At 32.4% G+C, this 57,671-nt stretch carries 49 protein-coding genes and 1 pseudogene (2 of these 50 cut by a window edge); 36 read left to right on the forward strand and 14 right to left on the reverse strand.

Going from position 1 to position 57,671, the window contains the following annotated elements; translation table 11 throughout:
* The 7 genes from tsaD to ACFQ0S_RS08985 form a co-directional block, all read left to right on the forward strand.
* Nucleotides 1–206 carry the final stretch of a tRNA (adenosine(37)-N6)-threonylcarbamoyltransferase complex transferase subunit TsaD gene (gene tsaD / locus ACFQ0S_RS08955; protein ID WP_379755954.1) on the forward strand. It extends 817 nt beyond the left edge of the window, so only the last 206 of its 1,023 coding nucleotides appear in the window; the start codon falls outside the window, past its left edge; its stop codon occupies nucleotides 204–206.
* Between the two features lie 2 nt (nucleotides 207–208).
* The gene (locus ACFQ0S_RS08960; RefSeq protein WP_379755951.1) at nucleotides 209–916 is read left to right on the forward strand and encodes a 16S rRNA (uracil(1498)-N(3))-methyltransferase; all 708 of its coding nucleotides are present in this window, start codon (nucleotides 209–211) and stop codon (nucleotides 914–916) included.
* 3 nt (nucleotides 917–919) lie between these two features.
* On the forward strand, nucleotides 920–1,561 hold the full coding sequence (locus ACFQ0S_RS08965; RefSeq protein ID WP_379755948.1) for a DUF4159 domain-containing protein: 642 nt from the start codon (nucleotides 920–922) through the stop codon (nucleotides 1,559–1,561).
* A gap of 10 nt (nucleotides 1,562–1,571) precedes the next feature.
* Nucleotides 1,572–2,663 (forward strand): AI-2E family transporter, encoded by a 1,092-nt coding sequence (locus tag ACFQ0S_RS08970; protein WP_379756306.1) that lies wholly within the window; start codon nucleotides 1,572–1,574, stop codon nucleotides 2,661–2,663.
* Between the two features lie 392 nt (nucleotides 2,664–3,055).
* Nucleotides 3,056–7,273: a T9SS type B sorting domain-containing protein gene (locus ACFQ0S_RS08975; RefSeq protein WP_379755945.1), complete on the forward strand. Its 4,218-nt coding sequence runs from the start codon at nucleotides 3,056–3,058 to the stop codon at nucleotides 7,271–7,273.
* A 23-nt stretch (nucleotides 7,274–7,296) separates the two neighbouring features.
* Nucleotides 7,297–8,484: a THUMP-like domain-containing protein gene (locus tag ACFQ0S_RS08980; protein WP_379755942.1), complete on the forward strand. Its 1,188-nt coding sequence runs from the start codon at nucleotides 7,297–7,299 to the stop codon at nucleotides 8,482–8,484.
* A complete protein-coding gene (locus tag ACFQ0S_RS08985; protein WP_379755939.1) occupies nucleotides 8,481–9,047 on the forward strand; it encodes a hypothetical protein in 567 nt (188 codons plus the stop codon). The genes ACFQ0S_RS08980 and ACFQ0S_RS08985 overlap by 4 nt, the downstream gene beginning before the upstream one ends.
* Before the next feature lie 3 nt (nucleotides 9,048–9,050).
* Here ACFQ0S_RS08985 and ACFQ0S_RS08990 read toward each other — a convergent pair whose 3' ends face one another.
* Complete coding sequence (locus ACFQ0S_RS08990) at nucleotides 9,051–9,794, reverse strand: M15 family metallopeptidase (protein WP_379756303.1); 744 nt, start codon at nucleotides 9,792–9,794, stop codon at nucleotides 9,051–9,053.
* Between the two features lie 163 nt (nucleotides 9,795–9,957).
* Between ACFQ0S_RS08990 and ACFQ0S_RS08995 the strand changes: the two genes are divergently transcribed.
* From ACFQ0S_RS08995 to ACFQ0S_RS09045, 11 genes are all read left to right on the forward strand, one after another.
* Complete coding sequence (locus ACFQ0S_RS08995) at nucleotides 9,958–13,056, forward strand: DUF4397 domain-containing protein (RefSeq protein WP_379755936.1); 3,099 nt, start codon at nucleotides 9,958–9,960, stop codon at nucleotides 13,054–13,056.
* 242 nt (nucleotides 13,057–13,298) lie between these two features.
* Nucleotides 13,299–14,165 carry a DUF808 domain-containing protein gene (locus ACFQ0S_RS09000; protein WP_379755933.1) on the forward strand — a complete coding sequence of 289 codons (867 nt, stop codon included), beginning with the start codon at nucleotides 13,299–13,301 and terminating at the stop codon, nucleotides 14,163–14,165.
* Nucleotides 14,166–14,271: 106 nt separating this feature from the next.
* Nucleotides 14,272–14,790: a DinB family protein gene (locus ACFQ0S_RS09005; RefSeq protein WP_379755930.1), complete on the forward strand. Its 519-nt coding sequence runs from the start codon at nucleotides 14,272–14,274 to the stop codon at nucleotides 14,788–14,790.
* 758 nt (nucleotides 14,791–15,548) lie between these two features.
* Nucleotides 15,549–15,929 carry a hypothetical protein gene (locus tag ACFQ0S_RS09010; RefSeq protein WP_379755927.1) on the forward strand — a complete coding sequence of 127 codons (381 nt, stop codon included), beginning with the start codon at nucleotides 15,549–15,551 and terminating at the stop codon, nucleotides 15,927–15,929.
* Between the two features lie 100 nt (nucleotides 15,930–16,029).
* The gene (locus tag ACFQ0S_RS09015; RefSeq protein WP_379755924.1) at nucleotides 16,030–17,142 is read left to right on the forward strand and encodes an efflux RND transporter periplasmic adaptor subunit; all 1,113 of its coding nucleotides are present in this window, start codon (nucleotides 16,030–16,032) and stop codon (nucleotides 17,140–17,142) included.
* Between the two features lie 28 nt (nucleotides 17,143–17,170).
* On the forward strand, nucleotides 17,171–20,284 hold the full coding sequence (locus tag ACFQ0S_RS09020; RefSeq protein WP_379755921.1) for an efflux RND transporter permease subunit: 3,114 nt from the start codon (nucleotides 17,171–17,173) through the stop codon (nucleotides 20,282–20,284).
* 105 nt (nucleotides 20,285–20,389) lie between these two features.
* A complete protein-coding gene (locus ACFQ0S_RS09025) occupies nucleotides 20,390–21,751 on the forward strand; it encodes a TolC family protein (RefSeq protein WP_379755918.1) in 1,362 nt (453 codons plus the stop codon).
* Nucleotides 21,752–21,902: 151 nt separating this feature from the next.
* Complete coding sequence (locus tag ACFQ0S_RS09030; RefSeq protein ID WP_379755914.1) at nucleotides 21,903–22,568, forward strand: hypothetical protein; 666 nt, start codon at nucleotides 21,903–21,905, stop codon at nucleotides 22,566–22,568.
* A 595-nt stretch (nucleotides 22,569–23,163) separates the two neighbouring features.
* Complete coding sequence (locus tag ACFQ0S_RS09035) at nucleotides 23,164–24,819, forward strand: sensor histidine kinase (protein ID WP_379755911.1); 1,656 nt, start codon at nucleotides 23,164–23,166, stop codon at nucleotides 24,817–24,819.
* Nucleotides 24,816–25,448, forward strand: coding sequence for a response regulator (locus tag ACFQ0S_RS09040; protein ID WP_379755908.1), 633 nt, complete (start codon nucleotides 24,816–24,818; stop codon nucleotides 25,446–25,448). Before ACFQ0S_RS09035 ends, ACFQ0S_RS09040 begins: the two co-directional genes overlap by 4 nt.
* 122 nt (nucleotides 25,449–25,570) lie before the next feature.
* On the forward strand, nucleotides 25,571–25,894 hold the full coding sequence (locus tag ACFQ0S_RS09045; RefSeq protein ID WP_379755905.1) for a hypothetical protein: 324 nt from the start codon (nucleotides 25,571–25,573) through the stop codon (nucleotides 25,892–25,894).
* Nucleotides 25,895–26,389: 495 nt separating this feature from the next.
* Here ACFQ0S_RS09045 and ACFQ0S_RS09050 read toward each other — a convergent pair.
* Nucleotides 26,390–26,688: pseudogene (locus ACFQ0S_RS09050) on the reverse strand (IS982 family transposase); the annotation flags it as partial.
* 235 nt (nucleotides 26,689–26,923) lie between these two features.
* The gene (locus ACFQ0S_RS09055) at nucleotides 26,924–29,557 is read right to left on the reverse strand and encodes a valine--tRNA ligase (protein WP_379755902.1); all 2,634 of its coding nucleotides are present in this window, start codon (nucleotides 29,555–29,557) and stop codon (nucleotides 26,924–26,926) included.
* Between the two features lie 204 nt (nucleotides 29,558–29,761).
* Here ACFQ0S_RS09055 and ACFQ0S_RS09060 point away from each other — a divergent pair, with 204 nt between their 5' ends.
* Nucleotides 29,762–30,199, forward strand: coding sequence for a DUF1573 domain-containing protein (locus ACFQ0S_RS09060; protein WP_379755899.1), 438 nt, complete (start codon nucleotides 29,762–29,764; stop codon nucleotides 30,197–30,199).
* 115 nt (nucleotides 30,200–30,314) lie between these two features.
* On the opposite strand, the gene ACFQ0S_RS09065 is transcribed toward ACFQ0S_RS09060, so the two are convergent.
* Together ACFQ0S_RS09065 and ACFQ0S_RS09070 are read right to left on the reverse strand one after the other, a co-directional pair.
* Nucleotides 30,315–31,061, reverse strand: a complete 747-nt coding sequence (locus ACFQ0S_RS09065; protein ID WP_379755896.1) for a PDZ domain-containing protein — start codon at nucleotides 31,059–31,061, stop codon at nucleotides 30,315–30,317.
* Entirely contained in the window at nucleotides 31,058–31,642 is a 585-nt protein-coding gene (locus ACFQ0S_RS09070; RefSeq protein ID WP_379755893.1) for a retropepsin-like aspartic protease, read from the reverse strand. The genes ACFQ0S_RS09065 and ACFQ0S_RS09070 overlap by 4 nt, the downstream gene beginning before the upstream one ends.
* Nucleotides 31,643–31,764: 122 nt before the next feature.
* Between ACFQ0S_RS09070 and ACFQ0S_RS09075 the strand changes: the two genes are divergently transcribed.
* The 5 genes from ACFQ0S_RS09075 (at nucleotide 31,765) to lgt (ending at nucleotide 36,609) form a co-directional block, all read left to right on the forward strand.
* On the forward strand, nucleotides 31,765–32,961 hold the full coding sequence (locus ACFQ0S_RS09075; RefSeq protein WP_379755890.1) for a pyridoxal phosphate-dependent aminotransferase: 1,197 nt from the start codon (nucleotides 31,765–31,767) through the stop codon (nucleotides 32,959–32,961).
* Nucleotides 32,962–33,138: 177 nt separating this feature from the next.
* Entirely contained in the window at nucleotides 33,139–33,810 is a 672-nt protein-coding gene (gene folE / locus ACFQ0S_RS09080; RefSeq protein ID WP_379755887.1) for a GTP cyclohydrolase I FolE, read from the forward strand.
* A 51-nt stretch (nucleotides 33,811–33,861) separates the two neighbouring features.
* Nucleotides 33,862–35,340 carry a cysteine--tRNA ligase gene (cysS, locus tag ACFQ0S_RS09085; RefSeq protein ID WP_379755884.1) on the forward strand — a complete coding sequence of 493 codons (1,479 nt, stop codon included), beginning with the start codon at nucleotides 33,862–33,864 and terminating at the stop codon, nucleotides 35,338–35,340.
* A complete protein-coding gene (yidD, locus tag ACFQ0S_RS09090; protein ID WP_379755881.1) occupies nucleotides 35,309–35,617 on the forward strand; it encodes a membrane protein insertion efficiency factor YidD in 309 nt (102 codons plus the stop codon). Before cysS ends, yidD begins: the two co-directional genes overlap by 32 nt.
* A gap of 65 nt (nucleotides 35,618–35,682) precedes the next feature.
* Nucleotides 35,683–36,609 (forward strand): prolipoprotein diacylglyceryl transferase, encoded by a 927-nt coding sequence (lgt, locus tag ACFQ0S_RS09095; protein ID WP_379755878.1) that lies wholly within the window; start codon nucleotides 35,683–35,685, stop codon nucleotides 36,607–36,609.
* 27 nt (nucleotides 36,610–36,636) lie between these two features.
* Here lgt and ACFQ0S_RS09100 read toward each other — a convergent pair whose 3' ends face one another.
* Nucleotides 36,637–36,804 (reverse strand): hypothetical protein, encoded by a 168-nt coding sequence (locus ACFQ0S_RS09100; protein WP_379755875.1) that lies wholly within the window; start codon nucleotides 36,802–36,804, stop codon nucleotides 36,637–36,639.
* Between the two features lie 325 nt (nucleotides 36,805–37,129).
* Here ACFQ0S_RS09100 and ACFQ0S_RS09105 point away from each other — a divergent pair, with 325 nt between their 5' ends.
* The 3 genes from ACFQ0S_RS09105 (at nucleotide 37,130) to ACFQ0S_RS09115 (ending at nucleotide 45,060) form a co-directional block, all read left to right on the forward strand.
* Nucleotides 37,130–43,264 (forward strand): PKD domain-containing protein, encoded by a 6,135-nt coding sequence (locus ACFQ0S_RS09105; protein WP_379755872.1) that lies wholly within the window; start codon nucleotides 37,130–37,132, stop codon nucleotides 43,262–43,264.
* Between the two features lie 12 nt (nucleotides 43,265–43,276).
* Nucleotides 43,277–44,302: a PorP/SprF family type IX secretion system membrane protein gene (locus ACFQ0S_RS09110; RefSeq protein ID WP_379755869.1), complete on the forward strand. Its 1,026-nt coding sequence runs from the start codon at nucleotides 43,277–43,279 to the stop codon at nucleotides 44,300–44,302.
* A 218-nt stretch (nucleotides 44,303–44,520) separates the two neighbouring features.
* A complete protein-coding gene (locus ACFQ0S_RS09115) occupies nucleotides 44,521–45,060 on the forward strand; it encodes a hypothetical protein (protein ID WP_379819084.1) in 540 nt (179 codons plus the stop codon).
* A 290-nt stretch (nucleotides 45,061–45,350) separates the two neighbouring features.
* Here ACFQ0S_RS09115 and ACFQ0S_RS09120 read toward each other — a convergent pair whose 3' ends face one another.
* From ACFQ0S_RS09120 to ACFQ0S_RS09155, 8 genes are all read right to left on the reverse strand, one after another.
* Nucleotides 45,351–46,013 carry a DUF1826 domain-containing protein gene (locus ACFQ0S_RS09120; protein ID WP_379755863.1) on the reverse strand — a complete coding sequence of 221 codons (663 nt, stop codon included), beginning with the start codon at nucleotides 46,011–46,013 and terminating at the stop codon, nucleotides 45,351–45,353.
* Nucleotides 46,014–46,170: 157 nt separating this feature from the next.
* Nucleotides 46,171–47,001, reverse strand: coding sequence for a sugar phosphate isomerase/epimerase family protein (locus tag ACFQ0S_RS09125; protein WP_379755860.1), 831 nt, complete (start codon nucleotides 46,999–47,001; stop codon nucleotides 46,171–46,173).
* 7 nt (nucleotides 47,002–47,008) lie between these two features.
* The gene (locus tag ACFQ0S_RS09130) at nucleotides 47,009–47,836 is read right to left on the reverse strand and encodes a phytanoyl-CoA dioxygenase family protein (protein WP_379755857.1); all 828 of its coding nucleotides are present in this window, start codon (nucleotides 47,834–47,836) and stop codon (nucleotides 47,009–47,011) included.
* A gap of 355 nt (nucleotides 47,837–48,191) precedes the next feature.
* A complete protein-coding gene (locus ACFQ0S_RS09135) occupies nucleotides 48,192–48,425 on the reverse strand; it encodes a four-helix bundle copper-binding protein (RefSeq protein ID WP_379755854.1) in 234 nt (77 codons plus the stop codon).
* Between the two features lie 125 nt (nucleotides 48,426–48,550).
* On the reverse strand, nucleotides 48,551–49,894 hold the full coding sequence (locus tag ACFQ0S_RS09140) for an erythromycin esterase family protein (RefSeq protein WP_379755851.1): 1,344 nt from the start codon (nucleotides 49,892–49,894) through the stop codon (nucleotides 48,551–48,553).
* Nucleotides 49,891–50,538, reverse strand: a complete 648-nt coding sequence (locus ACFQ0S_RS09145; protein ID WP_379755848.1) for a phosphoribosyltransferase — start codon at nucleotides 50,536–50,538, stop codon at nucleotides 49,891–49,893. The genes ACFQ0S_RS09140 and ACFQ0S_RS09145 overlap by 4 nt, the downstream gene beginning before the upstream one ends.
* Entirely contained in the window at nucleotides 50,522–51,187 is a 666-nt protein-coding gene (locus ACFQ0S_RS09150; protein ID WP_379755845.1) for a dienelactone hydrolase family protein, read from the reverse strand. Before ACFQ0S_RS09150 ends, ACFQ0S_RS09145 begins: the two co-directional genes overlap by 17 nt.
* 51 nt (nucleotides 51,188–51,238) lie before the next feature.
* Nucleotides 51,239–51,382 (reverse strand): dodecin domain-containing protein, encoded by a 144-nt coding sequence (locus ACFQ0S_RS09155; RefSeq protein WP_379755842.1) that lies wholly within the window; start codon nucleotides 51,380–51,382, stop codon nucleotides 51,239–51,241.
* Between the two features lie 283 nt (nucleotides 51,383–51,665).
* Between ACFQ0S_RS09155 and ACFQ0S_RS09160 the strand changes: the two genes are divergently transcribed.
* From ACFQ0S_RS09160 to ppsA, 9 genes are all read left to right on the forward strand, one after another.
* On the forward strand, nucleotides 51,666–51,920 hold the full coding sequence (locus ACFQ0S_RS09160; RefSeq protein ID WP_379755839.1) for a hypothetical protein: 255 nt from the start codon (nucleotides 51,666–51,668) through the stop codon (nucleotides 51,918–51,920).
* Between the two features lie 52 nt (nucleotides 51,921–51,972).
* Nucleotides 51,973–52,164: a hypothetical protein gene (locus ACFQ0S_RS09165; protein ID WP_379755836.1), complete on the forward strand. Its 192-nt coding sequence runs from the start codon at nucleotides 51,973–51,975 to the stop codon at nucleotides 52,162–52,164.
* A gap of 444 nt (nucleotides 52,165–52,608) precedes the next feature.
* Nucleotides 52,609–53,046 (forward strand): Hsp20/alpha crystallin family protein, encoded by a 438-nt coding sequence (locus tag ACFQ0S_RS09170; protein ID WP_379755834.1) that lies wholly within the window; start codon nucleotides 52,609–52,611, stop codon nucleotides 53,044–53,046.
* Nucleotides 53,047–53,779: 733 nt separating this feature from the next.
* A complete protein-coding gene (locus ACFQ0S_RS09175; RefSeq protein WP_379755831.1) occupies nucleotides 53,780–53,986 on the forward strand; it encodes a YgaP family membrane protein in 207 nt (68 codons plus the stop codon).
* Nucleotides 53,987–54,030: 44 nt separating this feature from the next.
* Complete coding sequence (locus ACFQ0S_RS09180; RefSeq protein ID WP_379755828.1) at nucleotides 54,031–54,306, forward strand: heavy-metal-associated domain-containing protein; 276 nt, start codon at nucleotides 54,031–54,033, stop codon at nucleotides 54,304–54,306.
* A gap of 92 nt (nucleotides 54,307–54,398) precedes the next feature.
* Nucleotides 54,399–55,238, forward strand: a complete 840-nt coding sequence (locus ACFQ0S_RS09185; protein WP_379755825.1) for a universal stress protein — start codon at nucleotides 54,399–54,401, stop codon at nucleotides 55,236–55,238.
* An 18-nt stretch (nucleotides 55,239–55,256) separates the two neighbouring features.
* On the forward strand, nucleotides 55,257–55,697 hold the full coding sequence (locus ACFQ0S_RS09190) for a hypothetical protein (RefSeq protein ID WP_379755822.1): 441 nt from the start codon (nucleotides 55,257–55,259) through the stop codon (nucleotides 55,695–55,697).
* Nucleotides 55,698–55,707: 10 nt separating this feature from the next.
* Nucleotides 55,708–56,535 carry an NAD(P)H-hydrate dehydratase gene (locus tag ACFQ0S_RS09195; protein WP_379755819.1) on the forward strand — a complete coding sequence of 276 codons (828 nt, stop codon included), beginning with the start codon at nucleotides 55,708–55,710 and terminating at the stop codon, nucleotides 56,533–56,535.
* A gap of 37 nt (nucleotides 56,536–56,572) precedes the next feature.
* Nucleotides 56,573–57,671 carry the 5' portion of a phosphoenolpyruvate synthase gene (gene ppsA / locus ACFQ0S_RS09200; RefSeq protein ID WP_379755816.1) on the forward strand. The gene runs 1,361 nt beyond the window's last position, so 1,099 of the gene's 2,460 nt are visible here — the first part of the coding sequence; it begins with the start codon at nucleotides 56,573–56,575; its stop codon lies beyond the right edge, outside the window.

Genomic DNA, 57,671 nt, shown 5'->3' on the forward strand with positions numbered 1-57,671 from the left:
CAATTGGAGGTGGTGTTTCGGCTAATTCGGGAATTAGGAAAACATTGAAAGAAGCTGAACAAAAATTCGGATGGAAGACCTATATTCCAAAATTTGAATACACAACAGATAATGCTGCAATGATTGGAATTGTAGGTTATCAAAAGTTTTTATTAGGAAAATTTGAAACTTCTGATGTAGTTTCGAAAGCAAGAATACTATTTTAAATATGCAATTATTTTATAATCCAGCCATTAAAGAGACCTCTGAATTATTTTCTTTTGACCGAGAAGAAAGTAAACACATTATTAAAGTATTACGTAAAAAAGACACAGATATATTATTTGTAACTAATGGATTAGGTTATTTATTTAAAACTGAAATTACTTTAGCATCTGACACAAAATGTACCGTAAAAATTGTTTCTGTTGAAAAGGCTCCAACTCCAAAATATCATTTGCATTTAGCAGTAGCTCCAACAAAAATGAACGATCGATACGAATGGTTTTTAGAAAAAGCAACTGAAATAGGAATTACTGAAATTACTCCTATTATCTGCGACCATTCTGAAAGAAAAATAATAAAAACTGATCGTTTTGATAAAATTATTCAATCTGCAATGAAGCAATCGAATCAATTGTATTTACCAAAATTGAATGAGCCAATTTTGTTTAAAGACTTTATAAAAATTAAAAATAAAGACCAATTATATATTGCACATTGCGAAGAAACCAACAAAAAATTACTAAAAGAAGTTTTGAAGCCAAATGAAAACGCAACTGTTTTAATAGGTCCTGAAGGCGATTTTTCTGAAAAAGAAATACAATTGGCTTTAGAACACAATTTTATTGCTGTATCTTTAGGAAACACTAGATTACGAACTGAAACCGCCGCTATTGTTGCATGTCACAGTGTTGCCTTTGTTAATGAATCATAAAAAATGAAAAAAGTTTATTATTTATTACTACTCTCAATTACAACTATTACATTTTCACAAGAAATTGCTTTGCTAAAATATAATGGTGGTGGCGACTGGTATGCAAATCCAACTTCGTTACCGAACTTAATTAAATTCTGCAATCAGAATATCAATACTAAAATTAAATTAAAACCAGGATTAGTAGAGCCTAGCAGTCCAGACTTATTCTCCTATCCTTTTATACACATGACAGGACACGGAAACGTTGTTTTTAGCGATTCAGATATTATAAATTTAAGAAATTATATGACCTCGGGTGGTTTTTTACATATTGATGATAATTACGGAATGGATGAATTCATAAGGAAAGAAATAAAAAAAATATTCCCTAACCTTTCGCTTATGGAAATCCCTTCAAATCATCCTGTTTTTCAAAAACCGTATTCTTTTTCTTCAGGAATTCCAAAAATTCATGAGCATGAAGGTAAGCGTCCTCAAGCTTTTGGAATTTTTATAGAGAGTCGATTGGTGTTGCTATATACTTTTGAGACTGATTTAGGAGATGGATGGGAAGATGCCGAAGTTCATAATGACCCCGCAGATGTTAGGCTAAAAGCATTAAAAATGGGTGCAAATATTTTAAATTATATATTTAATAACTAATAAACAATTAATTATGAACTCAAAAATTATTGCAAGTGGTATTTTAAGAGCTTTGATTGTAGTTGTTGCAACTATTTTAGTTTTGTTTTTATTCTATAAAATTCAGTCCGTAATTATTTATCTCATTGTTTCTTTGATATTGACATTAATTGGAAATCCTATTTTAGATTTTTTTAAGCGAAGATTAAAATTCAAACACATTTTTGCTACTATAACTACTTTACTGTTTTTTATATTAATTATTACGGGAATAATTATGCTTTTTATTCCACTAATTATTGACCAAGGTGAAAATCTAGCGCTTTTAAATATTACCGAAATAGAAAAAAATAGTCTTCAATTACTACACCAAATTAGTGTTTTTCTTGAAAGTCATAACATTGATGCTACAAAAATCATAAAAGAGGGAAATGTGATTTCTAAATTTAACTTAGAATTTATTCCAAATTTTTTAAATTCATTGATTGGTATTCTGAGTAGTTTTGGGATGGGAATAGCATCTGTTCTATTCATTACTTTCTTTTTTCTTAAAGACAAGCAATTAATAGTTGACGGATTGAAACAGTTAATTCCTGATAATCACGAAAGTCAAATTCTAAATTCGTTTGAAAAAATAAACCATTTATTATCTCGATACTTTATTGGTCTTTTACTGCAACTATTTATTGTTTTTATTCTCTATGCTATCGTATTATTGTTTTTTGGAATTGAAAATGCAATTGTTATAGCTTTTTTATGTGCTATTTTAAACATCATACCCTATATTGGTCCTTTAATTGCATCTGTTTTAGCTGCAATTTTAACAATGATGAGCAGCCTTGGAAGCGATTTTCAGACACAAGTTTTACCATTAACAATTTATATACTGATAGGATTTTGGGTTGTTCAAATTATTGATAATAATGTTTCACAACCTTTAATCTTTTCAAAAAGTGTAAGTTCTCATCCTTTAGAAATATTTCTGGTGATTTTAATTACAGGTTTTTTATTCGGAATAGTTGGAATGATAATAGCTGTTCCTACATTTACTATTCTTAAAGTAATTGCTAAAGAGTTTTTTCCTGAAAATAAAATAGTGCGATTATTTACTAAGAATATTTAATCAATAATTTAGTATTTTTAAATTATTTTTAGTTTCCTGTCTTCATTTAATTTGTTTAAATTTTCTTTAAAAAAGACCTCTATATACACCTGCTTTTATAAAAAATTTCACATTATGCCTAAAAAAAAAAGACTATTTTTGCATCATAATTAATACAAATTCCTTATTGATTGTAGAAAACGATTAATATTGAGAGCTGTTTTTTTGTTGTATAACTTATTAATTATGTTTTTATTATACTATAGTAACAAAATCACTGTTATTAGTGATTGCGATTGTTGTTTATAAATTCTATTTTTGCACAATAATAAAGAATTGAAACATTTATTTTTTTTAATAAGCAATACAATATTCTTGAAAGCTACACTTTTTAGTTACACAAACTGATTTTAATGATAAATAGAATACTATATACTATATCTTTTTTATTTACTTTCAATTGCTTTTCGCAAGCAATAGTTGTAGATGAGACAACCTATACAGTACCTGAATTAGTTTCTAAAGTATTAGTAAACTCGAAATGTGTTCAAGCTTCAAATATAACTTGGAGTACGGGTACAAATTATGGATCTGTAAATGGAATAGGGTATTTTGAAACTACAAATCCAAATTTTCCAATAAAAAAAGGAGTTATATTAAGTACTGGAAGTGTGAAAAATGCACCAGGACCTAATACTACTTTACAAAGTGACGGGAATGATTCTTGGTTAGGTGATACTGATTTAGATAACACCATGACAGCTGCCGGAATTCCAACAGTATCCTCAAATGCTACTATTTTAGAGTTTGATTTTATACCCATTTCTTCAAAATTTAGTTTTGATTTCTTGTTTGCTTCTGAGGAATACGGAAATTTTCAGTGTAATTTCGGTGATGCTTTTGCTTATTTATTAACCAATACCGTTACCAATGTAACAACTAATTTAGCTGTTGTGCCTGCAACATCTGACCCAATTTCAGTAGTTACTATCAGAGATAATGCTTACCTAGGCACTTGTCCATCAGTAAATGAAACTTTCTTTGACAATTATTATGGTGGAGCATTAGCAGCAGGAGCGGCGACAAATTTTGAAGGAAGCACCGTAAAAATGACTGCATCTGCAGTATTGGTGCCTAACGTAAAATATCGTATTAAGTTAGTAATTGCTGATAGAAATAATTTTGAAAATGACTCTGCTATATTCCTTTCTTCACAAACGTTTAACTTGAGTGAAAATGTATTAGGTCCAGATTATACAATAGCTAACAACAAAGCAGTTTGTGTTGGCGATATTGCCGAAGATATAACGACAGGATTAGACCCCATGTTTAATTCTTTTGTTTGGAGAAAAAATGGAATCGTAATACCTGGTCAAACAGGTCCAAATTTAACCGGAGTTATGGGAGGAAACTATTGTGTTACCTTCACCAATTTTATAAATATTTGTGAACCCATAACAGACTGTATTTTTGTTGAGAACTATCCTTCTGTTAATGCTTCGAACCCATTAGATATTTATAAATGTAATACTGGAGTAGCTACAACTTACAGTTATGATTTCTCTAGAAATACTGCTAGAATGTTGGTAGGCTCAGGAAGTCCTTCGGTACCTATTCAAATTTCATATCATATATCGTTAGCAGATGCGAATAGTGGATCTAGTCCATTAACTAGTCCTTATGATAGTCCAGACAATGTGACGGTTTATGCTAGAATATTAAATCAAACTACTGGCTGTCATATTGTTAAATCATTTAAATTATTAACATCATTAAGTCCAACGGCTACTAAACCAAATGACTTAACTGAATGCTCCCTAACAGGAATTGCTAATTTTAATCTAGCTTCAAACCAATCAATGATTTTAAATGGACAAAATCCTTTACTAAATATTGTTAGTTTTCATAGTAGCCAAAGCGATGCTGATAATGACTTAACACCATTACCATTAAACTACGCCTCTAGCGGAGGTACAGTATATGTAAGAGTGGAAAATAGAGACGATCCCATATGTTATTCTACTACAAGTTTTGAATTATTTGTATTGTTAGTTCAGCCATTAGATGTATTGCCGCCAGTTTTTGTATGCAGCTCCTATACTTTACCTAAATTAGTAAATGGTTTTTATTATGAAAAAACACAAGGAATTGGAAAAGAATATTTTGAGGGAGATATAATTACCAAAGACCCGACAAAACCAGAAGAAAATGTTGTTACTATTTTCATTTTTGACCCTTTATCACCGTGCATACCCCTAAAAGAGAATACCCTTATTATTACATTTGTTGATATCCCTTTAATAACCCCAAAAAACCAAAAGGTCTGTGACAATGTAGGCTTTCCTCTCCCAGGTTTAGCTTACGGAGATTACTATTCTTTACCCAACGGACAAGGAGATAAAATTACAGGAATTATTAAAACACCACAAACCATTTACACCTACTTTCAATCTCTTGATGATCCAACTTGTATTACAGAAAGTTCATTCGAGGTAGATATCCTTATTTCTCCTATTCTACCTGAATTTAGCGATACTTATGACTGTCTTTCTTTTTCTTTACCGCCCTTGAGTATTGGTAAATATTTAGATTCATCAGGAAATCCAATTTCGGCAGGAACACCAATAACTTCAACTCAAACCATTACAGTTGAAGCTAGTTCGAACACCATTCCTATTTGTAAAGACACGAAATCTTTTACTGTATTTATTGGAACTTTTCCTCAACCTGAAAGCAAGTCTTATTGTGTTAGTTTTACATTACCCGCTTTACCTATTGGTAAATATTACACTGCTCCAAACGGATCTCAAGGAGTAGGAACAGAAATACCTTTTGGCACCATAATTAATGTAACCACGCCAGTGTGGATTTATGTTCCTGCAGATGCCAACTCAAATTGTCCGTCCTACGATAAAAAAATAATCATAACAATTGAATTACCCCCATTGTCTAACCCTAATGATGCTTCTAAAGGCTATTGCGAAACATACACGCTATTACCATTAGCAAACGGAAATTATTTTACTGGTAGTAATGGTTTAGGAAGACCTTTAATGGCAGGCGATGATATTAAAAAAACTACACCTATTTTTATTTATATTACCGATGGAAATAGTTGTAAAAATGAAATTCCTTTTACAATTACTATTAACTCTAACGCAAAAGTGGACAACAGAGCTAGTCTAGATTTTTGTGGGGGTATAAATTATCCTTTAACCCCTATGTCATTAGGATCTGTAGGAAATTATTATAATGGTCCTTTAGGAACAGGAGGTCTACTTCCAGCTGGAACTGTTATTACCAAAACCAAAACAATATACATTTACGGCACTACAACTACGATACCTCCTTGTCCTGTAGAAAACTACTTTACACTCTCCTTTACACCTAGAGTAGATGTCTCTGCTGATATTAAAGTTTGTGAAAATTATGTGTTACCCGCACTTACTGAGGGCGAATATTATACACGTCGAGGCGGTCAAGGATTAAAGCTTAATGCGGGAGACATTATTGATACTGATCAAACTATTTATATTTATAATGAGTATCCTAACAGAAAAGAAATTTGTACCGATGAAAGCAGTTTTACTGTAACCATTACCAGACCTGTTGTAAATAATACTATCCCATCAAATAAGATATATTGCGATGAAGATGGGGTTAACGATGGATCCATTTTAATTGAATCAACCACATTAAAAGAAGATATTCTTGTAGGACAGCCTGGACCTAATGCAAATTATGACATAAAATATTATAATTCATTAGCTGACGCTACAATAGATAAAAATCCAATTACAACAGTAAAGACGCAAGATGTTTATTATAAAATAAACAATGTGCTAACACCCGATTGCTTCAGTATAATTAATAAAATAGGCATAACAATTAACAAAATTCCTCTACCAGACCCAAATGAGGGTTTAATTTGTGTCAATTTAAGTAATACTGTTGTTATTAATAGTGGATTGCCAATAGCTCCAGAAAATGTTTTTGAGTGGTACAATAACGATGCTAACGACTTAATGTCTTCTGAAACTAGTAACGAAATTACAGTTTCAGTACCTGACATCTATGCTGTAAAAGTAACCAATACACTTACAACATGTTCCTCTCATAAAATAGCTGTAACAGTGGTTCGTTCTAGTCCACCTCTAAATATCGACTTTACTACATCATCGCCCTTTAATGAAAACCAAGTCGTTACAGTCCTTAATCCAGGAGGAGAAGGTGATTATGAATACCAATTGGATTTTGGTCCTTTTCAAAGCAGTCCAATTTTTGAAGGGGTAAAACCTGGCGATCATAAAATAACGATAAGAGATAAAAACGGTTGTGGTTATTTAGAAAAGCCATTTACTGTAATTAATTATTTAAAATATTTCACGCCAAACGCTGACGGTTATAACGACACTTGGAATATTATTGGATTAAAAGACCCTGAAGCTTCAATTAGTATTTTTGATCGTCATGGTAAATTAATAAAGCAAATTAGCCCAATTGGGACTGGTTGGGATGGGAATTATAATAACAAACCGTTGCCATCTAGTGATTATTGGTTTAAAGTTACCTATTTTGATGATTTAAGGAATAAAAAAGAATTTAAAGCTCATTTTTCTCTAAAAAGATAATTATTCTAGAAATCAAAAAGCTTTTGAATCTTTCACTTCTACATATTGAAATACAAGAATTTATAGCTGTAAATCTTGAAAAAAGCATTGCTACATTAGCCTTGCAAAAGAATCCATTTCCAGAAGTAAATTGGATCGTACTATTAGATCAAATTATTGCCAAAAAGAAAGCTAAAGAGAAACTACCAACTTGGTTTGAAACAAAATTTATTTTATATCCAAGTAAAATAGCCATTGAACAAACTTCTTCAGAGAAAACGGCTCTCTATAAATCATCATTAGTTTCTGGTGAAAGTCTTATAGATTTAACAGGTGGCTTTGGTATAGATGATTATTATTTTTCTAAAAAAATACAATCTGTAATTCATTGTGAAATCAATACCGAATTGTCTGAAATTGTTGCTCATAATTACGAAAAATTACAGATAAATAATATTTTATGCTATCAAGGTAATAGTCAAGCTATATTACTCAAGCTAAACAAAAAATTCGATTGGATTTATATCGATCCTTCTAGACGAAATGAGGAAAAAGGCAAAGTATTTATGCTAAAAGATTGCTTGCCAAATGTTCCAGATTTATTAGGTTTTTATTTTAAATATTCAAATAATGTATTAATAAAAACGGCTCCAATTTTAGATATTTCTGCTGGATTATCAGAATTAAAAAATGTAAAAGCTATTCATATCATTGCAGTTGATAATGAGGTAAAAGAACTGCTTTGGGAATTGAGTAAAGATTACCAAGGTGAAATTTTAATTCAGACAGCAAATATTGAAAAATCGAGAATTTCAAAATTTGATTTTTATTTAAACGTAAATAAAAAACTACCGACTTTTAGTTTACCAAAAAAATATCTTTTTGAACCCAATAGTGCTATTATGAAATCAGGCGGATTTGATGAAGTAAGTTCAAAATATAAAATTAATAAGTTACATCAACATTCCCATCTTTATACTTCAGAAAAACTAATTGATTTTCCAGGTAGAATTTTTGAAATTGAAAATACATTTCCGTATTCAAAAGTAACTATGAAAAAGGTATTTGAAAATCAGAAAGCGAATATAACAACTAGAAATTTTCCGGAAAGCGTAGAAAATATTCGAAAAAAATGGAAAATTAAAGATGGAGGAAATCGGTATTGTTTTTTTACAACTGATATGAATAATGATAAAATAGTTTTAATTTGCACTAAAATAAAAGCACTATGAAACATATTGTATTTTCAATTATTATCTTAATAAATTTAAATATTTTTGGTCAAAAGCCTTGCGAAATAAATACTGATGTTACAGATTCTATAGGGAAATATAAATCGACAAAGGAGCATCTTGTTTATGAAAAAATTTTCAACGAAAAATCAAGATTTATTTTTGCTTCATTCGTTTTAACCGATGGAGTTCCAATACTAAATTTACAGTTCATAGAAAAAAGTAAAGAATTTATTAAAGCAAAATGTTTTGATAGTAATTCAAAATTATATTTACAATTAATGAACGGTAAAATAATTACACTATTTCATACGAGTCAGGAAAGCTGCGGCACATTATTAAGAGACACTAAAGAACTCGATAACAGAATATTAACGGGTTATTTTTTAATTAAAAAAGAAAATTTTGAAGACCTGAAGAATTCTCCTGTTTCCTTTATTCGAATAAAATACAGCACAGAAAATGAAGAATACATTTTTAAGAAAGAATTAAAATCAGAACTAAACGGTATTGTATCAGAACCTGAGAGTTTTTTTATAAACTACTTGCACTGCATCGAATAAATATTAATCGCATTCCCATTTAAAATTCGATAAATTATCTTTTTTTGCATTTTTTAAATTATAATGCCACCATTCACTATCAAAAATTCTAAAACCAAAACGAATCATCCCGTTTCGTAATAATTTTCTGTTATTTTTTACTTCTTCTGAAAGATTTTCAAATTCATGGCTAGATTCTATTCCAAAAAAATCAAAAGGCGTTCCCATATCCAATTCTTTTCCATTATTGTCAACTAAAGTAAGATCAACTGCTCCCCCTCTATTGTGTATGGAACCTTTTTTAGGATTGGCAACATAATTAGGATTTGAAACTATACTCCACATTTTTGTCTGAACATCTAAAGGGCGATAACAATCAAAAAGCTTAATACGATAGCCTTTAGACATAAAACGTTCATTTGCTTTTAGTAAAGCATTGACCGTTTTTAATCTTAAATAACATTCAGCACATTCATATACTTGAATTTTTAAAAAATTATCATCAGTTGCATATTTCATATCATATACAAAATCCGAACTGTAGTCTTTTATATTTACAAAAGAAGTATCTGCAATGATCTCTGATTGTGTAAAGGGTAACTCTTGACTTTTAACAATTTCTATATTTGGTTCAACAACTTCCTTTTTTGTTATAGGAGAAATAATCGTATCGGTGATTCCGGTTTTTCTATTCTTTTTTGTGTGTATAGAACAAGAAAGAAACACAAAAATGAAAAAAAAAGAAAGAGGGCAATATAATTTATTCATCATAAATAGGATTAAATATACAAATTAAATAAAAATTGGGAATAAAAAAACTATTAATTGAATTTAGAAATCATATTTTTTAATTTAACTTAATTATTAACTATTCTGAAATAAATATAAAACTTTAAACTAAATTTGTATATAGATTTTATAACAACTAAACATGAAAAAATTTACTTCTATATCAAATATTTGTATAGCATTATTATTATTTACAAATTTAGTGTTATCTCAAACGGCTCCGGTACAAATAATTCATAATTCCGGAGATTTATCAATAAATACTATTGATATTTATCTTGACGGAACAATTCTTATTGAAGATTTAGCTTTTCGAACTGCAACCCCTTTTCTTGATTTACCTGCTGGAAATTTAATTAGCATTGATATAGCACCTGGAAATAGTACTTCTAGCAGTGAAACTTTTTATAATATAACAACTACATTAGATGTCAATGACACTTACATTATGGTAGGAAATGGAATAGTAAGTGCATCTGGTTATACTCCTAACGAGCCTTTTGCTATATCTATTTTTCCACATGGCAGAAAAATAGCAACAAATTCAGAAAATACCGATGTGCTTTTTTGCCATGGGGGAACTGACACTGGCTCTGTAGATGTTGTAAATACTACTGTTCTACCTATAAGTAAGTATATCAATAATCTTTCATATACTAGTTTCAACACCAATTATTTAGAACTACCCACATCAAACTATACTATTGACATAACTGATGTTTCTGGAAACAGAGTCATTCGATCATATGATTTTATTTTAAAAAGATTAAATTTAGCTGGAAAAGCAATTACAGTTGTTACTAGCGGATTCTTAAAGCAATCTCAAAATAGTAATGGTCCCTCTTTTGGATTGTGGTATGCAATGAAGAATGGCGGAAAATTAATTCAATTTGACCAATCAGAATATGCAAGAGTCCAAATCATTCACAACTCTCCCGATTTAAGTGTTGCTAATGTTGATTTGTATGTTGATAATAAACTAGTAAAAAAAGACTTTAATTTTAGAACTTCTACACCTTATTTGGATTTGAAAGCATTGGAACCAGTAAGAATAGATATAACCCCTGCTAACAGCACTTCTAGTGCTGAAAGTATATATAATTTTACCACTACTTTTAATATAGGTGACACCTATATTCTTGTTGCCAATGGTATATTAAGCGCTGTTGGGTATTCCCCAAACATTCCTTTTAATTTTTCCGTTTTTAATAAAGGTCGTGAAACTGCATTCGATAGTAAAAACACAGATGTTTTATTCTTTAATGGTTCTACAGACATCAAAACTATTGACATTACAGAAACAGATGTTCCACTTGGTACTCTTGCAGATGATCTATCATATGGTACTTTTGCAGAAGATTATTTAGAATTACCAACTTCAGATTATGTTTTTGATGTAAAATCTGCAAACGGGATTACTGTTTTAAAATCTTATTCAGGAAATTTACAAACTTTGGGATTAAATGTGGCGGCTTTAACTGTTTTAACAAGTGGTTTTTCAGATCCTTCCGAAAATAGTAATGGTCCAGAATTTGGAGTCTTTATAGCAAACGTATTTGGTGGCAATATGATACCATTACAATTGCATGTACCTATACCAAAAGCACGTATACAAATCATTCATAATTCTGCTGATGCAGCTAATAATTTGGTTGATATTTATCTAAATGGAAACATTTTATTAAATAATTTCAAATTTAGAACCGCATCTAAATTTATAAATGTTCCTGCCGATACTCCAATAATAATATCAGTTGCACCTTCAACAAGCACATCCGAATCAGAAAGTTTCTATACTTTTACTGAAACATTAACAAATGCTAAAAAATATGTAATTGTTGCAAACGGAATTCGAAGTTCAACAGGCTATAGTCCTAATCAACCCTTTGGTTTTTCAATTTTTGATCAAGGCAAAGAAATTGCAACAAATGATACTAATACTGATATAATTGTGAATCATGGAGCTACAGATGCGCCCATTATTGACATTCTAGAAACTACTATTCCTGAAGGAAAAATAGTAGACGACATATCTTACAACTCCTTTAACTCAAATTATATAGAACTACCAACGGCAGACTTTACTCTTAACATTACTGATGCTAACGGAACAACTGTTCTTAAAACTTATTTAGCACCTTTACACTCTTTTAATTTTAAGGGTAAATCATTAACTATAGTTGCAAGTGGATTTTTAAATCCTTCGCAAAATAGCAATGGTCCTGAATTTGGTTTATGGATAGCAACTTCTTTAGGTGGTAATTTGATTCCGTTACAATTATACGAAGCCCCTAAAAAAGCACGTGTTCAAATTATTCATAATTCAGCTGATGCAAATAATGCTTTGGTTGATGTATATCTTAACGGAGAAATTTTATTAGATGATTTTAAATTTAGAACAGCAACTGAATTTATGGATGTTGTTGCAGAAACACCTATAACAATAGCATTAGCTCCCTATACAAGTACTTCTGATGCTGAAAGTTTTTATACCAATACTCAAACTCTGACTTTAGATAAAACCTACGTAATTGTTGCAAATGGAATAACTAGTACAACAGGTTATTCTCCTAATCAACCTTTTGATTTGTCTATTTTTGATCAAGGTAGAGAAACTGCCACAAATATTGCTAATACCGATATTCTTATAAATCATGGTGCAACAGATGCTCCTATAGTTGATATTGTGGAAACAAGTGTTCCTGCGGGTACTATAGTTGATGATATATCGTACAACTCCTTTAATTCAAATTATTTAGAACTCTCAACTTCAAATTATGTTTTAGATGTAAGGGATGCTTCAGGAATAGATGTTGTAGCGAGTTATTCTGCTCCATTAGCAAATTTGAACCTTCAAGGACAAGCCATAACTGTTGTAGCAAGTGGTTTTATAGATCCATCACAAAATAGTAATGGCGATCCGTTTGGATTATGGGCTGCACTAGCCTCAGGAGGCAATCTGATAGAATTAGAAAATAGTGCTTTAAAAGCGGAGACATTCTCGAAAAACACATTTACTATTTTTCCAAATCCAGCTTCAAATACTTTAAAAATTACTATGCCAGCAAATAAAAAAATCTATAACGCAACTATTATTGATGTTACTGGAAGAACGGTTATAAACAATAATTCATTACAAAACAATACAATAGATATTTCAAATTTATCAAATGGTATTTATTTACTAAATTTAGGAACAGATAGAGGAAATTACAAACAAAAATTTATTGTAAAAAAGTAATTTAATATATTACTATCTCTATTAAAATAGCACAAAAATTCTTTTACCCTTTTTTTTCTTTCTACCGAGCTATTCTAGGAGATTCATACAACAAATAATAAATGTGAAATTAACTTTAGTTGTGAAATTTTGAAACTATTTTAAGCTAACTAAAAGTTAATTTATGAATAATTTAATCAAAAAAAGCAGTAGTTTCGCAACTGCAAAAAGTGTAAAATTAAGTTATTAAAATTTAAACAAAAATGGCTTCAGGGTTTTTCGTTCTATTAGATGATATTGCAGCAATTATGGATGATGTTGCAGCAATGAGCAAAATTGCAACCAAAAAAACAGCAGGAATATTAGGAGATGATTTGGCTGTAAATGCTGAGAAAGCATCAGGATTTCTATCAAATAGGGAGCTCCCAGTCTTGTGGGCAATTACAAAAGGGTCGTTCATAAATAAATTGATTATTTTACCCATTGCTTTTTTATTGAGTGCTTTTTTTCCTCCAGCTATCATTATCATTTTAGTACTTGGCGGTCTGTATTTAGCCTATGAAGGCGCTGAAAAAATTTTTGAATTCCTGTTTCCACATTCTCATGAAAAAAAAAAGAAGGTAATTGAAACCATTTCTGAACAGGATATTGAAATACAAGAAAAACAAAAAATAAAATCTGCTATAATAACCGATTTCATCTTATCAGTAGAAATTGTTATAATTGCTTTAGGCACAGTAATAGGAAAACCTATTTCATCTCAAGTAATGGTAGTTTCTGTTGTCGCAATTATTGCTACCGTTGGAGTATATGGTATTGTTGCACTAATTGTTAGAATGGACGAAGTAGGTTATAAACTAATTCAAATGAATGTCAAACAAAAAAGTCTATCTAAAACAATTGGTACGCTATTGGTTCAAGCCTTGCCAAAAGTCATAAAAAGCTTAGCTGTAATTGGCACTATTGCACTAATTTTGGTTGCAGGTGGAATATTTGTTCACAACATTGATTTTTTACATCATTTGTTTCCTCAAATTCCAGCATTTATAACTGAGTTTTTTGTTGGATTGGTTTTTGGTATAGTTGCATTGCTCGTTGTAAATGCAATTAAGAAGATAATGAATAAGTAGTAGATCTTTTTTACAAAACAAACAACCTCTTACTGAATTACATGATCTAAAAATAATCAGAAAGGCAAGTTTTTTTCAGTATTTTTGATAGAGAAAAACTCTATCTATGACCACTAAAGAACTATCAAACAGTATCCATACCCTTCATCAAGAAGTCAACTCATTTATTTTAACTTTTGACGAACGTAGATTTAATTCACAAAGAGCAAATGGAAAATGGAGCATTACCGAAGAGCTTGGACATCTCATAAATGCTTTACAGGAAAGTAACAAAGGAATTCAACTCCCTAAATTTTTCATTAAATACAAGTTTGGAACCAACAACAGACAGGAACGTACTTATGATGAAGTGGTTACAAAATACTTAAAAAAATTAGAACAAGTTTCTATCGTAGACAATCCTTTTCAAATCAAAAAAGCAAAACAAACAAGTAAAGAAAAGTTGCTAAAAAGTTATTTAAATCAACAGCAAAAATTCGAAAAGCGTTTGGCTCAATTTACCGAAAAAGAGCTCTCTACCCTCTTACTACCGCATCCTTTGTTAGGAAGGATTACTATCAGAGAATTTGGCTATTTTACACATTATCATACTGAACATCATTTTAAAAATATTCAAAAAAGATAAAATCACTCTGCCTTGGGTTTGTATTACGAGCCCTCAAATATCAAATCATCAATAAAAAAATAACCCAAAAAGTTAGTCTAAAATGACGAAACCCACCTTAGTTTCCCTACCTTTTACCGCCTATCAAAAATTTGTCATCTTCCTCTTAGCAATAACCCAATTTACCGTCATACTAGATTTTATGGTCATGTCCCCGCTGTGAGATATGATTATTAAAATCTTACGCATCAACAACTCACAGTTAGGGGTTGCCGTTTCGGCCTATGCTTTTAGTACCGGGGTATCGGGTTTGCAAACAGCGGGCTTCGCCGATCGCTTTGACCGCAAAAACTCTTGCTCTTCTTTTACATTGGTTTTGTTATGGGCACCTTGTTTTGTGCCCTAGCACCCAACTTCGAATTATTGCTTCTGTCCCGAATCATCACCAGAATTTTTGGTGGGGTAATAGGTTCCATCTCAATGGCCATAGTCTCGATTTGTTTAGTTTACAACAATGAGGCAAAGTCATGGGTTTTGGACAAATGGGTTTTGGAGTGAGTTAAATCTTGGGTATTCCCATAGAATGAACTGTGTATATTTCCAAATTTATTTTTATGAATTTCTAAATAAATCATCTATTTTCACCGAAATTGTTGTTTTATAATCATTTATAGCAAAGCAACTTCAACAATAAATTCTTATTGTTTTCATAAAAAAACGATAAGATAATCTTAAAACGTTAGCAATTTTGATCAGTTGTTTTAATTTTGTCGGAGAAAATGGAAAATACTTCATCAATTTATCGCACCGTTCGGATTTGGCTTTTACTGCCAATAGTTTTTGTGAGTAGCATCCTATTCGCAAACACTTCCCAATCTTTATCGGTACACAAGGATAATTTGATATTTGAAAAATCTATTTTATTTTCAGACTATTTTGCGACGGATAGTTCAAACGGTAATCTGCCATTTGAAATCCCTGCCGATAATGAAGATAATTCCATAAATGATGTAGAAGATACCGTAAAAATTGATGTACTAAAGGGGTCTATTTCATACAATTCTACTTTGTCCTTAACCCTTAAAGATATTCCTTTAAGTTATCTCTGTTTTGAGCAACTTTCGCTTCACCAAGAAATTACAATTCCACCACCGAAATAAATACTTTTCAAGCGCGTATTTGTTTTTTTTGCCCATTCTACTCAGTCTATGCAATAAAAATATATTTATACTACTTTAAAATTATTTAATTTTCGATATAATGAATAAAATTACTCTTATTGCAGGACTAGTGCTAACTATGTCTACTATACTTTCATGCGACTCTAAAAAAAAGAAAGAAATTACTTTAGAAAAATACCCAATCACAAGCCCAATTGTAGTTGACACTACTTTTACCATAGACCATGTGGCCGACATACAGTCAATACAAAATGTTGAAATTAGAACTAAAATAAATGGCTATATAGAAAAGATCTATGTCGATGAAGGTAAGCCCGTTAAAGCAGGGCAATTATTACTAACAATTAGTAGTCAGACACTCGAAAAAGAAGTTCTCAAAGCTAAAGCATTAGTAAAAAGTGCGATTTCAGAGGCAAAAACTGCTGAACTTGACCTGCAAAATATGAAAATACTAGCAAGCAAAAATATTGTATCGAAAACTAGTTTAGAGAAAACTCAAGCGGCTTATGCTGCAGCGCTTGCAAGAATTGACGAGTTTAGGGCAAACCAAGAAAGTACCGAGATTCAACTTTCGATGACTAAAATAAAAGCCCCTTTTGATGGTGTTATAAACCGAATTCCTTTTAAAGTAGGAAGTTTGATAAATGAAGGTACCCTACTCACTACTATATCAAATAACAGCTCGGTGTATGCTTATTTTAATGTGTCTGAAAAAGAATATCTTCGGTTCAGAGAACAAAAAAGCAACAATGAATCAGCAGAAATTACCTTACTTTTAGCAGACAATACAGAACACGCTCATAAAGGAACAATAGAAACTATAGAGGGTGAATTTGATCAAAATACTGGAAATATTGCTTTTAGAGCCAAATTTCCTAATCCCGATTTATTACTCAAACACGGATCTAGTGGTAAAATTCAGTTGACAAACACTATAAAAAATGCATTGATAATACCGCAAAAAGCATCTTTCGAAATTCAAGATAAAATTTACGTTTACACTGTCGATAAAGACAATACAGTACATAGTAGAAATATTGAAATTAAGCAGCGTATTCAGCATTTGTATGTAATTGAGTCAGGATTAAAACCATCTGATAGAATTATATATGAAGGCATTCAAAACTTAAAAGAAGGTGATAAAATTTTACCTGAAAATGTTAGAATGCAACAATTAATTTCAAAATTATAAAATAACTTTCTACTTAGAAACTGCGACTATGTTTTCAAATTTTATAAAAAGACCAGTATTATCAATAGTTATATCCTTAATTATTGTGCTCTTAGGGGTATTATCCCTAACTCAATTACCTATGACCCAGTTTCCGGATATTGCTCCTCCAGAAGTAACGGTTACCACAAAATATACTGGAGCAAATGCCGAAGCATGCGTAAAAGCGGTAGTAACTACATTAGAACGTGCTGTCAATGGTGTACCAGGAATGGCTTATATGTCATCAGTATCAGGAAATGACGGAACAAGTGTTATCAGCATCGTTTTTAAAGCAGGTAGTGACCCAGAAATTGCTGCAGTTAATGTACAAAATAGAGTATCATCAGTATTAGATGAGCTACCTGAAGAAGTAATTAAATCTGGGGTAATTGTTGAAAAGGTACAAAATAGTATGTTATTGTATCTTAACATACTAAGTTCAGATCCAAGTCTTGATGAAAAATTTCTGTTTAATTTTGCGGATATAAATATCATTCCTGAATTAAAACGAATTGATGGAGTTGGCTATGCCGATCTAATGGGACAACGGGAATACGCTATGCGTGTTTGGTTAAACCCTGTAAAAATGGCTGCATATAACATTTCGACTGAAGATGTTATTCAAAATTTAAAGCAACAAAATATTGAAGCAGCACCTGGAAAAGTGGGTGAAAGTTCTGGTAAAAGAGAACAATCATTACAATATGTAGTAAAGTACACTGGTAAATATAATACTAAAGATCAGTATGAAAATGTAGTAATTAAACGTGATTTTGACGGAGAGCTTTTACGATTAAAAGACATAGCCGATATAGAATTTGGTTCGTTAGACTACGATGTATTATCTAAAGAAAACGGAAAACCAGCGGCAGCTATTGTTTTAAAACAACGTCTCGGAAGTAATGCCAGCGATGTAATTGAAAACATAAAAAATAAAATGAACGAACTAAAGGTAGCCTTTCCTGCGGGAATTTCGTATACCTACAGTTATGATGTTTCTAATTTCTTGAATGCCTCTGTCGAAGGGGTTTTATACACTTTACTGGAAGCTTTCTTATTAGTAGCACTAGTAGTGTTTGTGTTTTTAGGCGATTTTAGATCCACTCTAATTCCTGCCATCGCTGTTCCTGTATCGCTAGTAGGCACCTTCTTCTTTATGCAACTTTTTGGTTTCAGTATTAATCTTATTACGCTGTTTGCGTTGGTGCTAGCCATAGGAATTGTTGTTGATAATGCCATTGTCGTCGTCGAAGCGGTTCACGCCAAGATGGAGGAAGAACACCTCGAACCTAAAGAAGCCACTGAAAGCGCAATGAAAGAAATTGGTGGTGCTATTATTGCGATTACTTTAGTCATGTCGGCAGTATTTATTCCTGTGGCATTTTTGCCGGGACCATCAGGGGTATTCTTTCGTCAATTCTCTGTAACGATGGCAATTGCAATTGTGCTTTCGGGTGTTATTGCTTTAACATTAACTCCAGCATTGTGTGCCATGATGCTAAAAAACAATCACGGTGTAGCAAGAAAAAATAATTTAGTAAACCGATTCATAGATGCATTCAATAAAAAGTATGATACTATTGCTATACGATACAGAACTATTTTAGAAAAAATTGTAAATAGACGAGTGGTAACTGCCGTAATCTTGCTCCTTTTTTGCATTGGAACTTTCGGTTTAGGTAAATTTTTACCTACGGGATTTATCCCCAATGAAGATCAAGGAACAATTTATGCTAGTATTACTACGCCATCTGGAGCGACATTAGAACGATCAGAAAAAGTTGTCGATGCAATACAAGAAACAGCCATGAAAATAAAGGGAGTTGCCTCAGTTTCTACTTTGGCAGGTTATAATTTCCTGACAGACGGTACAGGTGCCTCGTTTGGTATGAACTTAATCAGTTTAGAAAGTTGGAAAGACCGCAAAGGAGTAACCGATAAGGAGATTATTGAAGATTTAAAAAAACAAACTAAAACGATAAAAGATGGTAAAATAGAATTCTTTACTCCCCCCCCTGTACCTGGCTACGGAAATTCAAGTGGATTTGAGCTGCGAATATTAGACAAATCAGGAAAAGGAGATTTGAAAAAATTAGAAGAAGTATCCAAAAAATTTGCCTTAGAATTGAATAAAAATGAATCCATAAAAAATGCTTTTTCCTCATTTGATGCAAGTTTTCCTCAATATCTTGTAAATATAGACAATACAAAAGCGGCACAAAAAGGGGTAATCATAAGCGAAATTTTAAATACGTTACAAACCTATTTGGGTAGTGAGTATGCGACAAACTTCATTAGATTCAATCAAATGTATAAGGTTATGGTACAATCGTCACCAGAATATAGAGCAAAACCTGAAGATATTTTAAAACTTTATGCAAAAAACTCTGAAGGCGAAATGGTTGCCATGTCGTCTTTTATATCTATCGAAAAAGTGTATGGCCCAGAACAAATTACACGCTACAATATGTATCCTGCTGCAATGCTTAATGGCGAACCAAAAGAAGGATACAGTAGCGGACAAGCCATAGAAGCTGTAAAACAAATTGCAAGTGAAAAATTGCCAAAAGGTTACGGCTATGATTGGGGAGATTCATCTCGTGAACAAGCCAATTCAGGTAATGAAGCTATTTACATTTTCGTGATTTGTTTGTTGTTCATTTATTTACTTTTAGCGGCGCAATATGAAAGTTTCCTTTTACCATTGCCAGTTATTCTATCATTACCAACAGAAGTGTTTGGTGCGTTTTTTCTATTAGTGGCTCTAGGGTTAGAAAATAATATTTATGCTCAAGTTGCTATGGTAATGCTAATTGGACTTTTAGGAAAAAATGCAGTACTTATAATTGAATTTGCAATTCTAAAACAGAAAGAAGGACTTACTCCATTTCAAGCTGCAATTGAAGGTGCATTGGCTCGATTAAGACCTATTTTGATGACCTCTTTTGCATTTATTGCTGGATTGTTGCCTCTTATGCTAGCCACAGGTGCTGGTGCGATTGGTAATAGAACCATCGGTACAGCTGCAGCAGGCGGAATGTTGTTCGGTACGGTATTCGGAGTACTCATTATTCCTGGTCTTTACTTCATTTTCGCTTCTTTAACTTATAAAAAAGCATAAACAATTTAATATATATTCTACATTACAATGAAGAAAATAATGTCAAATTTAAAATTTATAACTATCTGTAGTATCTTAGTTTTCACTCTTTTTGGGTGCAAACCAATGCAGCCTCCAGCTGATATAAGAATCAATCAACTACCAGAAACTTATTCGCAGTCGAACGATACACTTAACGACTCAAAAATAAAATGGGAATTATTCTATAAAGACGAAAGTCTACGAAAACTTATATCCACTGCACTTACTAATAATTATGACCTACAAGCTGCTACGCAAAAAATTGAAATGATGCGTGCTGCAGTGCAGTTTAATAAAGGGAATCAGTTGCCAACAATAAGCGCAGGATTATCAGCAGCGCAACGCAGATTTGGTTTATTCACCATGGATGGAGCAGGAAATGCTAGTACAGATATTCAGCCAGGAAGAGTCGTCCCAGAACATCTGCCAGACTATTTTGCAGGCTTCAATGCCAGTTGGGAAGTAGATGTATGGGGTAAACTTCGTAGTAATAAAAAGGCTGCAGTAGCACGATTTAGTAGTTCGATTGAAGGACGCAATGCCATACAAACTGCCTTGATTGCAGAAGTAGCATCAACCTACTACGATTTATTAGCTTTAGATACTGAGCTAGATATTGTTCGAGAAAATATCGAAATACAGCAAGCTGCACTTGATATAATAAAAATAAAAAAAGAAGCAGATATTTTAAATGAATTGGCTGTAAAACAATTTGAAGGCCAAGTAAATAATTCAAAAGGGTTTGAGTACAAGCTTCTGCAACAAATTACGTTAGTAGAAAATAAAATCAACTACTTATGTGGCCAATTTCCGCAACAAATTATTCGCGATAAAACCAAATTTAATAGTCTAAATCCTGATATTATTAGTACAGGAATTCCATCTCAACTATTGGTCAATCGACCAGATTTTAGGCAAGCTGAACTAGAATTGTTTGCCTCTAAATTTGATTTAAAAGCTGCAAAAGCTGCATTCTATCCTAGTTTTACCATTACAGGCGCAGTTGGATTTCAAGCTTTTTCTACAGCTTTGCTTTTTCAATCCCCTCAATCAGTAGCCTATACTCTTTTAGGTGGAATTGCAGCTCCTATATTAAATAGATCGGCTCTTAAAGCAAAATATAATACAATTAACGCACAACAAACTGAAGCAGTGCTTAATTATCAAAAAACTATTTTAAATGGCTATTTAGAAGTAGCTAATGAAATGTCGAATATCAAGAATTTAGAAAAATTGTATGAATTAAAAAATAAAGAAGTTCTTGCTTATGGACAATCTACAACCATTGCAAAGGATTTGTTTATGTCGGGAATGGCAACTTACTTTGAAGTACTAATGGCACAACGAACCGCTTTAGAAGCTAGAATTGATATGATTATTACTAAGAAATTACAATATCAGGCAATGATTAATTTGTACAAAGCTTTAGGAGGAGGTATAAAATAAGCCGCTCTAAACATGTAATCAATTTCACAAAACGTTGGAGAATATTTTTAGCGATATAGAGAAAACAAATTCAAAACCTGATTTTGTCTAAATTATACGGACAAGCTGAACACCGTTTCAAGAAGTAGGCAAACTTAAAAATTTATAAGTTATGAACAAAAAAATGATTTTCGGGCTAATCCTATTTGCAGGTTTGGCTATGTCTTGTAATCAAGCTACCGAAAAAGTAAAAGAAGAAGCAAACAAAGTAGTTTCACAAACTAACGAAAGTGTACAAGAAGTTATTGGTGATTTAGGTTTAGTCTACGTAGAAGAAGGAGCACAAACCATCATTACTTATGACGAAGTGAATGCAGCCCAACAGGCTTGGTGTGATGCATTAGTAAAAATTGGTAAACTTAAAGAAGAAGGTGGAGACTATAAAGCCTTTGCTGAACAAGTTCTTTCTGATGCTTATAACTATGATAACGGAAAGGTGTTTTTCAAACCTACACTGGCATATGGAGACCAAACCTTTAGAAACGACAAAAAAGGAGCATTAGCTTACTTTATAGGTGGCGATGCTGATTACCCTAACGATAAAGGTTTTGCCCTCACACCTTGGGTTAAGGCTCGTTATGACAATGCTGGCGAAAAAAATGAAGGCATACAAATTTACGGCTCTGTAGCCATTACAATGGGTAATGTTTGGGTAACAGCAAAAGATGGCAAAGAAGTTATGGTTGACAAAACTTGGGTTTTCAAAAAGGGGAAAGATGGAAAATTGAGAATTATAGTTCACAAATCATCGCTCCCATTTTCACCCACAACTAAATAATTTATCAATGGGTTGGGTAATTACTCAACCCATTTTTTAGTATTATAACAAGAATCAATTAGTATTTGCAGCAGGATTTATATTATTGTTTTTTTTTTAATAAATAATTTAATTCAAAATCCGTGCTGTTTGATAGTTTTGTAACTCGTAACCCACCCAAATACAAAGTCCAAAAAACGTTAATTTCCTCAAAACTAAAATTACCTCAAACCAGTCAAAATTGTTTCTACTTTAGTTAGTATATCTGGTTATTTTTGGGGTTAATTATAGTGCTATATATTTGATACAATATATACAAAGAATGATAAAAAATAAAAATACTAAACACAATATCATTAATTTAGTATTTTAACTACAACATAAAGCGTCATGTTTTATGGAATTGAAAAACATAAAAGTGTTATAGAAAACTCAAAATTAGCAAACAAAATATTTTATAGAAATTAAAATCAACAAAATAAATGACTTAATTTTGATAAAAAAGTATTTAACCTAACATTGAAAAACTGATGTCTAAAAAACATGGTATTTCTAAATTTACAATATAAGGCTATTCAGACTAAAGAATCTAACTCAATTTTAAAAAAAGATTTTAATGAACATTAAAACATTAATACTAATTATAATTAATAGTTTAATTGCATTTGTAATTGTTGTTTTAGCTTTTTCTTCATACAAAGAGTTTTCAAACGTTTTAAACGATCGCATTTTACAGCAACTAAATTCAATTAAAACCCTCAAGAAAAATCAGATTGAACATTTAATAAAATCTGAATTGGAAAAGTTTGAGACTACTGATTTGTATACTCAAAATATCGATAGTACCCAATTAAAACTTTCTGATAGTATTAAAAAAATGAATGGAATTCATGATTTCACACCCTATCATGTTGATAAAAAAACTACAATAGGTTTTATATCTAATTCTTTAGGGGGTACTACAATTAAAGTTTTGGATTACACCAAAATAAAAAAAATACTCCTTGAACGAACAGGAATGGGTAACAGTGGGGAGTCCTATCTTGTGGGTAAGGATTTTAGAATGCGATCACAATCTCGTTTTTATCCAAATACAACCCCTTACACCTTATCTGCTAAAACAGAAGGGGTTTCAAATGCTTTAAAAGGAATAAATGGCAAAGGTGTTTTTAAAGATTATAGGGGTGTTAATGTTTACAGCGTTTACAGTCTTTTAGAAATTCCAAACTTAAAAATGGTTATACTATCTGAAATAGACGTTGATGAGGTTACCATGCCCTTAAATAAATTGAAGAAAAGACTTGTTGTTTTAACACTTGCGATTTTTTTACTAGCAGTTATGCTTTCTCTATTTCTAACACGAATTATTGCCAATCCAATAAAGAATATGCAAAAAAGTCTCAGGATTATGGCCGAAGGTGATTACAATCAAACGAATGAATTTATAAAAAATTCTAATGAAATAAAGGAAATGTTTGATGCTCTTGCAAATTTAAAAGTTTCTTTACAAGGTGCTGTAAAATTCTCCGATGATATTGGTAAAATGAATTTAAATACCGATTACCAGCTTAAAAGTTCTAATGATCATCTAGGAAAAAGTCTTTTAGCAATGAGAGATAAGCTCATAGAGTTTAGAAATAATGAGGAAAATAATAGAATAAAATCAAAACGGATATTAGTAAATAGTTTAGAAAACGAAAGACGTCGATTATCACGAGAGCTCCATGATGGTGTTGGACCATATTTAACCTCTTTGAAGCACTACATTGAAAATAAAGTTGATAATGAATTGAAGAAAATAGAAATGAAAAAAATAGTTGACGATACAATTTCTGAAATCAGATTGATGTCAAATGCCTTAATGCCAGCTTCAATAGACGATTTTGGAATTGGAATTGCGTTAACCAACTTTATTGAAAGCCTCAAAAAAGCTACATCTGTATCTATTGTATTTGAAGATTTAACCTATCAAGATAACTCAAAGATTACAAACCATCAAGCTATTAATATTTTTAGAATATGCCAAGAACTAATAAATAATTCGTTAAAACATTCTAATGCAAAGAAAATTCGAATTACACTTTCAGAATTTGATGATTTCATTTCTTTTTTTTATTTTGATAATGGTATTGGTTTTGATATTAGCACTGTTAAATTAGGTTTAGGAATTAATAACATCAAAGAACGTGTAGAAATTTGTAATGGTAAAATTACAATCAATCCAACATCTGAAAATACAACTTTTGAAATTGAATTACCCATAGAATTATGAAAAAAATAAATTTAATAATTGCTGATGACCATAAGCTTTTTCGAAACGGACTCGAAGAGCTGTTAAGAAAGTACGACGATATACAAATAGTTAAAAGTGTTGCTGATGGTTTTGAGTTTATGCATTTTGTAAATAGCCCGCTTGAGGCAGATATTGTTTTGCTTGACATTACGATGCCAAATATGGATGGTTTTCAGGTTTTAAAAGAATTAAAAACCTTAAATTCTAACATAAAACCTATTGTGATTTCTATGTATAATGATGGTAATTACATTGCTAAATGTGCTAAAATGGGTGCTTACGGTTATTTATTAAAAAATACTGATGAATCTGAATTAATCCTTGCAATAAGAACAGTTAATAATGGAAAGAAATATTTTAGTGCTGAAATTTCAGAAAAAATGATCAACTTTATGTCAACACAAAGTATTAGTGAAAACGTTTTGTCGAATAAAGAAACCGAAGTTTTAGGATTAATTTCTAAAGGCTTAACAACTAATGAAATTGCTACTAAACTATTTGTGAGTTCACGTACTATTGAAACCCATCGAGCTAATATTTTAAAAAAGTTAGAAGTAAAAAATAGCGCCGAACTCATTAAAAGAGCAGCAGAACTGAATTTAATTTAGCACATTATTAAATAAAAAAAGTGCTATCCGTATAAATACGGATAAAAATTGAGTAGATTCACATAATACATAAAACCTATTACTTAATGTAAATTTGTTTAAGAAACATAAAAGTAATAGTCATGAAAAAATTAGCATTGATTTTAGGAGTTTTAACAATTTCAGGTAGTGTACTTGCGCAAGAACAAAGCAATGTAAAACAAAGTGATTTAAAAGGTCCAGCTTATAAAAATTATCAAATTTGGTCAGATAAGTCAGAGCCCGTTAAGATTTATTCACAAATTAAAATAAAATCACTAGAAGGACCTGCATACAAAAATCAACAACAATTAAAAAATTCTCCAAAAGAAGACTTAGTTTTAGTCAGTACGAGTAGTAATGAAAGACAAAAGTTAACTGGACCAGCATATAAAAACTACGGCCCATGGAGTAAAAATTTTAAATAACCAGTATTAAAAAGTAGTAAATGGTGAAGAAATATGACGATTTACTATTACATAAAATAGTCTAATTTGCCTAAAAAAGTAAATAAATTGAAAAACCTCGCAAAATGCGAGGTTTTTTTATATAAAAACTGAAGTTTGAAATAAGTACTAATATATAGACTAGAAAAGATTCCTTCCGATTGTTACATTGACACATCTAAAACATCTGAGTTGAATCTTGCCACGAACCATACCTTTAAAAAAGGATATTTTTAAAACTTGTTTGAATAAATCTAAAAAAAGGCCTTCCATAAAATTGATTAGTTCTACTTATTGTAATGAGAAATGGCTAAATTTCATGAACATTACAAACCAAAAAAAACATGATATACAAACTATCGCTATTGATTCAGATAAATATCCTCTATCTCCAATAACATGCAATCAGTCATTTGTTACATTAAGTCATTGAATTCTATTAAAAACCCAAGTTATAGAACAAACACCATGAAGCTAGTAAACATAAAACCAATTATTTTGCGAAGCTAAAAACCCTTTAGATGGAGTAGTTTCAAAATCTTTTTTACAGATTTTAATTCTTTTATATTGTGCAAAATTGCATATCACTAAAGGCATACTATTAATGATGAAATAATTTTCAAATTCAAAAAATGAGAATCCAATTTTACTCTAACCTCCTCTAAAAATAAAAAAATTTCTCCTTATTTATTAAATTGACTTCGTTCAATTAAATTAAGGATTTGCTATTAATTGATTTCTTTAAATAAAGAATTTTCACAGTCAATTGACATAAATATCGGTTTGTTTTATAACTTCAATACACTGAATTTCAGCATATTAACCAATATTTAATTAATTTATTTTACTTCAAATATTCATACCCAACTGGTTAATAAATAGTTGATTAAGAGCTTAATTTAAGGTCTGTTTTTACTATTTATTTAAATTCTTAAACGAAAATTTAATGTTTACAAATCACAAACTTCCAAAGCCACAAAATGCAAAATCATATTTTACCCTAAACATAAATTACCTTAAACCGGCCAAACTGTTCTCTATAGTTGCAATTTTAGCCAATGCATCTGCTTGTTTTTGTTTTTCGATGTTAAGCACTTTTTCTGGTGCTCCTGCTACAAATTTTTCGTTAGAAAGTTTTGCCTCTACTGATTTTAAGAATCCTTGAGTGTATTTTAATTCTTCGGTAAGTTTGGCAATTTCTTCATCAACATTTATAGCACCTGAAATGGGTATGAAATATTCATTCGATTTAATTCGGAATGATAAAGCAGCCTCTACTTTATTTGAAACATATTCTAAGGAACTTATGTTTCCTAATTTAGTTACCACCGAATCAAAGTAAGTTGAAACTTTATCATTGTTTACTACTTTTAATTCTATTGCCTCTTTAAACGGAATATTTTTGTCTTTTCTGATTGTTCTTATTCCTGAAATCACTTCAACCGTAGTATCAAAATCTACAATTAATTGTGAATTGAATGGTTTCATTTCTGGCCAAGTCGAAACTATCAATGCTTGCTGGGTAGTTCGTTCTTCAATAATTTGCCAAATTTCTTCGGTCAGGAACGGCATAAACGGATGTAACAATTTTAAGTTACTTTCTAACATTTCTATGGCTTTCGCATAAGTAACACTGTCAACGGGTTGTTGGTATGCTGGCTTAATCATTTCTAAAAACCAAGAACAGAAATCATCCCAAACTAATTTGTAAATTCCCATTAAAGCATCTGAAATTCTATATTTCTCGAAATTATCTTCAATTTCTAAAAGTGTTTGTTGCAACTTGGCTTCATACCATTCAATGGCCACTTTAGACGACTCAGGTTGAGGAATGGTATTAGAAACTTCCCATCCTTTTATTAACTTAAAGGCATTCCAAATTTTATTGGAGAACGCTCTTCCTTGATTACACAACTCTTCATCAAACATGATATCGTTTCCTGCAGATGCACTCAAAAGCAATCCTACCCGAACTCCGTCTGCTCCGAACTTATCTATCAAATCTAATGGGTCTGGGGAGTTTCCTAACGATTTAGACATTTTACGTCTTTGTTTATCACGAACCAATCCCGTTAAGTAGACATTGGTGAATGGTTTTTTACCAGTATATTCATAACCAGCGATTATCATTCTAGCTACCCAAAAAAACAAAATATCTGGACCTGTAACTAAATCATTGGTAGGATAATAGTATTTAAAATCGTCACTTTCAGGATTCATAATACCGCCAAAAACTGCCATTGGCCATAGCCATGAAGAAAACCAGGTATCTAAAGCATCGGCATCTTGTTTAAGGTCAGAGGTTAGAAGAGAGAAATTAGAAGTTTTTTCTTTAGCTAACACCAAAGCTTCTTCGATAGTTTCGGCCACTACAAAATCTTCCTTGCCATCCCCGTAGAAATAAGCCGGAATTTGTTGTCCCCACCACAATTGACGCGAAATATTCCAATCACGAATGTTGTTTAACCAATGCGCGTAGGTATTGTTAAAACGGGCTGGATGCAATTTTATATCACCATCAACCAAAACCGATTGAATAGCTGGTTTTACCAAATCTTCCATTTTAAGAAACCACTGATCAGACAAACGAGGTTCTATTACCGCTTTTGTTCTTTCGGATGTTCCTACTTTATTTAAATGAATTTCTGTTTTAGTTAATGCACCAATGGCTTCTAATTCTTTAGCAATGGCTTCTCGAACTACAAATCGGTCTTTACCCTGATAATGCAAGCCAAAACTATTTAGCGTTGCATCCTCATTAAAAATATCAATAATTTCTAGATTATGCTTCTCCCCTAGTGTTTTGTCATTCATATCATGAGCTGGAGTTACTTTTAGGCAACCTGTACCAAAGGCAACATCTACATAATCATCTTCTATAACTGGTATAATCCTTCCGCAAATAGGAACAATTGCATGCTTTCCTTTTAAATGAGCAAAACGATCATCGTTTGGATTGATACAAATGGCTGTATCGCCAAAAATAGTTTCAGGACGTGTTGTAGCTACTGTAAGTACATCCTCGCTTCCTTGAATTTTATAAGTAAGAAAATACAATTTTCCTTGTTGCTCCTCATAAATTACTTCTTCGTCAGATAGTGTCGTTTTAGCTTCTGGATCCCAGTTTACCATACGATATCCCCTGTAAATGAAACCTTTATTGTATAAATCGACAAAAGAACGAATTACCGATGCTGACATGTCAGGATCCATGGTAAACTTTGTTCGTTCCCAATCGCAAGAAGCTCCAAGTTTTTTAAGTTGGTCTAGAATTACTCCACCGTATTTATCCGTCCATTCCCAAGCGTGAGCTAAAAATTCTTCACGAGATAAATCATTTTTATTGATTCCTTCCGCTTTTAACTTTGCGACTACTTTTGCCTCAGTAGCTATTGATGCATGATCGGTTCCTGGAACCCAGCAAGCGTTGAATCCTTTTAATCGAGCACGACGAATTAAAACATCCTGAATGGTATTGTTGAGCATATGCCCCATGTGCAAGACTCCTGTCACGTTTGGTGGTGGAATTACTATAGTATATGGTGTTCTATGATCGGGAGTGGAATGAAAATAATTGTTTTTCATCCAGTAATCATACCATTTGTCTTCTATTTTTTTGGCGTCAAATTGTGCAGGAATTGTCATTGTATTGTTTATTCGGTTAATCGGTTATTTGTTTAATCGATTAACTGAATAACCGATTAAAAAAATAGCCTTTACTTTTGGTATATTTTTGTAATCCTTGCAAAAGTAAAGAAATAGTGCAGTATAAAAAATTAAGAATAAATTATTTGCACTTTAAGTAAAAGAAAGTAATTTTACAATAATTAAAATCAAATTTCAAATACAATGAAAAAGCTAATCGTTTTATTACTTATCGTAGCGTTTAATCTTTCTGCTTTTGCTCAAGGTGCAAAAATTGAATTTAAAGCTGAAGATAATACTATTGATTACGGTAGGGTTGAAAAAAATAGCGATGATGGTGTTCGTGCCTTTGAATTTACAAATACTGGAGATGAACCATTAATTATTACCAATGCAGAATCGTCTTGTGGTTGCACGGTTCCTGCTTTCCCAAAAGAACCAATAATGCCCGGTAAAACTGGAAAGATTGAAGTAAAATACAATATGAGCATTGGTCCTATTAGAAAAACAATTACTGTTGAATCGAATGCTACTAATTATGAAGAAGGAAGAATTGCTCTAAAAATTAAAGGTGAAGTTTATGAGAAAGAAATTATAAACTACATGGAGAAAAAGAAAGCTTTACCACTTTTTGAAAATTAAACTTCCTCTAAGCAGAGCATAAGAAGTATTAAAAAATAACACTAATTTCACAAATTTACACAAAAACATCTGTGTTAATTTGTGAAATCTGTGTAATAAAAACCGATATTATATTTTATAAAATACTTTTAAGTTGAAACTTAAATTTTAGGATTTGGCTTTCTCTTTCTATTTCAAAATACAACCATTTCCCCTCTTCTGATTTTAAAATTTCATTAATTTTTTGCAATGAATATTTATAACCTTGAACTTTATTAATAGAAATAATAACATCTCCTTTTTTTAAACCGCAGCTTTCCGCCGGTGAATTTTTTCTGATACTAGCAATTGAATAAATTGGTTTTAATGAAAATTTATACTTAAAATTAGAATTTACTCGGTCTCCATTTTTATCAAATTCTATAGCATTGATGTTAACCGTTTGCAATTGAACCGTTTCTTGAACCCATTGCATTCCTTCGTTCTGTAATTCTACACCGCTCCTATTGTATTGAAATGGCGTTGCAAAATGACTGCTTTTACTTAAAAATAGTTGATTGTTTTTATAATCAAAAACAACCGTAAATCTTTTGAAAATATCTCCACCTATAGACCCTACTCTATTTTCGACCATCGTTACATTTTTAATTGAATTTAAATCAGGCATGGCAATAATAGGATTTAAAAATTCAAAGGTATCTATACGAAATTTTGGAATTCGAGTTCTTTTACCCATAACATCGCCACTAAACCCTTTTCCTAAAAAATCTTCAAAGTTATTAGCCGGTACTTGAAATGATTTACTAATGTCTTGAAATAGCCAAACGGCATCACTATTGCCTATATCTAAAAGTAATTTGGCAGGAATTTCTTTATCATTCATGGTGACATGCGCTTGAACATAAGGCTTGCTTCGCTCAATTGAAATGGGAATTGAAGTAAATCTTTTTTCGATTTTTTTTCGAATAGAAGTACTTTCTTTATAATTGTGATTTTATGTTTATCGTAATTTAATTTAACCAAATTATTTTTGAAAAAAGAATAACCTATAATACCATTAACAGGAATTCCTATATGAGTAGAAAAATTAAAACTTTGGTCTAAAACAATATACAAGCTATGACTGTTGTCTGTATAACCATTTACTGATAATATATTGTTTTTTGACTTTAAACCTTCTATTGATTCTTCATTGCCTAAACCTCTTAGCTTAACCTTTTCAACATTATTTAAGTTGAGTTCGTTTTTATCTTCCAGACTTAATAAAATAGTTTCTTCGACACCTGTATCTAATAAAAAGTTCAACTCAATTCCATTGATATATATTGGAATGAAAATTAAATTATTAATCAGTCTAAAAGGAATTGTCACATTCTTTTTATCAGCATCTAAATGAAACCCTTCTTGGCTAAAAGCTGGCAATATATAAACTAATATGAAATACAAAACGATTGCTTTTCTCATAAGAATTGTTTGTATAAAGTTAGCAAAATAGTAGCTAATAATCACCTGTTGATGACAAATTAAGAAGAATTACTTCATGAAATTCGAAAAAAAATCGCAAATTTGCATCAAATTTTACAAAAATGCCTGAAATTTCAATTAGAGGACGAAGAATGCCAGAATCACCCATTCGGAAGTTGGCTCCTTATGCAGAAATGGCTAAAAAAAAGGGGCTAAAAGTTTATCATTTAAACATTGGACAACCTGATATAAAAAGCCCAGAAATTGCTATAAAAGCGATAAAAAACATCGACTTAGATATTATTGAATACGGTCCTTCAGCCGGTTACGAAAGTTATCGAAGAAAGCTAGCTCAATTTTATACCAATCAAGATGTAAAAGTTGCTTTTGAAGACATCATGATTACTACAGGAGGTTCTGAAGCGCTACTATTTGCCCTCGGAAGCATTATGGATCCGGGAGATGAGGTTATTATCCCTGAACCTTTTTATGCGAATTACAGTGCTTTTTCGGAAGAATCAAGTGCAAAAGTTGTTCCTGTAATTTCGAACATCGAAAGTGGATTTACACTTCCAACCATTGCAGAATTTGAAAAAGCCATTACGCCAAAAACCAAAGCCATTTTAATTTGTAATCCCAATAATCCAACAGGCTATTTATACTCTGAATCAGAAATAAATCAATTGGGAGAATTGGTAAAAAAACACGACTTATTTTTAATTGCTGACGAAGTATATCGTGAATTTATTTATGACGAGCGAGACCAACACTTTTCAGTGATGAACTTAAAAGGAATCGAACAAAACGTTATAATGATTGATTCGGTTTCTAAAAGATACAGTATGTGTGGCGCTCGTATTGGCTGTATGGTAACTAAAAACAGAGAAGTTATTGCTGCTGCAATGAAATTTGCGCAAGCGCGTTTATGTCCGCCAACAATCGAACAAATTGCTTGCGAAGCTGCAATAGACACTCCTCAAAGCTATTTTGACGAAGTCATTTCAGAATATAAAGAACGTAGAGATACTTTAATATCAGAATTAAATAAAATAGACGGCGTTGTAGTGACTACTCCAAAAGCTGCTTTTTATTGTATTGCTCAATTACCCGTTGATAACACTGATGATTTTGCACAATGGCTACTTGAAAGTTATAATTCAAACAATGAAACCGTAATGGTAGCTCCAGCTGGAGGATTTTACTCTACTCCTGGCGTTGGCTTGAATCAAGTTCGAATTGCCTATGTTTTGAATAAAGAAGACTTGATTCGTTCTGTACAAATTTTGAAAGAAGCGATTACCGTTTATAATTCTAAATAGTTACCTATTTATTTCTATAAAAAAGAGGTTTTTCATAAGGAGAAACCTCTTTTTTTTAAAATTAATACTTGTGAAGTAGTTAAAAATATCAAAATTAAACGTCTATAGAAATACTTTAATTTTAATTAATTATCTTTGGCTTTTCAAATAAATTACTACAAAAAATAATATCTATTAATGACTAATAACGAAGATTTTCAAGACGAAATTGGAAACAACCACATAGCAACATCGGCAACCAATCCCATCAGAAATGATGCTTTTGATATGCCTGATGATCAAAAAATAGAATCTATAAAAAAAGACGTCGAAAACATTCTAAAAACATTAGGGATGGATTTGACAGATGATAGTTTAAAAGGGACTCCAAATCGTGTTGCTAAAATGTTTGTTAAAGAAATATTTGGAGGTCTTAATCCGTCTAAAAAACCCAACTCTTCTACATTTGATAATAACTACAAATATGGAGAGATGTTGGTAGAAAAGAACATTACGCTTTATTCTACCTGCGAGCATCATCTATTACCAATTGTAGGAAGAGCCCACGTAGCTTATATCTCTAGTGGCAGAGTTATTGGACTTTCTAAAATGAATCGTATTGTTGAATATTTTTCTAAAAGACCACAAGTTCAGGAGCGTCTAACCATGCAAATTGTTCAGGAATTACAAAAAGCACTGAATACTCAAGATGTAGCGTGTGTAATCGATGCCAAACATTTATGTGTCAATTCTAGAGGAATTTGTGATATTGAAAGCAGTACCGTTACCTCTGAATTTGGTGGAAAGTTTAAAGAAGAACAAACCCGTAGAGAATTTTTAGATTATATTAAATTGGAAACCAAGTTTTAATCCTCACCCCGACCCTATCCAAAGGAGAGGGAGTTGAAAACTCCTAAAAAAATGCCTTTATACAAAACCAATTCACTCAAAATATATAATTCTCTTTCTGGAGAAAAAGAAACCTTTGTTCCTATCCATGAAGGAAATATCGGAATGTATGTTTGTGGCCCAACTGTTTACAGCAATGTACATTTAGGAAACGTAAGGACTTTTATGTCTTTTGATATGATTTTCAGGTATTTATTGCATTTAGGCTACAAAGTACGTTATGTTCGAAATATTACTGATGTGGGTCATATTGTAGACGATGTAGATGAAGGCGAAGATAAAATTGCTAAAAAAGCACGTTTAGAGCAGCTCGAACCTATGGAAGTGGTTCAACGTTATACAGTCGATTTTCATGAAATTTTAAGTGAATTTAATTTTCTGCCACCCAGTATAGAGCCTACTGCGACCGGTCATATTATTGAGCAAATAGAAATTGTCAAAAAAATTATAGCTACCGGAATTGGATATGAAGCCAACGGCTCCGTTTATTTTGATGTGGTAAAATTTAATGAAACCAATCATTACGGGAAGCTTAGCGGCAGAAACATTGAAGACATGTTAGCCAATACCCGTGATCTTGACGGACAATCCGACAAAAGAAATCCACAAGATTTTGCACTTTGGAAAAAAGCAGAACCCCAACATATCATGCGTTGGCCTTCGCCATGGAGTGATGGATTTCCGGGTTGGCATCTAGAATGTACTGCTATGAGCACCAAATATTTAGGAAATCATTTTGATATACACGGAGGTGGAATGGATTTGAAATTTCCTCATCACGAATGCGAAATTGCACAAAATGAAGCGTGTACGGGTCAAACTCCAGTAAACTATTGGATGCATGCTAATATGCTCACGCTAAATGGAAAAAAAATGGCAAAATCTACCGGAAATAATATCTTACCAAGAGAAATTATTACTGGCGGTAGCGAATTTCTTAGCAAAGCTTTTTCGCCCAGTGTTGCCCGTTTTTTTATGATGCAAGCCCATTACAGAAGTATTCTTGATTTTTCTGATGACGCCATTGTTGCAGCTGAAAAAGGGTACAATCGATTGATGGAAGCCATGCAAAACCTAAAAGAAATTGCGCCAAAAAATAGTTCTACAATAGACATTCCTACTTGGAAAAAAGAGTGTTATGCTGCTATGAACGATGATTTTAACACTCCAATTCTAATTGCTCAACTATTTGAGGGGGTGCGATTTGTAAATCTATTAAAAGACAATTCTGCTTCATTAACTGCTGATGATTTGGACGATTTTACAAAAATAATGCAAGCCTTTGTGTTTGATGTTTTAGGTTTAGAAGACACTAAAACTTCAAATGATTCTAATGCAAAATTAGAAGGTGTAATTGAAATGTTAATTGCCATGAGGAATGATGCTAGAGCCAATAAAGATTTTGCGATGTCCGATCATATTCGGGATCAATTAATTGCACTAGGGATTCAATTGAAAGATGGCAAAGACGGAACTACTTTTACTTTATAAATTGACTGTTAAAAGAGTACTCATATTGCCCTTTCTTTTTATAGTTCGATTCTATCAAGTCGCTATCTCCCCTTTTACTCCTGCCACCTGCCGATTTGAACCCACCTGCTCCCACTATGCTATTGAATCACTCAAGATTCACGGATTATTTTATGGTAGCTTTCTGGCTGCAAAAAGAATTTTAAGTTGTCATCCTTGGGGAAAAAGTGGCTATGATCCAGTGCCAACCTCACAAAAGGAGAAAGAATTAAAAATGAACTGCAATCATAAAGAATAAATAAATTTAGGTTTAATATATTTTAAATCTTTATTTTTACATCAACTAATTAAGACAAAAATACAATGATACCAACATTAAGCATCGTTTGGAATCCTTCGGAGGGAATAGATTTAGGTTTTTTCGTAATTAGATATTACAGCCTCATGTTTGTAATTGCCTTTGGATTAGGCTGGTACATCATGAAAAAAATATTTGAAAACGAAAACGAATCTTTAGAAAAATTAGACTCTTTATTTATCTGGACGGTTCTAGCCACCCTACTTGGTGCACGACTAGGTCATGTATTTTTCTACGATTGGGAATATTATAGCAATCATTTGTCAGAAATTCTTTTACCATTTCGTTTTGACCCTGTTTTTGAGTTTACTGGTTTTCAAGGATTGGCAAGTCATGGAGCTGCCATTGCCATTATTATTGCGATGTATTATTTTAGTAAAAAAGTCATGAATAGACCTTTACTATGGGTTTTAGACCGAGTTGTAATTCCCGTTGCTAGTGGTGCCATTTTTGTTAGAATAGGTAATTTCTTTAATTCTGAAATTGTGGGTAAAGAAACTACATCCTCTTTTGGAGTTCAATTTATAAGAGATCATTTTAGTGCTAGGGATGCTATGGCAACAACGCAAATGACAAGTCCAAAAGAAGCCTATCATGCAATAGCCACTAATCCTCAATTTTCAGAACTTTTGCAACAAGTGCCCGCCAAACATCCTGCACAGTTGTATGAATCGTTTTGCTATATTTTTGTATTTGCCATCTTATTTTTCTTGTATTGGAAAACCACTGTTAAAGAAAAATCAGGATTTCTATTTGGACTATTCTTAGTGTTGTTGTGGTCAGTGCGTTTCGTGGTAGAATATGTAAAAGAAAGTCAAGGTGGTTTTGAAGATGCTTTAGGCTTGTTCTCAACTGGACAATGGTTGAGTATTCCTTTTATATTGGTTGGTTTGTATTTTATCTTTAATGCTGAAAAACCGATTGAGGTTTAAAAACATAAAACTTATTTTTTATAGTCATTAGCTTTTTGCAAATAAGGATTCTTGTCTTTCTATGATAGGATTTACGTCTGCAAATCCTATTTTACTTCCATCATAAACTACTTCTTCATAATGGTCTTTATTCCATTGCAAACATTCTTTTTCGGGAAAATATTCTTTTTTGATTCCAAAACTTCCAACTATCAAGCTTATTACTCACACTGCTATGAATATACTTCTGAAGCAATAAGTACCAGACCTAATCCTTAATTATATTATTTTAGGTTTATCCCTATTATCAAGAGAAATGGGATCATTAATCATTAAAAGTATCAATATAGCACTTTAGATATGCTTGAATTATAAAAATAATATAACTGGTGTAATTTATTCAATATCACTATTTTTGGTGATACAAAATTGTTTTATAACCATTATATTTGAAAGCGAAACTTAATCTAAAAAAAAATGAGATTAATATATGAGCTCTGCCTCATTACATTCGACTTTTAAAAGCAACTAAACACTATCTATGAAGCAACTATACACCTCGATATTTCTTATTATAGTACTCTTTATCAATACGGCTGTAACTGCTGGGTGTCTATCTTATCCATTGAAAGATTGTAAAACTAATGATACTACAATAGATTTTAATAAAATAGTAGCGCCTACCGCAACAATAAAGGGTACAACTACTGTCTGCCAAAATGCAACCAATCCTGAAATAACTTTTACCGGTAGTGGAGGTACTGCCCCATATACTTTTACCTATAAAATTAATGGAGGAGCTGATGTTATTGTTTCAACAACTACTGGTAATACCGTTACTGTAGAGCAAGTTACTAATGCCGCAGGAGTTTTTAAATACACATTGGTAAGTGTAAAAGATAAAACAAATACAACACAAACAGTAAGTGGCACTGCTACAATTACCATTAGTGCTCCTCCTGTAGTAGACTTTACATTCACAAATAACAATGCTTGTTCGGGCACACCAATGCTGTTTACAACAGCTGTAACTGGTACTGGACCTTATACCTATTCATGGGATTTTGGAGATTCTGAAACCTCAACACAACAAAATCCTAGTCATACATTTGTGGCAACAGGATGTGGCACGAGTAGTTTTTCAGTCAAATTAACAGTGTCTGGAAATGGATGTACGATATCAAGAACAAAAACCATTTCTGTAAAACAAAAACCGGATATCAATTTTGATGATGTAACTAATCCTTTCGACCCATTTAACAATTGTTCTAACGCAACATCAGATCCAGTTTATAAAATAACGGTCGGAAATAGCTCAGCATCCAGTTGCATTACTTCTTATTCTATTAATTGGGGAGATGGTTCTGCTGTAGCATCTAATGTCACATTTCCTTTAACACATACTTATACTTCAATTGGTGCCTATAATATGGTTATTACAGCTTTAGGAAATAATGGTTGTAGTGCTACAAAAAATTATATTATTAAAAATGTATCTAATCCCTCAGGTGGACTTACCAGTCCGGGAAGCACTCAAAATTTATGTGCGCCAACTTCTGATTTGCAATTTGCAATTTCAAATTGGGGAACCAATTCATTAGATACCACTTATGCTATTGATTACGGTGACGGTTCTCCCGTTATAACGCTAACACAAAATCAGTTGGTGAGTTCAACCTTTTATAATTCTTCAAATCCGTCTATTTCATTAAGTTATCCAATACCTCACATTTACACTACAACAAGTTGTCCAACAGGATCATTTACAGCAACACTTACTGTTACAAATGCCTGTAGCTCAACTCCTTTTACTACATCAAATATTAGTATACTTACAAAACCCAAACCTGATTTCACTTATCCACCAGAGGCATGTGTAAATACTAGTGTCCTTTTTACAAACACAACAGCTTCTGGTTTTAGTCAAAATTGTGCGCAAAATTCTATTTATACTTGGGATTTTGGAGATGGGTCTCCAATAATTACAACTCCGCTTTCGCCTCCACAAAATATAAATCACACTTATTCTAAAATAGGCACTTATCAAGTTACTTTAACTACACAAAATTTTTGTGGTAAATCTAGTAAGACTCAAGAAATTTGTATAGAGCCCGCTTTAGTCCCTCTTTTTACTTTAAGTACCAATTTTGGCTGTGTTCCACTAACCGTTACAACAAATAATACTACAGATACCTCTAAGTCATGTTCTACGCCTACCTATTTATGGACCGTAACCCACACCAGTTTAGACTGTGATGTTTTAGCTTCCGACCCTACGTATTTAAACAGTACCACATCGGCATCACAAAGCCCCGAATTTAACTTTACTACACCAGGCGAATATGAAATACGTTTAAAATTAACGAATTCCTGTGGCGAAGTTCAGTCTTCCATTCAAAAAATAACAGTCAAGAAACCGCCAAAAGTGACAGTTGCTCCAATTGCCAATTTATGTGGGGGTAGCACAGGAACAACAAGTATTAATCCAACAGCAACTATTCAAAACTGTGGTTTCGCCAATGCCGAGTTGGTTTACAATTGGAGTTTTTCTGGAGGAACACCGGCAACTTCTAACGCGGTTGCACCACAAGTTACGTATACTACGGGTGGTTCAAAAACAGTTTCATTATTTGTTTCGGTGGTAGGTGGTTGTGCCAATTCGGTTACAAGTACTGAAACTTTTGGTATTGGAACAGCACCAACATTAGGTACTTTAACTCCAGCAACACAAACTATTTGCTCGGGTTCAGCAACAGTTGCTTTGCCTCTAACTGCTCAAACTGGTACTACTTTTTCATGGGATGCAACAACAATTCCAAATGGCGTAACAGTGAATCCTTTGTCAGGAAATGCAAATTCAATTCCTGCCTTAACCATTAGCAATTCTACTACTAGTTCTAAAACGGTTACTTTAACCATTGTTTCAACATTAAATGGTTGCCCTTCTACAAATGCCTATGACATAGTTGTAAATCCAGGGCCTACACTCACAGAACCCACTGGAAGCACTATTTGCTCTGGAGGTACACTATCGCCTCTTTCTGTGGTGGTTACGCCTACTCCCACTGCAGGAACAGCTACTTACAAATGGTACTCCAATACTGATGGTAGTACCACGGTAAGCACTTCAAAATTGGTTAATACCTCAACAACAGATGGGACTTATACCCCACCCTCTACACTTGGTACTTTATATTATTTTTGTGAAGTTACTTTTACTGCCTCAGGAAGTTGTCCGAATCTAGTATCAAATGCTGTGCCTGTAACTGTAAATCCTGGTGCTACAATAAATCCGCAACCCCTTCAAAGTCAAAGTATCTGTGTAGGTTCATCCCTTTTAACTCCTCTATTTTCAGATTATAGTAATGGAACTGGTACTGCAAGCTATCAATGGTTTAAAAATACAACCAATAGTTCCACTGGTGGTGTTTTGATTAATGGAGCAACAAGTTCCAGTTATACTCCACCAGTATTTAATACCCCTGAATTAGCCTATTACTATGTCACTATTACTTTTTCAGGGAGTGGTTGTGGACCGATATCATCTGATACTGCTGAAATAAAAGTATTTGATGATCCCGCAATTAATTCCATCTTACCTGCAACACAATCTTTATGTTCGGGTGCTGCTCCAATAAATTTGACTGTTACGGCAACAGGAGCTGCCTCTTTAGGTGCTTTATCTTACCAATGGTATTCGAATACTTCAGGTTCTAATTCAGGTGGAACTTTACTATTTGGCGAAACAACTGCCACCTTTACGCCACCAAATACTAATACAGGAACACTATATTATTATTGTGTCGTTTCTCAAAATGGATTAGGGTGTGAAACTACAAGTAATCCTGTAAGCGTAACCATCAATCTTGCGGCTACTATCACGCAACAACCCCAATCGAGTATCCTTTGTTTAGGAGAGAATCCAACCCTTTTGGAAGTAGCTTTTATTAATGGTGTAGGTAGTCCGCAATACCAATGGTATTCCAATTCAACAAGTAGTATAGTAGGAAGTATCGCTATTTCTGGTGCTACAAATGCTACTTTTGCAGCGCCTAAATCAACTGTTGGGTCTGTTTTTTATTATTGTAAAATTACGCTACCAAGTGGAGGATGTTCTGAATTGAATTCTGATTTTGCTGAGGTTACTATCAATCAAAACCCAGTGATAGCAAACACAACGGATATCATTTGCAGTGGAAACACCTTTAAAATTTTACCTCTAAATTCAGGTTCTTCAATTGTACCTGTTGGAACTACATATACTTGGTCTAATCCTATCATTAATCCTACTAACTCCATTACAGGAGCCTCTTCAGAGACTATTGCGCAAACTGAAATTAGTCAAACACTGTTCAATTCCACAACTACTCCTGCCACTGTTACTTATACTGTAACTCCAATAGTTGGTGTTTGTAGTGGAGTTCCTTTTACTATCACCGTTACTATAAACCCTGCAATAAGCAATACTGTTACCCTTAAAGAAAGTAGTTGTTTTAGAAAAAGCAATGGTTCTATTCAAACGAATATCACCGGTGGTATTCCCTTTAGTTCTGGTAGTGCTTATCAAGTTTCTTGGACAGGGCCTAATGGATATACTGCAACAGATTCAACTATTTCTAATTTAGCACCAGGAGACTATACTCTCGAGGTTACCGACGAAGGAGGTTGTCCGTTCTCTAATGTTTATACTATTACTGAACCTGAGGAGATTACTGTTACCACCGTTTTAGAAAAAGATATCACTTGCTTTACTGCTGCCAATGGAGCAATTGACATTACAGTTACTGGCGGGACTCCAAGTTATACCTATAGTTGGACAAAAGATGGAAATCTCTTTTCTGCTGATGAGGATATTGCTAATCTAAGCCCTGCACAATATGAAGTTACTGTTTCTGACGCTAATACTTGCGGTCCGAAAATCTTATCCTTTACGATAACAGAACCTCCTATTCTAGTGGTAAGTTTAACCAATAAAACAGATATTTTGTGTTTTGGAGATAGTACAGGAATTATAAATATCAATACAACCGGTGGAACACCAATAGCAATCTCTAGTGGCGTTTTCGATTATAAGTATTCATGGACGGGACCCAATGGTTTTATAAGCTCCAATCAGAATTTGAGTGGAATTGTAGCTGGCACCTACGATTTAAAGGTAACTGATGATTTGGGTTGTGAAAAAAGTCTTTCTGTTACATTAACACAATCCTCTGAAATTATAATCGACGCCACAACTACTGAAATAAAATGTTACGGGGATAATAATGCTTCCATAAAAATTGCTTTATCGGGAGGTAATCCTCCGTATGAGGTGAGTTGGAGTAATTTTGCTGAAGGATTATTTTTAGATAATTTGTCTCCTGGAGATTATACTATCACTGTTAAAGATGGATTTGGTTGTATTCAAAAACGTACTATCACCATTGCTGCACCTATAGTCTTTGCTATAAATCCGGTGGTTAAAAATATTAGCTGTTTTGGGGCAAAAGATGGAAGTATACAACTGAATTTTGTTGGTGGATTGGCTCCGATATCCTTTGCTTGGTCAGATAATCCTTTAGCAGGTACCGACAGAAATAATTTAGGTCCAGGAACCTATACTGTTACGATAAATGATGGAAAACCTTGTACAATTACTAAAATATTTACCATTTTAGAACCACAAAAATTAATTGTTAGTGCTAATACTATTAATGCATTTGATTGTGACAATGCTAATAGTGGCCAAATAAATCTTCTTGTAGCAGGTGGCTCTGCTCCTTTTACTTATTCGTGGTCAAATGGAGTAATTGTTGAAGACTTAAACGATATATCAGCAGGTAATTATTTAGTTACAGTTACAGATACTAATGGCTGTTCTGAAAAAGGTCAATATGCTATTTCTAGGCAACCTCCAATTGTAATCACTGTGAATACAAAAACCGATGTTGATTGTGATGCAAAAGAGATTACTCAAAGTTTTGTTGCTAAGGTGTCGGGAGGCATTGCCCCTTATCAATTGGTCTGGTCAAGTGGTACAGTTAGCGGTTCTAATAATGAGATTATGCAAACAACTACAAATGGATTGGTGCAACTTACAGTTACGGATAGCTATAAATGTAAAGCTAATTATACTTTCACAATCGATACACCCGAATTAGGTACTGCCAATTTCATTATTGAATCCCAAAGTTATTCCAATTATGGAATTTATTCTGTAAATGATCCTATTCAATTTACCACTACTGCAACGGGTGATTACGAAAGTGTTATTTGGGATTTTGGTGATGGCACTTTTTCTACTGCACTTAATCCAATTCATACGTTTATAAATCCTAAAGATTATGTGGTAACTCAAACAGTGACCTATCCCTTTGGCTGTGTGTATGAACAAAAAATTACTTTGACTATTGAAAAAGGGTATTTATTGATAGTTCCAACAGCTTTTACACCCAATAACGACCGTATCAATGATACTTTTAGACCTGTTACTAAGAGATTAAAAAATGTTCGTCTCGATGTTTACGATACCTGGGGTTCCTTAATTTATTCCGAGACTGGTGATGTATTACGAGGTTGGGATGCTACCATTAAAGGTAAAAGTGCTGAGAATGGTAATTACAATTGCAAGGTCAGTGCCGAAACTTTTTACGGTACTATTATCAATGAAGCGCGCACGTTTGTATTACTAAAATAAGCCCCAAATCAGATGAAATTACACTATATATTATTTCTATTACTACCCTTACTTTCAACGGAAGTTAGGGCACAAGACCCTATATTTACCCAGTTTTTTTTGGTTCCTGAGACCCTCAATCCCGCAGTGACTGGTTTGGCCAATACTTGGAATGCTGGTCTTATTCACAGAAGACAATGGCCAGACGGTACCCGAAAAATAGATACCCAATATGGATTTGCCAACAATATGGTCAATGATGAAATTGGTTTAGGTGCTACTTTTTTAAACCATCATGAAGAATTTACAAATTATAATTACTCCCAATTCAATGGGGCCTTCTCGTATGCTTTAGAGCTCGATAATGATTGGCAGATTCGATTTGGCTTGGAAGCAGGTTATGGGCGAAAAAATTACAACTTTAAAAATCTATTACTAGAAGATCAAATTAATTTTAATGATGAAACCATCAGTAGTGGAAGTGTTGATCCAGGGGTACTCAATTATAGTGATACCATTGATTTTTTTGATGTGTCTGCAGGATTTTTAGTAGTCAGTGAAAATGCGTGGTTTGGCACAGCATTAAAACATTTAAACCGACCAGACATTTCATTCACCGAATATGCAAATGTTCCTTTAGACCTTTTTTTAACTGTTCATGGAGGCTATTATATTGCATTTGAAGGTTCTCCTTTACTTTATTCGCTAGGCGATCCAACATTACTATTAACAGCTAATTATATGAGGCAATCCCAATATAACAGACTGGACCTAGGTGGTGTTTTAGAATTCAATCGGTTTTCTTTTGGCGTCATTGCGGCAACAAATCCTGAAGGAAAAAGTTCTAATAGTTCAATTCTGACCTCAGTAAGTCCTGTTTTTTCACTAAAATTGAATGAATTTACTTTTGGTTATTCATATGATGCTAACACTACCAAATTTGGTAATTCACAAGGAGTTCATGAATTATCGTTGACTTGGCAATCCAGTAGACGATGCGATAAATGCGATAATTATAAAGTAAAATTAAAACGAAATGGAGTTAATGTTTATCAGTAGACTTGTGAAGCCAAGTTTACATATCCCACTTTCTGGGTATTTAATATACAAGTATTGTTTCAGAAGATACAATTTACAATATATTTACAAAATTTACATTTTTATTTACAATCCAAATCACTCCGTTTTGAAAACATCAAACTAGATTTGCTGAATCAATTTAAAAGGATATGAAACCTATGAAAAAAACCATCTATTTTCTGATTTTACTGCTGGTGGTGGTAAGCGGACTAGTATTTAGCTTTGCTCCGTTCGCCTTCGGATCGGGGACTAATCATGAAATTAATAATGAAAGTAAGCCAACTCCAAAACCGTTGTCTATTGCCGGCAAAAAAGCTAATCTGGATGAAAGAAAAAAATGGGAGGCTTCTCCTGACGGTATAAAGTACAAAGAATGGGAGGTTTCTCCTGAAGGTAAAAAAGTGCATGCCAGTTATGATAAAATAAAGAAGGACATAAAGAATTTCACCGATATGGAAGCTGTAGTAACCTCTCTTACTTTTCAGCGCAAAAACGCAACCTCATCAGGACCAAAATGGCTTATAGTTAGAATTAAAGGCGAAGAATACATGATGCAATTTAGTCCTAAAGGTTTTGAGCAGTTCAATAGCCTGAAAGTTAACGACAAAATAATTGTGAGAAGTCGTAGCGCAGGGTATTCGCCAAATCATCCCTATTTGATTCTATCGGGCGACTACATTGCGCATAATAATAAGGTCCTTTTTAAACGTGACCTTAGCAAAAATAACCGTTGCTGAGGATTGACTTTCGTGAATAGTGGCACACGAGGCTGAACCCCGAACAGAGCAAATACTGAAAACACTAGCGAAAACAATTAAAAGCAGTCAAATCAGAGATTGTTGGCTAATTTAGTTATTCTAAAATGCCTTTCAAGAATAATAATGGATATTGGATTGATTACAATTTAGTGCTCGAGGATTTCCGAAAACTATTTGCTACGATAGAAATTAGCAACAGGATTTTGAGGGAAGTTGGAAATTATTATACTACTAACAGCGCTATTTATCAATTGTGAAACTCGCATTTTTTAACAAATTAACAACAAACGGTATTCCCCTTCCTTTTCTATAGGTGCTCTGTGAATACATGGTGGCACTTGTTGTTTAGGATGATCGACCGCCAAGCGCCAAAGATGTCCTGCTCCTAAAGAAATTGGTGCTGCATGAAGTTTAGTCTGATAATGCAAATCGAAATAATTTTCCTCCAAGAAGTTTTCAAATTCCTCTGAGGGACCATTATGAAGCGTTTTCAATTTTTTTCGTATTTCAGGAATAAGTACTTTTTGCTCCGCTTGCACATTAGGAAGCATTTCACTTGAGACACCGAGATAGGTACATAAAAAAGTATCCGTTGTTATGGGCGAACGATCTACATGATATGAATACACATCGGTGGGTATGTTATCAAAGGCATCATCACGTTCATAACATTTAATTAAATTAAGAGAAGGAGAAGCACCGAAATTGGTTAATAATTGCAAATCATTTAAAATGATTTTCCTTGCTATACTCCCCTTTTGGGTTAGTTGAAGCGCCAATAGATCTTTAGGCTCTACTTCTGTTATATTTTCTTTGAGTTGCAGTTGGTTTACTATGGCTGCAAAATCACCTTCCAAATTTCGGAACCAGCATAGGGCATTTATTTCTCCCTTGAAATCGGTCTGTACCAGTTCTGAAAATGTCGACACCATTGCTATTTGGTGACTCTTAAAAATTTTTTCGGCTAATTATAAGGAAGCAAGTTAGGTATTGCGTTGCAAAATTAAGGTATTTTATGGAGCAGCGTATGGGAGATTTTGTTGTTTTGACTTCTAGCTTCGCTCCGTTTGGCTTTGACTCGGGTCGATACTATTTTAAAGTCGCTTTTAAATACTCCTTCATAAATACATTATTATCCCACTGGTTGCTCAGTGGTTGTTGAGTATAAGGTGAGGTGGGCATATACGGCACGGGACCAAACTCAGGGCTAATGGTAAAAAGCGACTGCCCTGCACTCTTTCTAGTGTTTATTATTTGTTGCCACCAGTATAAGAATTTCTCTAAATGTCCTTGCCATTCTGGAGCTTGGGGATCATTGACTTGTGGACCTTGTTCATGACCAATACGGGCGTGTATATGGGAAACATGAGGTATAATGCGAGTAATTATTTCCTGTTGGTCGTCTAACATGCTTTCTGAAACGGTGCAGAAATGAGAGAAGTCGCCCACTAATTCCATTTCAGGGAATCGCTCTAGATAGGGAATTAGGGAAGCAGCATGAAAAGAAAATCGGCCTCTATGCGTTTCGTGGAGTATTCTTATACCATTTTTTGCAGAAAAATTCAAAGCAGCATCAATAATTTTACAGTTATCATCAAAGGAAAAATAGTCTTTTCCAGTGTGTGAATTTATAAATAAAGGATTCAGAGCAGCAAGCTTACTGAAATTTTCTTCCATAATTTGAATGTGCGCTTGCACTGAATCATTCTTAGGAAAAGGTAGTTGAAGGGCAATAAAATAAAAATCAGGATTTTGATTTCTTATAGTATCTATAGCTGTAAGAAATTCATTTGTAATCCTGTCTGAAGGATTAAGAAATAATTCGGCACCATCAAAACCAGCATCAGCAATAGCGTTTATAAACTGTGCGGGAGACAAATGATCGTTACCCCAGTACGAAAAGGAATATTTAATTTGCATAGAAAAATTAATTAAATCCTTTTAATTCCGTAAAGTCTCTATGCAACCAGTTCGTTTCAGGATATTTTGCCTGACTATCTATGGTGTGAATCGAATAGGCCTGACGTGATTTTCCGCTGGTATTGGGTAAACTGTAATGTGGCAAAAATCCGTGCAAAACGATACAAGTTCCTTTCTTTACTTCGAGAGGAATCATACCTTCTATTGAAAGTGGCTCTTTATCAAAAATATGCATCTCTGTGCCGCCTGAAGGTTTTCTCTTAAACCAAGTACGCAAGGTAGTGTTGTGACCTCCTGGTTTTGCCCACAAACATCCATTATCTATAGTTGCATCTTCTAGGGCAAACCAAAATCCAATACAGGAATCGGGTTCGGTATACAAAAAGGTAGAATCCTGATGTACATCGACCACTCCACCAATTTTGGCGTGCTTTAGTATGAGCATACTTTGTATGATGACATAATTATCGAGTCGTAACTCAGTAGCTAATGCTTTAAGCTGAGGAGAGCGAGAAAATTTTTCGAAAACAGGATCTAAATCATGCAAGGCATGCCCTATTTTATTTAAAGAATGAAAAAGATCATTTTTAAGTTTACCCTTTTCATCAAAGGCATCTTTCTCAAAAAAGTAAGAAATGGTATCTCCTGAATTTAGAAAATAATCATCGGAAGTTCTCGTTTGTTCATTGGTTTGAAAAACAGATGGATGACCATCAAAATTAAAACTATTTGAAAGTTCTAGTCCTCTATCCATAACTGCATCACACTGCTCTGTAGTATAAAAATCTTTAAGAATAAGATACCCGTCTTTATTAAATTGATCGTATAAAGTCATTGAAGATAATTTTATTAAAAATACTCTAGACTATAAAAATACAATAAAAGTTATTACAATTACAAGTCTATTTTATTTAATAGCTGTTTTTAACTTATTTCCAAAATCTTTTGGATGAATGTTTTGAATTTTAAGTTATAGATAAATGAAACACATAGGATCATAGAAAAAAGAGTTTTATAACCCAATTGCTTCGCCTTTTCGCTATCGCTCGGGTACTTGGGATAACATAACTATGCAATCCTAAAAAAAGTGAAACGCTTTTATAATTGAACAAGAACTTCGTTTCTATTCATTTAAAAAAAAGTAAAAAATGAATTACACCCATTGGGTTTTTATTTATATAGTGTTTATACTAATGAGCCATTTCATATTCTCTACACATATCAACACATTTACGACAAGCATCAGCACATTTATCGCAATGCGCAATGTTTTTATGATGATCACACTCATTAGCACATCTTTCACTCATTTGCTGACATAGTTTTAAGAAAATATCTGTATTTGGTGAATTTCTTTCCACTAATTGTCCTGTTAAACGACAAATATCAGAACAATCTTGGTCATTTATCATACAGAGCTTCATATTGTCATTATTTTCTAAATGACAAGCATCGTAACAGTGAGTACATTGTGCTGCGCAAAAATATAACGTGTCAATCATTATTTGTTTTTCCATAATAATAAAATTAAAATTGATACTAAATTTATTTATACTCCAAAAGGATATGTTTCAGGTAACTCATTCCCGTCAGGTTTTATATGTAATGGATGCAAAGCCGAGGTTTCATCAAGATAAATGAAGGCATTATAGCGATGCACTATATTACTAGGTACATAATTACCAAAAATTTCATATTTAGGTCGATATACTACACCAATAGCTCGATGTCCAAACTTTTTATTACCTAAATTTTGTTTCATGTCATTTGTCATAAAAACAATTCTGTCTTTCGCATCCAAACGATGTAATTCATATTCCCAACTGTATTTAACAGCTTCAGGGACTTTCATAATCTGCATTACGTCTCCCCATTCCCGACCTGCAATGACTGTTCCTTGATAAGACCCAAATCCGATAGAGTAGACACCCTCGTCTTTATGCTGCTGATTAATTATCTGCCCTACATTTACCATTCCTTCTGCAACCATATCAGTAGCGCGTGCATCTCCAATATGGGTGTTGTGCTCCCAAATAATTCCTTTTGAATTGGCACCATGAAAATCCATTAAACTGTTTAAGGTATATACCATATGCCTATCACGGATATTCCAAGATTCTGAACTCGCTTTTATCATAGCACGATAATACCTTTCTGCATTGACTATAATTTGTGCATTTTGCTCAAGATTCATAACCTCTTCAGGATCATTATTATAACTAGGTGCATTTAATCTTATTTTAGATAGTAATTCAATTACTTCATTTTCACAAAGCGTAGGAACCATTGTAGATGCTTTTGCATAGGTCTGACCTTCACGATCATTATAAGGTTCAAAACATTTAAATGCTTTAAGGGCGCTTTGTTTAGCTATTGGATCTTTTTTATCAAGATATTCGATAATGGATTCAAAGGACTCCCAAAGACTGTAGACATCCAAACCATAAAACCCTATTTTGTGCGTTTCCCTTTGTTTATCATTGTATTCACGTAACCATTCTGCCAAAGCGACCGTTTCCCAATTAGCCCACATCCAAGTTGGCCATCTATTGAAGGCATGAAGCACATCAAAAGCTGAACTTCCTGAATTGGGATAATTTTTGATATAACGATTTAATCGATAACAATCGGGCCAATCACCTTCAACAGCGATAAACGAGAAACCTTTTCTCTCAATCAGCATTTTACTAATTTGAGTACGCCATTTGTAATACTCATAAGTGCCATGCGAAGCTTCTCCTAGCAATACATACTTGGCATCACCTATTTTATCAATCAATTCATTTAATGAATTTTCATTTTCTAATTCTATGGAATTTTCTCTAATTAATTTGTTTAGATCAATTATTTCACCATTAAGGTTGGGGTCATTTTTTATATAAAAAGTTTTCATTGCGTTTTACTAGTTTTATTATCAACAATATCAAATTCATCCATTAACTTTATAACTTCATCATCACTTACCTGTGGAAAAATTCGATAAAAACTTCCAACTCCACTAAAATTGTCAGGAATATAAGGGCAAATGAATTCATCTACTTTCTTTCTTATTTTTTCGGCAGTATCAGAAGGAGCTACAGGAACAGCAACTACAATTTTTTTTGGAGATTTATTTTGTATCATGGGTATTGCAGCAAAAAGAGTATTTCCGGTCGCAATTCCGTCATCAACAATAATAACCGTTTTATTTTTTAAAGCAATTGGTTTTCGATTGCCCATAAATTTTTTAAAACGATTCTTTAATTCAGAACGTATTTCAATTATTTTTTCATCTATATATTGCCGAGGAATATAAGGGTAATTTTCTACTATTTCATCTTCTAAGCTCACCGCACCTATGGCCAATTCACTATTTAAAGGATGTCCAATTTTTTTTGTAAGTAACAAATCCATTTGAAAATGTAACTCTTTTGCTATATAATAGCCAATGGGTACTCCACCCCTAGGAATTGCTAAAACAACACAGTCACTTTCTTTATATTTACTTAATAGTGGAATTAATTTTAACGCAGCATCGTGTCTATTTATGTAAAACATGTTTATTAGTCTTAGGATTAAGATTGTGTTCTTGAAACCATGACTTTGCTAAATCAGCAACTTTATCAAGCATTCCAGGTTCTTCGAATAAATGAGTTGCCCCATCAATAATCTCCAATTTCTTATCACATTTAAGAAACTTATAGGCTTGCTTATTTAACTCAATGACTACGCCGTCCAAACTCCCTACAATCAATAAAGTAGGTGCTTGTATAAACTTTAAATCAGTATCAGCCAAATCAGGACGACCACCCCTAGAAACAACTGCAAAAATACCTCTGTGTAAATATGCTGCGGCTTTTATTGCAGATGCAGCTCCTGTACTTGCTCCAAAATATCCAACGGGAAGATTCTTTAAATCAGGCAATTTTGTAACATAATCTGTAACGGAAATAAGTCGTTGTGAAAGCAAATCAATATCAAACCGATTTTCATATTCTTCATCTTCCTTAGCTGTAAGTAAATCGATTAACAACGTTGCCATTTTTGTTTGGTTCAACAAATTTGCAACATGCATGTTTCTTTTGCTAAAACGACTGCTTCCACTACCATGTGAAAATATTATGAATGACTCAGAATCATGAGGAATATTTAGGTTTCCGACGAGTGTATTCCCATAAACAGGAATACTAATTTCAATGGTTTTCATCTTTTTCAAAACTAAATTTACAATTTAACTATCAAGAAACAATCCTTTTATTTATAACCTTTGCATTTGAATTTCTAAACCATACTGATTGAATATTTCGTAGGTTTTAGACGCAATTTTGACTGCTTTTTCAACCACATCTATCCAACTATTGTCCAATTCTGAGATTAATTCAATAATTTTAATAATTGCCATATCTAAATTATTTATGATTAATAATAATAAAGTCTTTGATTGACTAGCACATTTTAAAATAGGCAATTCACTAACTTATTTTTATGTAAATTTCTTTTGTTTTCAAAACTTTTGTTTTATAAAATTTTTAAAAAGACTTATATAATTTACTGCAGTGTGTATAGTCAAAATTAAACCTCAGTTTGCAGATACTATTTAATAAAAACGAATGAATTTTATAAGTTTTACAGGAAATTATGTATGAAGTTCCATTTTTTTACAAATGTTTGTGTTGTAAAAACAAATGAATGCACATATTCTAAAAATTATTGAATCATTTTATATTACGCATGATGTAAAATGTTTTATGGTTGAAAAACCTGTTGGTCATGCTTTTATTCCCGGACAAGGCACTGAAGATGCTATCAATTTGCCCGAATGGAAAAATCAATTACGCCCATTTACTTTTACTTGCTTAAGGGACAAAAAGTATCTCGAATTTATGATTAAAATTTATCGAGACCACAATGGTTTTATACCGATTATGTATTCAATATAGTCCATAATAGATCGACTATTTTCATACTATATCGGCATTGCACCATAAACTATTGGACTATTTTACAAATGTTATTGATATTACAAATATGTTGGGAAAAACCAATGCAGGAGCCGAACTAATTATTCATGACGTTTTTGGTGCCATTCTGTATAATGGACCGGAGGTTTTAATTGCGGGAGGTTTTGTAATTACTCCATTTATTTCAATATTTAGAGATTTAAATAATAAGAAAGAACTTTAGGGAAACAAATTACTATACAGTAACAAAACATCTAAAGATGTGATTATGGGTAATGAATTAAGAAAAATGCTTAAAAATGATTTAATTCCACTATTTACTCGTGAAAACGTGATTGGATATATTGGTAAGAGAATAGACCGAAATTTTCTAATTGAAATATTATGGATTTTGGCCAGCATTTTTATGTAAGTGGTACCTCCGATTTTGTAAAAAGTTTATCTGGCTACTTAATTGATTTAGGTGTTACTTCAAATTCTCTTTTAATAGAGAAATAATAAAAATACTAGTCAATTAGTAAAGAATACATTACAACTTATTTATATAATCAATATTACTGTAAATTATATAATTCTAACCTAAAATTTTGTAAAACAGAAATTTAGAAAAGATTAGAAATTTACATATTAATAATTTATAAATGTTTAACACTTAAAAAATAAAATTATGACACTTATTAAAACAAACGGGAATTTAATGCCCTTCGTGATGGATGATTTTTTTGGTAATGATGTTTTTTTCGGAAACAATTGGTTGGACCGAGAAATAAGACAAACACTTCCAGCTGTCAACATTAAAGAAACAAAAAACGATTTTAATCTTGAATTAGCCTCACCAGGATTTTCAAAAAAAGATTTTAAAATTGACTTAGAAGATAATATACTAACTGTTAGTGCTGAAAAAGAGAATGAAAAAAGAGAAGAAACGGATACATTTACCAAAAAAGAATTTTCATATAATTCTTTCTCAAGATCATTTACTTTGCCGAAATCAGTTAATTCGGAAAAAATTGATGCTAAGTATAATGATGGAATTCTCAAATTAAGTATTCCAAAAAAAGAAGAAGCCAAATTACTTCACAAAAAAGAAATTAAAGTCGCTTAATTTATTTTATAAAAACCCATTCTAAAAAATGGGTTTTTATTTTTTTATTCACCACAAAAAATTAAATGTGTCAAAAAAATTTGATACTACATAGCTAAAATTAAGAAATTAATTAAGGTTTCAACAATTGCTCAAATATAAATTTAAACCAAAATATAGGACACCCTAAAACGTACAGATTGGAATGGTGATTTTTTGAATGATTGAATACCAACTACCTCGATAGAAATTAAAAAAAATCGAAGCATTAAAAGTGAGAGCCTAACTAATTATGAAAATATATCCAATAGAACCAAAGCTACGATTACATAACTATTCTAACAGCCTTTAAAAAGGCTTATTACTATTCTAAACTTAAATTTTCAGTAAGACATTTAGCCATTATAGAAAACATTTCTGAAGAAGAAAGCCACAGCGCTTTAAAAAAATATTTCCAAATATTTCATTTCTAGGCAGAGAAAGCAAACTTCATTTCAAAAAAATTTATATATATGATGATGCCAAACATGCATATTACACGGAATGGATAATGAGCCAAAAAGGATTTAATCTTTTAATGATGCAGTTCCCATTATTAGACCAAAAAAAGCGCTTTGGTTGTGGGAACTGGCAAGTCTTCATATTTGAAATAAATGCCTATTAATGTGTAAATTATATAAGTTTTCAGGGATTTTATGTAACAATAATATAAGCAAAATAAACAAATTTTACTGTGAGAAATTAATGTTTTATTATGAAAGCTAATATGGGAATTATTGATAGAGGAATAAGAATTTTTTGCACAATGCTAATTGTAGGAGCTTATTATAATAAAGAAATTTCAGGAATTACAGCTATAGTTTTATTGGTTATTTCGGCTATTTTTTTTATTACAAGCTATATTAGTTATTGTCCATTTTATAGAATATTTGGGATTTCCACCAGAAAAAATGAGGATTAATATAAATATTTTTTAAAAAGTTTTAAATATTAAATTTTATTACAATGAAAATAGAAAAAATTAAGATTGCTAATTTAAAGTGTGAAGGTTGCGAAACAACAATTAAAAAAGGATTGCTGAAAATTGATGGTGTGTCAAGTGTCAAAATTGACAATGACAAAGACACTGTTACTGTTACTTATGATGACAATCTTGATAGAGTGAAAATTATAAATAAACTACATTCTCTTGGTTATCCTGAAGCAACAGAGGAGAATGGGTTACTACTAAAATTAAAAAGTTATGCCAGTTGCTTGATTGGTAAAATAGACAATCTTTAATTCTTACTATAATTTCAAAAAGAATAATATGTAATTGAAACAGAATATAAACAGATGGAAATAGGATGTTAAAACTTTAATCTTTTAATACAATGAAAACAATTCTTGTACCAACAGATTTCTCGAAATCAGCAAACAATGCAACAGATTATGCGGTAAAACTTGCTGAAGAGTTTAATATGAATTTACTTTTATTACATATCTTTCATGTACCTATAGTCCCACCATTAGATATTCCGGTTAATATTAATACTATTGAAGATATTCAAAAAGAGAAAGAAGATGCTCTAAAAAGGAAAGCAACAGCTATTAAGAATAACCATAAAATTACTGTAAATTATTTAGCAAAAATGAGTTTTGCTGTAGACGGCATACTAGATGAAAAAGCTGATCTTATTGTTATGGGAATGCAAGGAGCAACCCATTTAAGTGATGTTCTGATGGGAAGCATTACCACCTCGGTTTTGCGAGAATCTAAAATTCCTGTATTCGTTATCCCAGAAAAATCAAAATATAAAAAACCTATAAAAATTGTTTTCGCATGCGATTTTGAGTATCAAAAAAACACGAATGCATATGATACTTTAAAAGAGTTTGCTGAAAAAATTGATGCTAAAATAGCTGTTTTAAGTGTAACGGAGAGTAAGCAATTAGAAACGGTAGAAGAAATGCGTGCAGGTAAAAAATTGGAAAAATCACTAATGGGTCTTGAACATGAATATTTTTTTCACACTAACGAAAATATTGTAGAAGAAATTAATGAATTGGTAACAGATCAAAGGGCAGATATGGTTGCTATCATTCCTCACAAACGCAGTATGATCGAAAATTTATTCCACAAAAGCATCAGCAAGAAATTGGCTTTTAATACACAGGTTCCCCTTTTTGTAATCCCCGATAATTATAAATCAACAGCTCCCATTTTTATATAAAATAAACATTAAATAGCCATGAAAAAACAAACAGGAGTTTGGATAGATACTTCCAAAGCAATAATTGTAAAATTAGAAAATAAGCAAGAATATATCGTTGAAATTAAATCGGATATAGAAAATCGGGTGCATCACAAGAATATTGGAAATACTGGCACATTTTCAGGAACTCGCCTTAATCAAAATGAAAGTAAGTTTGATAATAAAAAAAAACATCAGACGACATTTTTTTTGAATAATGTCATAGAAAAAATCAAAAACGATGATGAAATATTTGTTTTTGGTCCAGCATTTATAAAAACAAAACTAAAACAGTCCATTGAGAAAGATAAACAGCTTGCTCCAAAATTAAAATTAACAAAAACGTCTGCAGCTTTAACACCAAATCAAGTTGTAGCCAAAGTAAAAGAATTTTATAACTCAAAACAAACAATAGACCCATGTTATAAAAAATATTAATTGAAAAATAATGCTAAAACTCAGTCTATCAATTATAAAATCGATTTTAAAGATACGAAAACCTGACACTAACAAAGGAACATATGGACACGCTTTATTAATAGTAGGGTGTAAAGGAAAAATGGGAGCGGCTGTAGTTTCTGCTCGAGCCTGCCTCCGTTCAGGAGTAGGGTTGTTAACTTTAAGTGTGCCTTCAAAAGAACGAACAATACTTCAAATTTCAATTCCAGAAGCTATGACAATTGACAGAAAAAATAAAGAAATTGATTATCCCTTTTTTTCAGCCATAGGGATTGGTTCAGGATTAGGAATAACCAAAAAAACACAGGATGTATTAATTCAATTATTAGAAGAATATGAGCAACCCTTAGTCATAGATGCCGACGCTCTTAATATAATTTCTTTAAATAAAAATTTATTGAATAAAATTCCGAAGGGAACAATACTTACACCGCATACAAAAGAATTTGATAGGCTTTTTGGTGATCATATTTCTAAAGAAGAACGGATAAAATCAGCGGTAAAAAAAGCTAAGGAAATGAATTGCATAATTGTTTTAAAAGGCCATAAAACAGTAATTACTAACGGAACTGAATCTTTTCAAAATTCTACGGGAAATTCCGGATTAGCAAAGGGCGGCTCTGGAGATGCCTTAACGGGAATGATTACCGCTTTTTTGGCTTCAAAATATACTCCTTTTGAAAGTGCAAAATTGGGCGTTTATCTTCATGGACTTGCCGCTGATTATACCCTAGAAAATCAAAGTATGGAAAGCATGCTCATCACCGATGTTATAGAAAATATAGGCTATTCCTTTAAATCTTGTTTAAGGAACTAATAAATTACTATTAATTTTTAAAAAAAATAAATGAGAAATGAAAAATTTAAACCACATTCTATTCTTTAACCAAATTAGTATAAACGATATTTCAAAAGTGGGTGGTAAAAATGCCTCACTTGGAGAAATGTACAACCAGTTTAATCCACAAGGAATAAACATTCCGAATGGTTTTGCTCTAACTGCTGACTCCTATCGTTTATTTCGACTCACGAATAATATTGAAAAACCACTTAATGAAGCATTAGCATCGTTAGATAAAACTAATTATCATAACCTAGCAGAAGTTGGTAAAGCCGCTAGATTCTTAATAATGAAAGGTGTTTTTCCACAAGAAATCATTGAAGAAATTAGTCAGGCATACGAGCAACTTTCTAAAGATAGTGGGGTTGATAATATAAATGTGGCCGTCAGAAGTAGTGCTACATCAGAGGACTTACCATCAGCAAGTTTCGCGGGTCAAATGGAATCCTTTTTAAACATAAATGGGAAAAAACAATTGTTTGAGGCGATAAAAAGATGTTACGCTTCTTTATTTACAAACCGAGCCATAAAATATCGATACGACATGGGCTTTGAAAATAAAGATATTGCAATTTCCGTTGGTATTCAGCAAATGGTACGAAGTGATAAAGCATCCTCTGGAATTGTTTTTACGATTGATCCTGACACGGGTTTTAATAATGCTATCGTAATAAACAGTTGTTGGGGATTGGGTGAAAATATTGTAAAAGGTACTGTTACGCCAGATGAATGGATTGTATTCAAACCTACTTTATTCGATACTAATATAAATCCAATTTTAAAAAAACATTGCGGAAGAAAAGAATATACAATGCTGTATGTTGAAAATTCCAGAGGTGCATCAGCTAAAAAAACAACCACAAATATTGTAACCTATCATAAAAAACAAAATGAATTTTCTTTAACCAACGACGAAGTTATTCATCTCGCACAATGTTGTTACAAAATTGAACAGCATTATAAAAAAGCTATGGATATTGAATGGGCAAAAGATGGATTGAATAATCAATTATACATTGTTCAAGCCAGACCAGAAACCGTTCATGGAAAAGTAAAAAAACAAGTAAGAAAGATTTTTACACTTAAAGAAAAAGGGAAATTGCTTGCCAAAG

This window comes from Flavobacterium myungsuense, from assembly GCF_042677265.1.
Lineage (GTDB): Bacteria > Bacteroidota > Bacteroidia > Flavobacteriales > Flavobacteriaceae > Flavobacterium > Flavobacterium myungsuense.

Excerpts from the sequence above, each read along its gene's own strand:
- ACFQ0S_RS08960 (WP_379755951.1), top strand. The coding sequence starts at position 209 with ATGCAATTATTTTATAATCCAGCCATTAAAGAGACCTCTGAATTATTT.
- ACFQ0S_RS08965 (WP_379755948.1), top strand. The coding sequence starts at position 920 with ATGAAAAAAGTTTATTATTTATTACTACTCTCAATTACAACTATTACA.
- ACFQ0S_RS08975 (WP_379755945.1), top strand. The coding sequence starts at position 3,056 with ATGATAAATAGAATACTATATACTATATCTTTTTTATTTACTTTCAAT.
- ACFQ0S_RS08985 (WP_379755939.1), top strand. The coding sequence starts at position 8,481 with ATGAAACATATTGTATTTTCAATTATTATCTTAATAAATTTAAATATT.
- ACFQ0S_RS08990 (WP_379756303.1), bottom strand. The coding sequence starts at position 9,794 with ATGAATAAATTATATTGCCCTCTTTCTTTTTTTTTCATTTTTGTGTTT.
- ACFQ0S_RS08995 (WP_379755936.1), top strand. The coding sequence starts at position 9,958 with ATGAAAAAATTTACTTCTATATCAAATATTTGTATAGCATTATTATTA.
- ACFQ0S_RS09000 (WP_379755933.1), top strand. The coding sequence starts at position 13,299 with ATGGCTTCAGGGTTTTTCGTTCTATTAGATGATATTGCAGCAATTATG.
- ACFQ0S_RS09005 (WP_379755930.1), top strand. The coding sequence starts at position 14,272 with ATGACCACTAAAGAACTATCAAACAGTATCCATACCCTTCATCAAGAA.
- ACFQ0S_RS09010 (WP_379755927.1), top strand. The coding sequence starts at position 15,549 with ATGGAAAATACTTCATCAATTTATCGCACCGTTCGGATTTGGCTTTTA.
- ACFQ0S_RS09015 (WP_379755924.1), top strand. The coding sequence starts at position 16,030 with ATGAATAAAATTACTCTTATTGCAGGACTAGTGCTAACTATGTCTACT.
- ACFQ0S_RS09020 (WP_379755921.1), top strand. The coding sequence starts at position 17,171 with ATGTTTTCAAATTTTATAAAAAGACCAGTATTATCAATAGTTATATCC.
- ACFQ0S_RS09025 (WP_379755918.1), top strand. The coding sequence starts at position 20,390 with ATGCAGCCTCCAGCTGATATAAGAATCAATCAACTACCAGAAACTTAT.
- ACFQ0S_RS09030 (WP_379755914.1), top strand. The coding sequence starts at position 21,903 with ATGAACAAAAAAATGATTTTCGGGCTAATCCTATTTGCAGGTTTGGCT.
- ACFQ0S_RS09035 (WP_379755911.1), top strand. The coding sequence starts at position 23,164 with ATGAACATTAAAACATTAATACTAATTATAATTAATAGTTTAATTGCA.
- ACFQ0S_RS09040 (WP_379755908.1), top strand. The coding sequence starts at position 24,816 with ATGAAAAAAATAAATTTAATAATTGCTGATGACCATAAGCTTTTTCGA.
- ACFQ0S_RS09045 (WP_379755905.1), top strand. The coding sequence starts at position 25,571 with ATGAAAAAATTAGCATTGATTTTAGGAGTTTTAACAATTTCAGGTAGT.
- ACFQ0S_RS09055 (WP_379755902.1), bottom strand. The coding sequence starts at position 29,557 with ATGACAATTCCTGCACAATTTGACGCCAAAAAAATAGAAGACAAATGG.
- ACFQ0S_RS09060 (WP_379755899.1), top strand. The coding sequence starts at position 29,762 with ATGAAAAAGCTAATCGTTTTATTACTTATCGTAGCGTTTAATCTTTCT.
- ACFQ0S_RS09065 (WP_379755896.1), bottom strand. The coding sequence starts at position 31,061 with ATGAATGATAAAGAAATTCCTGCCAAATTACTTTTAGATATAGGCAAT.
- ACFQ0S_RS09070 (WP_379755893.1), bottom strand. The coding sequence starts at position 31,642 with ATGAGAAAAGCAATCGTTTTGTATTTCATATTAGTTTATATATTGCCA.
- ACFQ0S_RS09075 (WP_379755890.1), top strand. The coding sequence starts at position 31,765 with ATGCCTGAAATTTCAATTAGAGGACGAAGAATGCCAGAATCACCCATT.
- folE (WP_379755887.1), top strand. The coding sequence starts at position 33,139 with ATGACTAATAACGAAGATTTTCAAGACGAAATTGGAAACAACCACATA.
- cysS (WP_379755884.1), top strand. The coding sequence starts at position 33,862 with ATGCCTTTATACAAAACCAATTCACTCAAAATATATAATTCTCTTTCT.
- yidD (WP_379755881.1), top strand. The coding sequence starts at position 35,309 with ATGGCAAAGACGGAACTACTTTTACTTTATAAATTGACTGTTAAAAGA.
- lgt (WP_379755878.1), top strand. The coding sequence starts at position 35,683 with ATGATACCAACATTAAGCATCGTTTGGAATCCTTCGGAGGGAATAGAT.
- ACFQ0S_RS09105 (WP_379755872.1), top strand. The coding sequence starts at position 37,130 with ATGAAGCAACTATACACCTCGATATTTCTTATTATAGTACTCTTTATC.
- ACFQ0S_RS09110 (WP_379755869.1), top strand. The coding sequence starts at position 43,277 with ATGAAATTACACTATATATTATTTCTATTACTACCCTTACTTTCAACG.
- ACFQ0S_RS09120 (WP_379755863.1), bottom strand. The coding sequence starts at position 46,013 with ATGGTGTCGACATTTTCAGAACTGGTACAGACCGATTTCAAGGGAGAA.
- ACFQ0S_RS09125 (WP_379755860.1), bottom strand. The coding sequence starts at position 47,001 with ATGCAAATTAAATATTCCTTTTCGTACTGGGGTAACGATCATTTGTCT.
- ACFQ0S_RS09130 (WP_379755857.1), bottom strand. The coding sequence starts at position 47,836 with ATGACTTTATACGATCAATTTAATAAAGACGGGTATCTTATTCTTAAA.
- ACFQ0S_RS09135 (WP_379755854.1), bottom strand. The coding sequence starts at position 48,425 with ATGAAGCTCTGTATGATAAATGACCAAGATTGTTCTGATATTTGTCGT.
- ACFQ0S_RS09140 (WP_379755851.1), bottom strand. The coding sequence starts at position 49,894 with ATGAAAACTTTTTATATAAAAAATGACCCCAACCTTAATGGTGAAATA.
- ACFQ0S_RS09145 (WP_379755848.1), bottom strand. The coding sequence starts at position 50,538 with ATGTTTTACATAAATAGACACGATGCTGCGTTAAAATTAATTCCACTA.
- ACFQ0S_RS09150 (WP_379755845.1), bottom strand. The coding sequence starts at position 51,187 with ATGAAAACCATTGAAATTAGTATTCCTGTTTATGGGAATACACTCGTC.
- ACFQ0S_RS09155 (WP_379755842.1), bottom strand. The coding sequence starts at position 51,382 with ATGGCAATTATTAAAATTATTGAATTAATCTCAGAATTGGACAATAGT.
- ACFQ0S_RS09160 (WP_379755839.1), top strand. The coding sequence starts at position 51,666 with ATGAATGCACATATTCTAAAAATTATTGAATCATTTTATATTACGCAT.
- ACFQ0S_RS09170 (WP_379755834.1), top strand. The coding sequence starts at position 52,609 with ATGACACTTATTAAAACAAACGGGAATTTAATGCCCTTCGTGATGGAT.
- ACFQ0S_RS09175 (WP_379755831.1), top strand. The coding sequence starts at position 53,780 with ATGAAAGCTAATATGGGAATTATTGATAGAGGAATAAGAATTTTTTGC.
- ACFQ0S_RS09180 (WP_379755828.1), top strand. The coding sequence starts at position 54,031 with ATGAAAATAGAAAAAATTAAGATTGCTAATTTAAAGTGTGAAGGTTGC.
- ACFQ0S_RS09185 (WP_379755825.1), top strand. The coding sequence starts at position 54,399 with ATGAAAACAATTCTTGTACCAACAGATTTCTCGAAATCAGCAAACAAT.
- ACFQ0S_RS09190 (WP_379755822.1), top strand. The coding sequence starts at position 55,257 with ATGAAAAAACAAACAGGAGTTTGGATAGATACTTCCAAAGCAATAATT.
- ACFQ0S_RS09195 (WP_379755819.1), top strand. The coding sequence starts at position 55,708 with ATGCTAAAACTCAGTCTATCAATTATAAAATCGATTTTAAAGATACGA.